Here is a 45,478-nt window from a genome sequence, read left to right as displayed (position 1 = left end):
ATGGTGGGTTATGATGGATTTGAACCATCGACCAATTGATTAAAAGTCAACTGCTCTACCAACTGAGCTAATAACCCGCTCTTTTTATCGCATTTCGAGTGGGGTAACCATTCGTTTGCTGCGGGCGCTTATAATACTTATTTATAAAATGAGTGCAACCGAAATTGTCTCTTTTTTTAAGTTTTTATGTCTAGATGCACAAAATTAAACCGTTTGTGCTCAAACTACATGCAAATCCAAGATTCTTCGAGAGTTTCCATGTAGTTTGCTCGCCTTAACTAGAAATTTAATCGCTGGTGAACTTTAGTTTCCCAAACGATCAGTTGCTAGTTTTGCAGCGGTAGTACTTGGGTATTGATTGATAAGATCGCTCAATATTTTTTGTGCTTGCGCCGCTGAACCTTGATCTTGTAAAAGTGTGCCTAACTTTAGCATTGCATCAGGGCGTTTATTAGAATTTGGAAATTCGTTAACAACCACTTTAAAATGCTCTACCGCTTTTACGCCATCATTTTTAATAGTAAGCAACTGCCCTAACCAATAATGCGCGTTAGACGCATATACAGAGTTTGGATAGGTAGTTAAAAACGTTTGAAATTCAGGAATCGCTTGATCATAACGTTTATCTTTCATTATTAACGCAACAGCACGCTCGTACGCTTCATTTTCAGATAAGTCACTGCTGTAGCTCTGTGCATCGTTTGGCTGCGCCTGATCGGCTACTGGAGCTGCTGTTGGCTGTGTATAAGCCTGGCTAACGCGGTTTTCAATCTCTTGATACAACTCACGCTGACGCTGGAGTACTTTTTCAAGTTTGTAGCTTTGCTCTTCAGTTACACCGCGAATTTGACTTACTTCGTCTTGTAACAAGTTAAGTTGTTGCTGTAACTCTACTTGTAAAAAGTTACGCGACTGCATCATATTCTCAAGCGACGCTAATCGCTTCTCAATACTTGATTGTGAACTTGCAGCTTCTGAAACAGGAGCGGGAGCAGCCATTAACTGGGTGCTCCCGCTCAATATCATGGCTGCCAAAATAATTTTCGGCTTCATAATATCTCTTATCTTAGTAAACTAGTACCGCACGGCGGTTTTTAGCGAAAGCTGATTCAGTGCGAGATTTAACCATTGGCTTCTCTTCACCGTAGCTTACCACTGACATTTGGCTAGCTGAAACACCTAAGCTTAATAGGTATTTTTCAACTGCTTGGCCACGGTGCTCACCTAGTGCAATGTTGTACTCTGGAGTACCGCGCTCATCTGCGTGGCCTTCAATTAGTACTTTAACTGATGGGTTTTGAACTAAAAACTCAGCATGTGCACGAAGTAAATCAGCGTACTTACCTTCAACAGTCGCTTTATCAAAGTCAAAGTAAATTACTTGCTCTTGACGTAGTGCTTCGTACTTTTGACGAAGTTGCTCTTCTGCTTGTTGCTCAGGAGAGATTGTAGCTACTTCAACTGTATCAGTGTTAGTTGATTGCTCAACAACGCCTTGATTTGATTGGTTTGCAGCACCTTCATCAATATCAGAAGATGAGCTACAAGCTGCTAATGTCATTACTGGCACAGCAATTAGCAGGCCTTTAAGTATTTTGTTAAGTTGCATTGAGTAGATTCCTATTTTGAGTAAACCAGTAATATTACTGTAAGTATGGCGACCAAGCTGGTGCCTTTACTTGTCCGTCTAGCACAGGTAACCGTGCTTTAAAGCGGCCGTCCATCGATACTAGCGCAAGTACCTGTTTATTATTATGGAGCGTGCTGTATATAATCATCGAACCATTTGGCGCTATGCTCGGTGATTCATCTAGGCGTGTTCTCGTTAATACTTGAAACGCACCTGTAGCCAGCTCTTTCTTAGCAAGATGGTACTGCCCGTTGGTACGGTTAACCATCACTAATTCTTTTCCATCTGGTGTTATAGAACCAGCAAGGTTCATATCACCATCAAAGGTGAGTCGTTGTGACCTACCTGTTTTTAAATTTAACTTATAAATCTGAGCATTACCACCCCTTTCAGATGTAAACACAATATCTTGGCCATTAGGGTACCAAGATGGCTCAGTATCTATGCTACGATGATTTGTTAAGCGTGTTTCTTTACGTGTAGCAAGGTCAAGCATGTAAACTTCTGTCGCACCCGTCTTATCCTTAGAAAGCACTAATAATAGCTTTTTACCATCTGGCGAAAACTGCGGTGCACCATTAATACCACGGTAGCTTGCTATTATTTCACGCTTACCTGTGTATATATCTTGAATGTAAATTTGGCTTTGACGGTTTTCAAACGTTACATACGCTAGTTTAGTACCATTTGGTGACCATGCTGGCGACATTAATGGTTCTTTTGAACGAAGTAATACCTGTTCGTTAAAACCATCGTAATCAGCAACGACTAGTTGATAAGGTTTAGGCTCGTTATCACGTACTATTACATATGCAATTTTAGTTAAAAACGCGCCCTTTTCACCCGTTAGCTTTTCATAAATAACATCACTAATGCGGTGTGAATAACGACGAAAACCACTCTCGCCAATAACACTTTCACGCGCTTCTAAAATATGATCTTGGCTTTTAACTAACTTACCGTTACTCATCATTTGCGTATTGCCACCAGTAATTTGGCCGCGAATCACATCAACTAACTCATAACGAACTAAATAACGCCCATCAGTTTGTTGTTCAACCTCACCAACAAGAACAGCTTCAACACCTTTATTAACCCAAGACGCATAATCAATTTCGCCATCTTTACTTGGCTGTTGCGGCATTTGCGCCACATCAACAGGTTTAAACTTACCACTGCGCATTAAATCGGCAGCAATAACACCACTTAGCTTTTCAGGGATTGGACCAACACCTTGGTATTTAAAAGGTACAATGGCAATAGGCCTTGCACCGTCTACACCTTCTGTTATTACAATTTCAAGCGCTGCATTAGCAACACCCGTAAACCCAAACAGTAAAACTAAACAGGCTATTTTTATTTTGTTGAACATATCATTCCTTTAAAATTCTGGCTTGATTGTTAAATTAATATTCTTAAGTTTTTCGAATACGTCTTTATCTTTAGATACCGGTAATGTGTCAGCCATGCGCACTGCTCTTAATGCAGCTTCACATACTAACTTGTCGCCACCTAATGATTTAACTTGCGTTACTAAACCATTAAAGCCCAAACGAATATTAACTCGGCACTGTTGGTTTTTCATTTTTTCATCAATCAGTAAGTTTTGCTGAATACGCGCCATAATTAATGCACGGTACTTATCAACTTCGCTCACCACTTGTTGCTGACGTATTTTACTACGGGCAGCCTGCTCTTTGGCAAGTTGCTCTTGTAACATTTGCTCTTGCATTGCTTGCTGGCGTTTACGTTCGGCCTCAGCAGCACGCTCTTTTGCTTCCTCTTCACGCTTTTTGCGCTCGGCTTCTGCTTTTTTAAGCGCTTCTTCTTCAGCTTTGCGTTTGTCAGCTGCTGCTTTTGCTGCGTTTTCAGCTTCTTGCTTTTGCTTTTCGGCTTGCTTAGCTTTTGCACGCTCTTTTTGCTCAATGGCACGTGCTTTTTTAGCTTCTGCCTCGGCTTGCGCTTTTTCTTTCTCTTTAGCTTTACGCTCTTGCTCTAGCTTTTTAATATTACGTGCTTCTGATTCGCGCTGCTTGCGTGCATTGGCCGCTCTGCGTTCTAAATCACGGATACGTTTATCTTCAGCACTTTTTTTATCTTTTTCTTTCTTTTGAAGTTCAGCAATTTTTTGCTCAACTTGTTTTTGATCAACTGTAACGGCTGATACCGCTTTATCTGGCGTAGGTATAGCCGAATTAAGCGTTACTTCCATTACTTTAGGTGTTGGCGGATGAATATTTGCAGAAGCATACAAAAATCCACCAATCCCTAAATGAAGTACTATTGATTTTACTACTGAACTATTCATACAGCTACTTCCCCTCAAAGGATTCAGTCATTAATCCTACTGATGGTACGCCTGCATTTTTCAAAAAATCCATTAGTAATAATACTTCTTGATACGACACCTTACCCGAGCCTTTAATCATTACCGGCACGTCAGGGTTTTTCATTAGCTGTAATTTTATAACCGCCGCTACATCAAGTGCTTCCATAGGCTCTTCTGGATCTGTACCTACACTCACGTAATATTTACCTTGTGCATCTATTGAGGCAATAATAGGCGGAGTATCTTTAGTATCAACTAAATCAGACTCTTCCATTTTAGGTAAATCAACTTTTACACCATGCGTTATAAGCGGTGCTGTAGCCATAAATATTATAAGTAGTACCAACATTACATCAATGTAAGGTACTACATTAATCTCTGCGACCGGACGGCGCTTTTTACGCTGATACATTCGCTTGTGCCTCTATTTGTGTAGCTGCTTGACGGTGTAAAATATTAGCAAACTCTTCCATAAAGTTAATATAGTGAGACTCAAGCTTTTCAACACTGTTTGAAAAACGGTTATAAGCAATAACAGCAGGGATCGCGGCAAATAAACCCATAGCAGTGGCAATAAGTGCCTCTGCAATACCAGGTGCTACCATTTGTAATGTAGCTTGCTTAACTTCACCTAGTGCAATAAAGGCATTCATTATACCCCACACTGTACCAAACAAACCGATGTACGGGCTTATAGAACCTACTGTTGCTAAAAACGATAGACTAGATTCCATTTTTTCAATTTCACGAGAAAGCGCAACACGCATAGAGCGGTGCGTTCCTTCCATAACAATACTCGCACTTTGAAATGTATTCTTTTTATGGCGAGCAAACTCTTTAAAGCCCGAAGTAAACAAAGCTTCAATGCCTTGAGACTGACCGCTGCGTGACGATATTTCGTTATATAATTTGCTTAAATCAATACCCGACCAAAACTTTTGCTCAAATTTCTTAGCATTTATTAGCGCATCCGATATTGCTTTTTTACGTTGAAATATAATTGTCCACGACATTACAGACATGGCAACTAGCCCTAACATTACTAATTGAACAAGCAAACTTGCTTCTAAAATTAGATCTAAAAAATTAAGCCCTGATCCCACGTTAAACTCCTAAATAATTTCAAAATACGGCAAATTGGTTAATTTGTGTAAATATGACCGCTTACACGGCCAAAAGTTGCATCTAGTGTATCTAGTCCATTTCAAGCTGACAACGGTATTGCTATGAATAGGCAACAAAAAACGTTAAAAAAACAGCTTTAGTTGGCATTTCCCTTTGCCTCAGTATTTTATTTAAACTTTGAAACAAACTCGCTAACTATAAATATGCGTAAATATATGCATGAAACGTCATAAAATGCGCCGTTTATTCAAAATAAGAGCATAAACACTCAAAACCTATAAGCCTCACCTGCACGTAATAGTAAAACTAATACCGAGCTATAACGAAATAAATTACTTAAGTTATAAATTTCATAAGCTTATAAATTTAACGATTAATTAACGCACAAGATTCAAACAACAATAAAATTCACTAAATTAGTTTTTCTAATCTGAAAATACAAATTTTCTAGTTTGAACAAAAAAGTAAACTTACGTATTATTCTCCCATACCGAGCTAGCGCACTGAATGAGATAGTTTCATTAAGCCAAGTTCTTAGTAATAGGATATTTTATCGTATTACATTGTTTTACTCTTTCTGGATAAAACCAAATTTAGTAAAACGTAGTTCCCCTGGATTACTTCCTTCAACTTGTTGTTTGCCCGCATTTTTTGCGGGCTTTTTTTTGCCTGCAATTTAGTGCGCTACATATTTTATTTATAAACTAATAATTGCCCTACCTAATTTACAATAAGTAATTCGCTTACTAGTTTGAATGGTACGCAGGATAGCTTCGCGAGTCTTAACGCCCTGTGAATTAACAGTTAACTATAAAGCGTATTAGTATTTTGAAATAACATTTGCAACAGAGTGTTGAGGTTTTGAGTATAATAATTCGAAACAAAGGGATACTGAAACAATTACCTGCTGCGCAATAAAACACAGCAAGTAAAGTATATAGGCTAGTCTTTTTTAGGAAGTAAACCAAAGTGATGATATGCACTGTCAGACACTATGCGTCCACGTGGTGTACGCTGAATAAATCCTTGCTGGATTAAAAATGGCTCTATTACATCTTCTATTGTTTCGCGCTCTTCACCAATAGCAGCCGCTACATTGTCGAGCCCTACTGGGCCGCCCATAAATTTTTCGATTATGGCGAGTAAATATTTGCGGTCCATATAATCAAAACCACTTTTATCTACGTCAATCATATCAAGGGCTTGCTTAGCTACATCGGCGTTTACTGTGCCGTCAGATTTTACTTGGGTGTAATCGCGTACACGGCGCAATAAGCGGTTTGCAATACGTGGTGTGCCGCGCGAGCGCTGCGCGATTTCGGTAGCACCATCGTCACACATTTCTAAACCGAGATAATGTGCTGAACGCCCTACTATGTGCGATAAATCTTCTACAGAATAAAACTCTAATCGCTGCACAATTCCAAAACGGTCACGCAGTGGCGATGTAAGCGAGCCTGCTCGTGTGGTTGCACCAATAAGTGTAAATGCAGGTAAGTCTAATTTAATAGAACGCGCAGCTGGGCCTTCACCAATCATTATATCAAGCTGGTAGTCTTCCATTGCGGGATACAGTATTTCTTCAACTTGCGGGCTTAGCCTGTGTATTTCATCGATAAACAGTACATCGCCTTCTTCTAAATTAGTAAGTAGAGCAGCTAAATCGCCTGCTTTTTCAAGTACAGGGCCTGATGTTGTTTTAATACTTACGTGTAATTCATTGGCTACAATATTTGCAAGCGTGGTTTTACCAAGCCCAGGTGGGCCAAATATTAATAAATGATCGAGCGCTTCACCACGGGTTCGGGCAGCTTCAATAAAAATTTCCATTTGCTGCTTAACATGAGGCTGGCCTCTGTAGTCGGCTAAAAGTTTTGGTCTGATTGCACGATCTATAGAGTCTTCATTTGTTTTTTCAGTCGCATCAATTAAGCGATCCGCTTCAATCATGGGTTACTCACAACATAGATTTTAAAGATTCTCTAATAAGAACCTCAGTAGACATATCGGGTTTACTTATCGATTTTACTGCTTTTTGAGCTTGTGGCAATTTATAACCTAATGCAAGCAGTGCCGATACGGCATCATCCGCTGCATTATTAGCAATTGTCGCATCGCTCATTGGCTCTATTACTGCACTGTCGCTAAATGGCGTAAATAAATCATTACCCCAATCTTTTAATCTGTCTTTCATTTCGAGTACTAAACGCTCGGCTGTTTTTTTACCTACACCGGGTAATTTAACAAGCGATGTTGAGTCTTCGTTATTTACACAACTTACAAATTGTTTTGCCGACATGCCCGATAAAATAGCTAAGCCAAGTTTTGGCCCTACGCCATTTGCTTTTAATAGCTCTCTAAACAAAGCACGTTCAACTTTATTATTAAAACCAAACAATAGTTGAGCATCTTCACGCACTACAAAGTGAGTGTAAACAATCGCATTTTCACCAATTTTTGGTAAATCGTAAAAACAGGTCATCGGCATTTGTACTTCGTAACCGACACCACTTACTTCGAGTAATATTTCTGGTGGCTGTTTTTCGACTAAAATACCATTTAAGCGGCCTATCATAATTATTTCCTTAAACGTCCTCTAACGGTTTTGCTTGCGCTACCCGCTAGTTTAATTAAATTTTGTTCTGAGTGAGCGTGGCAAATCGCAATAGCGAGTGCATCAGCTGCATCGGCCTGTGGCGTACCTGGTAGTTTCAAAATATTTTTTACCATGTGTTGCACTTGTGTTTTATCTGCACCACCGTTGCCTACTACTGCTTGCTTAATTTGCCTAGCTGAGTATTCAAATACGGGTAAGTCGGCCATTGCAGCGCCAACAATCGCCGCGCCTCTAGCTTGGCCTAGTTTTAAAGCTGAATCGGGGTTGTGCGCCATAAATACTTTTTCAATGGCAAAGGTTTCTGGCGAAAACTGTTCAATAAGCTGTGTAATGCCTTGGTAGATCATTTTAAGCCTAACCGGAAAAGGATGATCGGCTAACTTAATACAACCACTGCCTAAGTATGTAAATTTAGAACCTTGATGGGCAACAACGCCATATCCGGTCAAACGTGAACCAGGATCGATCCCTAAAATAATGGCCAAACAGCACTCCATTGTTATTATTTTTAAATTACGCTAATAATGCCAGAGCACTGTATAAATTACCAGTACAAAGAAAAACAAAAATGCCCACGTGTTAGGTGGGCATTTGCAGGAGGATGTTAGTTTAAGCTTACCCTAGGGCACGCACTAATCCTTGGGTATTTTGTTTAAGTGTTCGAGCAATCATTAAATAGCCTAAACCAGCCACAAATACACCGCCAGCTACCGGACCAATAATCCATATATGCGGATGTAACTTACCTGCTAAATCAAACATTTGTTGCTGCACAATTAAAAGCGCTATATCACTAAAAAATGCGGCAACTAAGCCAGCTAAACCGCCGAGTAATAAAAACTCGTACAAGGTCGCGTTTTTAATTAATCGGCTTTTAGCGCCAAGTGTTCGCAGTATTACAATTTCTTGCATACGCTCACCTAAACTAGCTTGCACTTGCGATATAAGTACAAGCGCGCCACACAGCACAACAATTGCAAGTACAAAGCCAATGGCGAGTGATACTTGCGAAATAGTTGTTTGTATTTGCTTAACAAAGTTATCAATATCAATCGCTGTAATAGTAGGGTAAGTACGCAATAACTGGCTAAAGTCACGCTTTTGATCTGGATTTATACGTACAGACGAAATATACGTTGCCGGAAAATCTGCAAGTACATCTGGGCTTAAAATAATAAAAAAGTTAGGTTTAAGCGTGGCCCAATTAACTTTGCGCACACTGGTGATTTTAGCATCGAACGACTGCGAACCAATTAAAAATGTAAGCGTATCGCCTATCTCAACATCTAAACGCTCAAGCATCGACTCCTCTACTGAGGCTTCAGCCATCGCATTTTCACCAAACCACGTGCCTTGTGTTACTTCATTTTGGTCAGGCACATCTTTAAGCCATGTAAGATTTAGCTCGCGGCCAATACCTGCACGTGCTTCTTCGTCTTTTTTCTCGTTGTCTTGCAGCGATACTGAACGTGCTACCAACTCGCCATTCACCGCATTTACGCGCCCACGAATAGTGGGATAAAACTCTGATACTTGAATATCTTTTTGAGCTAAATATTCATTAATTGGCTCAAGCTCATTTTGCGTAATATTAACTAAAAACGCATTAGGCGCGTCGCTTGGAAGTTGCGACTGCCAATCAGATATCATGTCGTTTTTAAGTACCACTAAAAACAGCAGTAATTTAATCGCTAACGAAAAACTAATTAACTGTACCGCGTTCACATTTGCACGCTTTTGAATAGATGCAATTGCAAGCGACCAACTGTTACCTGGCTTAAGTCCTAATTTTCGACCGCCACCAAATATTAATTTAGATACTAAAAACAGCACACCAATTAGCGCAAGTGTTGATATAAACAAAATAAGCGTTATTTTTATGTTGTTGCTAAATAACCACATTAATAAAAACACGGTTAGCGCACTCATACCTAAATGCACACGACTTACTGCCAACTTGTCACCTAAGTTACGGCGCAGAACTCTAAGCGGCGGAATATCAAATAAATCAAATAACGGTTTGATAGAAAACATAACAGCACAAATTACGCCAGTGCTTATAGCCACCAGCCAAGGTTTAAAGCCACCTAAAGGTAACTCTGTGCCCATACTTTTTGATAAGTAACTTGTTGCTATTTCTTGCAAGCCATAACCAATTAACAGCCCTATACTTACCGCCATTGCACATACAAGCAATAAATGAAGCATGTATATTTTGCGGATCATTGAGCGGCTACCGCCGAGCGTTTTCATCATCGCTACTGGGTCGTATTGGCGTTCACAATAACGTTTTGCTGAAACAGCTATAGCCACTGCTGCCAAAATAATGCCCAGTAAACCAGCAAGTAATAAAAAGCTCTCAGCGCGGTTTAAGCTGTTTGAAATGGGGGATTGGCGGTCTTTAACGCCATACCATTGTTGGTTTTCTTTCATTTGTGGTTTAAGCCATTCGTAAAAGCTATTTATGTCGGCCTCACTACCTGCATAAAGTTGGCGGTAATAAACACGACTACCTGGCTGCACAACTTCGGTTTTTGCCACATCGTCAATATTAATAAGCACACGACGGCTGCTCGAAAATACATTAAATGGCGCGTCAGGCTCCTCTACAATAACTTTTGAAACATTAAATAATGCAGCGCCAAGCTCTACTTGCGCGCCTATATCAATATTTAAACTGTAAAATACCGATTCACTTAGCCACACATTACCAGGCGTTGGTCCGCTATTAGCAACCTTAGTTTCACCTGTAAGGGTATCCTTAACTTTTAACTGACCTTTTAGCGGATACGCATTAGATGCCGCTTTTACTGAGCTAAACTGCATTTCATCATCGGCAAACAACATAGTGTCGAAGTACACCATTTGCGCCGTTTTTAAATTTTGGCTCTGTGCTTTAGTAATAAAAGCAGTATCGAGAACATGATCGCTTGCAAGTACACGGTCTGCAGCAATAAAAGCACTGCTTTTTTGCGCAATACTTTGCCCTATCCGCTCAGTAACCATAGACAGTGTAAGCACGGTTAAAACAGCAAGAGCGATAGCTGCGCTTATGACCGTGAGCTCACCACGGCGAAATTCTCGCGAAAATAACTTAAGCGCTAACTTAACCCACATTAGCAATGTCCTCTACTTGGCTTTTTACCAGTAAGCCCGCTTCTATTTGAATAATGTGCTCACATTTTTGTGCAAGCCCTTCATCGTGAGTAACCAAAATAAGCGTGGTGCCGTGTTGCGTGTTTAAATCAAATAATAAGGATTCAATCATTTTACCGTTTTTGCTGTCTAAATTAGCCGAAGGCTCATCAGCAAATAGTATTTTAGGTGTACCAATAAATGCTCGCGCAATAGCAACACGTTGCTGTTCACCGCCAGAGAGTTGCGACGGGTAATGATCAATTCGATGGCTCAAGCCTACTTTTTCAAGTAATGCAATTGCTTGCTCTTTTGCATCACTTTCACCAGCGAGCTCTGCTGGCAGCATAACGTTTTCTAGTGCCGTTAAGCTTTGTACTAACATAAACGATTGAAATACAAATCCAATTTTAGCCGCGCGCAGTGCAGCACGCTCTTCTTCATCTAAATTGTGTAATGGTTCACCATCTAAAAATATTTCACCGCTGCTGGCGGTGTCCAGCCCTGCTAATAAACTGAGTAACGTAGATTTACCAGAGCCCGACGTGCCAACAATAGCAACAGACTCGCCATGCTTGACATTAAAGCTGATGTCGCTGAGGATGGGCAGCTCACCTTCAAAGGTAGAGACTACTTTAGACAAACCATTAACCTGAATTATATTTAATTGAGAAAGCGCTGACATATGACTCATTCAATCCTTCGTTTAGTATTCATTTTATTTTTAGTTATCAAACCGCTGAGCGCAGCAGCCGACAACACGATTTTAATACTCGGTGACAGTTTAAGCGCAGCCTACGGACTTCAACAAGAAGAAGGCTGGGTAAAATTGTTACAAGATAAATACGATGACGAACAAGCCGACATTGAACTTATCAACGCCAGTATTAGTGGCGAAACATCTGGTGGAGCCCTACGCCGTTTAGATGCATTGCTTGAGCAATACGAACCCACTCATGTACTTATTGAGCTAGGTGCTAATGACGGTTTACGTGGTTTTCCAGTCAAAAAAATGCAAACTAATTTAACGTCTCTTATTCAAAAAAGCCAAGCAGCTAATGCGATGACCGCCTTAATGGAGATTTACATTCCCCCTAATTACGGCCCGCGTTACAGTAAAATGTTTACTGACACTTTTTCGCGCGTTAGCGAAGAAACAAATGCGCATTTAATGAACTTTTTTATGCTCGATATTGCCAGTCAACCTGAGCTAATGCAAAACGATAGTTTACACCCTAACAAAAAAGCTCAGCCATTAATACGAGATGAGATGTATGACTCGATCAAAAAGTGGTTAAATAAAGACTAGCTAATTAATACACCGCAAGGGCGCCTTTTTAGGTCTCTTGCGTAATAAACACCCAAACAAACAATCGCTTATTGATTTTTAAAAAAATACACGTACTATTGCAAACAACGTCGGTATGTAGCGCAGCTTGGTAGCGCACTGTCATGGGGTGGCAGGGGTCGAGAGTTCGAATCTCTCCATACCGACCATTAATACCAATCCGCAATAATACTTAATCATTTTGCGGGGCTAAACGTGTCGCTACCTGTGTTAAAAAATTCTCATTTAGAACAACTAAATAGCGAATTTTTTGCCTAGCTATCAACACGTTTTTCCATCTTAAAAATAGATCACTTAATTAAGCGAATTGGTATAAACTCCCTCTATATCAATAAGTTAAACTTCTCTTCAAAATATAGCCAAAATCCATCTTTTTGATTCTACAATTTATCCGTAGCACTATCTTATTTATCTAAGCGCACTTAATAAAACTGAGTTTAGCTGGCTAGTTTTGTGGTTTTTGAGGGGGGTTGTATTTGATTGTTATTAACTTGAAGTGGCCTTTGTGGGATCTATATGAAGCATTTAATTTCAATTTATTGAAATTAAAATAAAAAAGCGCTCTAAGCGCTTTTTTATTAAAGTACTAGTGCTTGCGCCCTACACCATTACGTACCATATCTTGCCCTGTTTGGAATACATCTTCTGTAATACTGCGCGCTAAAAGTAATTTTTGATTATCGTCAAACACGGCTACAAAACGACTACCATCACTATTGTTTGTTGCCATACCAACGCCCGAAACATCCTTAAGGCCAAGACCGCCGTTTTCTACATTTAATAAAAAGCTTTCTAATTCGGCTAGACTAGAAATTACATCATTATCTTTATTCATTTTAACACTCTTTTAGTAAGGCTTTTAAATCATTATGGTGGCTATTTTATAGAGAAGAGCCAAAAACTTAAACCCTTGGCTCAGGTTAGTCACTAAATCGACTTTATAGCTAACTCTAAATTGCTTAGCGCACAACCAAACTCTTTTGCATTGATGCGATGATACTGTGTGTCACTCGTTGCTGTAAGGCTAATTATAAACTCGTCTTGTTGGGCTACCGCACTTTGCTCTTGGCTTAAACACATAGCTTGAGTAAGTGAACGCAGTTTTGAATTTGTTAAAATTGAGCCAAAACGCTGCACTGGCAATGGAGGTATTTTTATAGCGGGTAACGCTTCATCTATTGTGCGTGCGCTTAAGGTAAACGTATTATTGGTAATTTCAATTACACTGCTTGTAGGCCAGTACGAGTAGCTATAGCTCTTACTCTCAGGTTGGGCTTTTCCTTGGTTAGCCAAATGCACTACACCACTTTTGCCTATTACGGTTATTAAACTACCTTCTGGCGATTTAATAGCAACTAAGGCTGTATTTTCATCAATACCAAATCCATGTTGAATTTCTGTTTTAGTACTTTTTACTTCGTTTTTATTTAGCGCTGCTGTGAGCCTAAATGTACGGTTTTGTTCGCTAAATTGAGTATCTAGTACACCAAAATTAAAGCTGCCCAGCCCACTAGCATTAGTGTTATTTTCACTTTTACGAAGTGCCTCAAGGCTTGTCGTATTTGTAAGCATGCTCGTCACTTTACTTTGGATTGCTGCGCCTGCTCCTTCACCTACAATCACTGGGCGAGTTTGCAATGCTTGCGTCCAAGGGTATGGGTTATTGTTTGGATCAAATAATATCTTATGTGTTAAAGCCGCATCACCATCATTAAACATAACGCCGGTACTGCTTTTAATAAGTGATACAAGTGCATTAGTGCCACTTTTACATAAAGCGTATTCGGCCTTTGTGCGATCGGGATAAATCACTTCACGGTTATACACATTCATTAATGTATTTCTAAGCGCTGGTAATTCATCGCACGAGTTACTCGTAATCGCTTTAGCAAGCGCTGGCGTTAGTGCTAACCATTGAGTGTTTATATTTGATTGTGCCAAAAAACTTTGCGCTACATCTGCCGACTCATAAGGGTCGCGGCTCGAAGCCGTAATAGCAAGCATGGTTGGTTTTGCGTTATTAACTTTTAAACTGCCCGACACAAATTGTAAAATATTATTAGTCGCAACCTCATTATTAAAATCGGTATTTACTTGCTCTTTTAAACGCTCACCGTTTTTATTAAGTAGCGGTACTTCTAGCATATCAAATACAAAGTTGTACTCTTGCTGAGTTAGACTTTCTAATTGCTGATTATTTATATCGCGCCACTGCCAGAGTAAATCTGTTTTTGATAAGCTATTTGACGATTTACTTTGTATGGTTTTAAGTGTTTTTAATACAGCCGTTTTTGCCTCAACATTATTATTAGGCCAATGCTGCGCGATGTTTTTTATTTGAGAGCTGCTAAGTGTATATAAATTATGTGACTTACCATCAATAACAGCCTCTTTTTGGCAATTATTGAGCTTGGCGCTAGTACAGGTAGTAAGCTCTGACCCCACTAAAATTAAAGTTTGGCTTTGCTCTTGAGCCACTGCATTTATTGAAAATCCTGCACCGACCAATGCCACTACCATACCCAGTAACTTCGGCTGTTGATCACGTAAAAATGCACATATCATAATGTAAACTCTAATATAAATAATAAAACTAATGTGCTGTAGTTTAACAGCTAGCCACTGGCGCCTAAATATATTTTTGTAAATGTTAAATAATTCAAGTCTCTGAAAAACGTTCGGGTTAAGCACTGCATTTAAATACATTGTTTAGTATGCCCTTTTGTCTTTGTAAATATTATCTAAACAAATTTAAACGGGGCATTTATTGACCAATCTTATTGTTTAAATTACGGTGGTGAATTATTTTATGTAACTGGGGTGAAATATGGACTTTTCTAATGAAGAGATAAATTTTTTTGCTGAGTTATTTAAGCCTAATAAAAAGTCACATGCTCACAACAGTCACGTTTTAACGTTACAAAGTTCAGTACCAGCCAATATTGCTCACTTACTTAATAGCGCTAATTTAACCCTGCTCGCAGAGGTTGCACACTATCAGTTATGGTTTCCGTTGGACTTGAAAATTGATAGCGCCGGTATAATCAAACCGATTTTAACCGCCCCCGAAGTAATAGACACACAAGGCACACTGCGCAGTTGGCGCTGGAGTGAGCTAAATATTAAAAGCCAAGGGTTTAAAATTGAATCAATATCAAACACGGGGATGTTTTTAAAACCCCTCAGAAAAGGTAACCATTTAAATAAATCACAGCACATGGAATTTATTTTACCTAACAAACAAAGTATTTCGATGGAAATAGAACCCGTAAGGCAAAGCACGCAAGGTATAGCCGCTAAAATAACGCAAATTCATAGCGGTCAAGAGCAACTAAGAGCTTACCTATTTGAAGAACATAAGCGTCAACATGCTAAATTATACGAGAATGGCCAATTAGTTGAGCAGCTAATTTAATAGGTGTTTACCCCGCTATACTTGCATTTAGTTGGCTTTATTTAACCCCCTCTCAATGTTAATCTGTACCCTTATTAATAAATCATAAGGATATGACAATGCCAGGTGCTTTTGCGCACATCACTGCTGTTAATATTGCAACGCAAACCAAGTCACTCGCTAAAATGGATATGCCTAAAAAAGCAAAGCTTATTTTAAGCCAACGCCAAGCATACCTTGAACTAGGCTGTGTAGCCCCCGATTATCCTTACTTAGCTGTAGCGCAGCCTAGCCAAAATGCGTGGGCCGACCTAATGCACTATGAGCACACAGGCGATTTACTTAAAGCAATGATTGAATACTGTAAAACACTTGAAGGTGAAGCATTTGAAAAGTGTTTTTCCTGGTTATGCGGTTATATGGCCCATGTTGCTGCAGATATAACAGTGCATCCGGTTGTTGAATTAAAAGTAGGCCCTTACGCGCAAAACCAAACGGCGCACCGTACCTGCGAAATGAATCAAGACGCGTTTATTTGGCAACGTTTAAACTTAGGTGAGTTAGGTTATGCTGACCGCGTGCAACAAAATATTGGATCTTGTACTAACAAAGACGATAATTTTGATACCGATATTGCAAAAATTTGGCGACATGCTTTATTAACGGTTCACCCAAGCTACGCAGCACAACACGCTCCTAACTTTAATTCATGGCATAACGGTTTTCAGCTTGTAGTAAATAATGTTGAAGAAAGCTATCGATTATTTGCCTGTGCACGCCATGTTGCTGCTGATTTAGGCTTGTTTTATCCTCGCCCAAACGAAGTAGACCCCACTTTTATTGAACATCTAAAAACGCCGCACGAGCCTATGCATTACAACGATATTTTTGACTTTGCCGTTAGTAACATTCAGCACTACATAACCATTATTGCCAATGCCGTATTTTTAGATACTGATTACAGTGCAATTAAAAATTGGAACCTAGATACAGGCTACGATGAACACAACACGATGACGGTATGGAGCAAATAAAATGAAACACTTACTTTATATAAGCCTCATAGTATTACTTAGCGGTTGCTACACTCCTAAAAAAAACAATCCAGAAGTGATGGCCGACTTAGCCTCACAATTAAAAGATATTGCTACAGCCGTTGATGGCACACTAAAATTTAGTGAAACATCCTATTCAACAACTGATGAGTTATTAAAAGCCGCTGTTAATAACGATTTAAGCAAACTTGCACCTTTTGGGGAATACACGCTTATTGTAAACGTACAAGATGATAACGCAGTGCTACTTTTATGTGATGCCAATACGGCTTTAATTGAAGATGCAGGCTGTACTGCTCAATCAGATATACAGCATTGGGGAGCAGGAGTTATTCATCAGTGCGAAATAACTATAAACGCCCAACAGCTCTGTAACTAGGTAATAAAATACCTGCTATACATTTAAAGTTGAGCCGTCATCTCTTTGGGGTTAAACACTAAGCCATGGCGGCTAACATGCTCTGCAAAATTTTCGGCTGACATTGGTTTCCCAAAGTAAAAGCCCTGAAATTCTTTACACCCCATTTGCGCCATTATTGCTACTTGCTCTTGGGTTTCTACTCCTTCGGCTACACACTTAATATCAAGCTCTTCACACATAACGTGCACCGCTTTAACTAAACTTTTTTGACGCGTAGAGCTTGTTACTTGGCTGATTAATGAGCGATCTAACTTGAGCTTGTTAATAGGGTAATCGGCAAGGCGTGCAATATTAGAATACCCCACTCCAAAATCATCAACCGAAATAGTAAAACCCCACGATTGCAGTGTTTGCATAAGCTTTAGCGAATGCGCTTGGTTTGCCTCAAGAGAGGTTTCAGTCAGTTCTAACTCTATTTGAGGTGGCTTTACGTTGAAGTCGGCAAGGTATTTAACCAGTTTTGACATAAAATCGGTTTGGCTAAAATCAATTAGAGATATATTTATTGCCACCGGCACACTCGGTAAACCCGCCTTAGTCCAATTGGAAATTTGAGCGCAGACTTTTTGAATAATCAGATCGGTTAACCTACTGACCATTCTGTATTCTTCGGCAATTGGAATAAATACCACTGGCGACACATTACCTAGTATAGGACTGTTCCAACGCGCTAAAGCTTCAAGCCCTATACATTTACCCGTTGCATCTACTTTAGGTTGATAGTGTACCGACAAATCGCCCTGCTGAAGCGCTTCATCTAATAACATCGAAATTTCGTATTTTTCGATAAAAGCTTGTGATTGTTTTTCGTTATAACCACTTAGAGGCATATTACAGTTTGCAACTTTAAGTGCTTCGCACGCATTGCTAAGTACTGTTGTGCTGTTTTTTCCGTGATCAGGATACTTTGCAAAACCAAATAAAAATGATTGCTGACACTTAGTGCCAAACACATTATAAGTTTTATCTAATGTATTTTTTATTTGCATTAATAGCTTATCTTCAAGCTCGTTTTGCGAGTTTGCGCCAATTATAAAAGCAAGCTTTCCTACTCCTATATGGGCACACAACAACGGCCCATCTGCCATCGCCTTTAAACGCTTGTACGCGTTAATAAGTAATGCTTGAGAGTCGGCTTTAGTGAGCTTTAAATTTAAGTATTCACTATTTGCACTTTGGGTAACAACGATAAAAAAACCTTTTTGGTATTTGCTTGTTAATCTGTCGCATTGCAGCTCAAACCATTCTCTATTAGGTAGTTTTGTTTGCGAGTCTCTAAAGCGTAAACGTTTATTTTCTTGTTCCATCATCGATAAATTTTGTTTAATGAGCTGCTCTTGCGTGCAATCGTAAAAGTCGTATACACGGTAGTTTGTACTCATTGTTATTTGTTGGTAGCAGGCTTTAAAATAACTTTTTTTGTACTTCACAATTTTATTTTGAGCATTAGAGTCGTCAAAAACTAAGGCCGGAAATAAATGAGAAAGATTAACGCTTCCTTCTTTTAATTCTTTTTTTATACCAAACATATCAATAGCATGTTGATTAAAATCAGTAATGACAAGATTTTCGTCAACAATAATTTTGGCTTTATTTGATTCGGTGAACAGGCTTCGATAAAGCTCATTTTTATCTTTAAGGTGTGTATTAGCGCTTATCATTGTGTTGTTTAAACGCTTAGCAGCCACAATTGTGCGTGCCACAGCAAGGGGAATACAAATGTTAAAAAATAAGAATATTAGCCCTGTAATGTATAAGCTGGCATCGGGAAGTTGCTGAGCAATGCCAGTTAAGCCCGATACATCAACGTTATTGATGATCATATAAAACGGTACAATATTTAATACGCCATAAGCAAGGGCTGTTCTATAACCAAGTAGCATAAGTGCGATTATTGGGCAGGAATACATATACATAGAGCCCACTTTAGCAAGCTCTAGGTCTGTTAAAAATAAGTTCATTGACACGCTAGCAGCTACAATGGCTATTAAAAGTACATGAGCGCTGAAGTGATAAAAACGCTTACTTGCTATAAGTAAACCGCATACAGTCGCAAAAAAACTGCTTGTTAATACAACAATATAAATTAAGTTAAACTCAATAGCGCTTGCGTACGTGTGGCACACCACAGCAAAACATAACACCATTACTAATGATAGAATAATGCGCAGTGCACTTACTCGCCAATTAGCAACCTGATCAGGGGCTGAATAGTGATCGTTTAATAAAAAGAACCTATTGAAAAAATGCATAATAAACAACAGTTAAAGCTCATTTTTCTATTAGACATTGATAACTTGTTAAAATCAATCAAATGAATATAATTTCTATTTACATTGTTCTATAAAATAGACAGGTGTAAACCTGCTCGTTAGCCATTAAACATTCATTTTTCGAGTGTTTTTACAGTTATCCTCTTTAAGCGCGAAACCACTGCACCCTAAAAATTCACCGTGCTTAGATTTACGTTTACGCATTTCGCGACCACACTTTTCACAAATTGGATGCTGCGTTTTACACTCTGTATTCACACATTGTGAATACGTGCTTTTATCAACTGATGGGCTACTACAGCTTTTACACACTCGTAGTTTAGTTTCGCAAATCTGCGTATTAGTACAGCTATAATAATCACCATACTGACCCGTTTTTGGCACAATTAATCCGTCGCTGCACGTATTACACTCTCTTTGCTTTAGTTGCGACTTGTTAAACAACGTGGAGCCGATTTGAATAGGATAATCGTCATTTACTAGTTCTTTTACAAACGCTGAGCATGCATAAGGGTCTGCAATTAAATACGCTTTATGTTTTGCGCGCGTAATACCTACATAAAGCAAACGCCTTTCTTCTGAGTGAGTGAATTCATCTTGCACTGGTAATAACGACTCCACCAGGACGTTATTTTGATTATCGCTAGGAAACCCTAATTTACCTTGTTCAAAACCAATAATAATACAGTAATCGGCTTCAAGCCCCTTAGCGCTATGCAATGTCCAAAAATAAAGAGGGTTTGTATGCTTTTTATCTTTTAAATGCTGCTGCACGCTATTTAACATGTATCGGTATCGACTAAGTATGGCAATGCTCGCTGATGCATCGTTTTTTTGAATAGTGCTTATGCTCTGTTGTACTTTCATTTCTATCGATTTAGTACCTTGGTATAAATCGTCTAATAAAATAACTTGTGGTGTGGTTACTTGTGTATGTGTGCTGATCTGCTTTTTATATTGCTCAGGGTTTTGCATTACAAAACGCCCTGCTACATCACTAATACTATTGTTATATCTAAATGTTTTTTGCAACATAGTAAGTGAGTGGCTGCCCACTAATTCATTAAAGCGTGTAGTAAGCGCTAAATTACCACCCGAGAACCGATAAATTGCTTGCCAGTCATCACCAACCGCAGTAAAGCGTATTCCTTTGCCATATTTTAATATGGCATTTAAAAAACCCATACGCGCACTTGATATATCTTGAAACTCATCAACTAAAATGTGGCTCCACGGAACATTAAAATCTCCGCTTACTATCGCCTTTGTTGCTTGAATAATCATGTCGTCAAAATCAATGGCATTTTGCGTGCTTAGTTCATTTATATAAGCGTTATGAATTTGCACTAACAAGTTTGCATATTGTTGATAGTTTTTAATACCACTTTGCTTGATGCGCTGCGCTATTTGCTTATTACTTAGTTGCTCTACACGAATAGCTTGTAAGCATTTTATGTACTTATCAATGCCTTGCTGTAACTGTCCTGAGTTATTTAAAGTATGAAATATTTCGTCGCTACTTAAAGGTGTTAATTCAACATTATGCTGCTTTAATTGCTTTGCGAGAGTTTGCTCAAGCTTTCCTTCTACCCAGTTGTAATGAAAGGTTTCTAGTAAAGTGGTGCCATTTTGTTTATGTAACTTACGCTTAAATGCAATTTGCTCGTTATAGTGTTTTTTATCTATATCGGCACGAGTATTCCCTTGCCTATCAATGCCAAAGTGCTCTAAGTAAATATCGTATTGAGGTATATAAAAGTCTGGTTGGTATTGCCCACTTAGCTCTGCGCCTTGATTAAAGTGATAATTCACCTCATAACTGTGCGCCACGCAATTTAAATGTAGCCAGTTTGAAATAAGCACTTCCTGATAACTTTTTACTTTATGACCCGCAAGGCTACGGTATTCGTTATCGCGTACGTACCGCTCGTACTGTGCATTATCTTTAAAGCTAAATATATCAATCGGCTCATGGAGTAAATCTACAAATGCTTTTAAAAACTGTGGCTCGGTTTGTATTTTTTTACTTACCCACCCAGTTAACCAACTATTTAATTGAACTGGGTCGGTTGCAAATTTTGACAATTCGATTGGCTTTTTAGCACTTTGTAATAATTTAAGCCCAAGCGCATGAAACGTTAAAATAGTGGGTGCTTTGGTATCCAATTTTGCATACGTGGCGCGTTTAATAAAGCGCTCTTTAAGCTCATTTGCTGCTGTTTTATTATAGGCCAGCACCAAAATTTGCTCAGGCTTGGCAATATCACACGCTATTAGATCTAACGATTTTGCGACCATCACAGATGTTTTACCTGTGCCTGCTGCCGCTAATACTAGGTTTTTATCGTTATCGCGTATTACCGCTAAGCGCTGCTCTGTTGTTAAAGGATTTGACTCTACTTGATTAAAAAAGTCATTTTTAAGAGTTAGTTGTTTTTTTTCATATTTATGGCGCAGCTGTGCGATTGCATCGTGAGTATTGGGTGTGGAGCTCAGTATATTTAAAAATTTAATACTGCTTGGCGATAAGTGTTGTTGCCATGTGTTTATACTTTGAGCGTATTGTTTAGCAAGTAAAAACACCTCGTTATTAAGTATTTTCATGGAACTATCACGTAAAAACTCATCTAAAGCATAACGCTTTAGCAAAGCCTTGGCGTTATTTACTTTTTGCTCCAGCATGGCTGAAAATTGCGTATTAAGGGCGGTATTTAAAGACTTAGCTTGTGCTTTGTTTAAAAAGCTAATTGATGTATTGCTACTATCGCACAAATTAATTTTGGCGCTAAATAAACGATTTTTAAGTATTGAGTAATTATAAAAGTCTTTAATTAAAAATGTCCGTGCGGGAGCACTTCTAAAATGCACAACAAGGTGCTCTTGTTCAATAGTTACGTGTTTAATACGGGTAAAAAAACGGCCTAGCCAACTTGGAGTAGCAATATACTGCGCCATAATACTCAATATGAAGATATGCTTTGACTTGATTGTAACATACTCTTTTATATTACATTTAACGCTAAATAGTAGTCATTTATCGAGCAACCTCTTAGCAGGCTGACTTTTAAAACTTAATATTAGCATTTTACTCACAATCATTAACAATTTTAAACATTTACAGATAGCGTGTTGTGTAACAATGCACAAATACACTTAATATATTTACTAGGTATATCCGCAATTAAACAATCATTTATAGCTAATTCAGTGGTTAAAAGGAGCTAACATGCTTAAAAAGTGCATTACCACAACTGCTTTAATTTTATCATTATGCGCATGTACATCAGAAACAGAGTCGAATTTAATAAAAACAAAAGGAATTTGGGCAGGCTTTGAGCTGGTTTCTGACGGTAACCGCACGCGTGTTAACGCAGAACTAAATGCGGGAGATGCTAATGGCTCAAACATTGTTTTAAGCGATAGTGACTCATTACAAGCTGTTGTTAATAACACTGCTATTGTACTTACAAAAGATACCGACTTTTTAGACGTTGATTACCAAGCGTATATAAATGCCACTGACGATAATCAACAGTTTGATATAAAATTTAAACGAGACGATGGCATAAATGCGAATTCAGGTGTGGAACTACCTTTAAATTTTATTATTTTAACCCCGAGTAACAACCAAACTTTTAGTATTAATAGTCCCCTTACAGTTCAGTTAGATGGCACTGATCCCAATAGTACTAGTCAAGTAGAACTTAGCAGTAGCTGCACTAACAATAATAATGAAACACTTTTACAATCAATGCTTTTTGCGCTTGGCACTTCGCGCCTTGAAATAGATTTGCAAAGCTTAGATATGTTTAGCAGCTCGCAAGTAGATCAAAGTAAAACGTGTAGTTTAACCGTTAGTGTAAAGCGTGAACGAGTAGGTAGTATTTCGGGTGAGTTCGCAAACCAAAGTTATATTAAAGCCCAGCAATCACGCGCTATTAAAAATATGACTTTAACGTTTTAATTTGCACGCTAATTTACTCAGCGTTAAGCTACGCCTTTATTAAGTAATTTTACCAATTGTAATTGCCCTCCTTATTTATAGGAGAACAAATAACAGTTGATATAAAGGTTTATTATGACTAACAGCACATACCCTATTGGCACACCAGGCAAAAAATGGAATAACAACGATAAAGCCCAGTGGTTAGCACGCCAAAACATTAAACGCAGTTACCAAAACGAAGTCGTAACGCTAATTAATGACCTTAAAAGCACCTTAGATATAGAGCAGTACGGCGAGCTTAATTACGCCGCTGGTACTTACCCATTATATATATTAAAAACGCCTAACTTTAATGCCAATAAGCCAACTGTTTTAATCACCGGTGGTGTACATGGCTACGAAACCAGTGGCGTACATGGCGCACTTAGATTTGCTAAAACATCCGCTATGCAACACTCTGAGCAGTTTAATATTGTTGTTGCGCCCTGCATTAGCCCTTGGGGATATGAAACAATAAACCGCTGGAACCCTGATGCTATTGATCCTAACCGCTCATTTTACGAAGGCAGCCCAGCACAAGAGTCAGCAGCTATTATGGCGTTTGTAAAATCACTCAATGTAGACTTAGTTGCTCATATTGATTTACACGAAACAACGGATAGCGATAACAGTGAATTTAGACCCGCACTTGCTGCCCGTGAAGGCACAACAAACACTAATTGGAACATACCTGATGGGTTTTATTTAGTGGCCGATACCAATAAGCCTGAGCCTGAATTTCAAAAAGTAATTATCGAAGATGTGGCAAAGGTCACGCACATTGCCCCGAGCGATGAAAACAACCAGCTAATAGGCGTCCCTCAAGAGCAATTTGGCGTTATTAATTACGCAGCACGCGATTTAGGTTTGTGTATGGGCTTTACAGATGCACCCTATGTAACCACAACAGAGGTATACCCTGATAGTCCAACAGCCACAGATGAAGAATGTATTTTGGCGCAAGTAGCCGTTATTAAAAGCGCGCTTAACTATATTAAAGCACTTTAATAAGTTTGCAGCCGCTTGTACCCTCTTGGCTGCTAAACTACATTTAGATAAAAAGCTAATTTAGGAGGTATTAATGGAATACAAAAATAAAAACGGACACGTTAATTTATCGCTTGAAAATAACATAGTTATTGCACAATTTAGCGGAAACCTAGAACTTGAGCTTTTAAGTAATTTTAAAACAGCGCTTTTTGAAACCATTCAATCATTTAAAGGCGAAAAATGGGGTTATATAAGTGACTCATCAAACGTTGTAGCTGCAACCCCACAGGCCGAGCAAGAAATGGTAGCCATAAGCCACAGCATGCAGCAAAACAACTGTTTAATTAGCGCGTTTGTGCTTACATCACCTATCGCTATAAGCCAAATGCAACGAATAATGCAAAACGCCAAAAGAGACGTTTCTTTCAAAGATTGTCTTTTTGATAATCTAGAATCGGCAAAGCATTTTATTTCAAATGAATTAAACAACGACTTGAGCTAAGTAAAGCTCAAGTCGTTGTTTATATAGAGCTTATATACTGTACTAATTTTTATAAAATTGACTGTCTTTGGTTATAGTAATGCTGGCATCTTCTTGCGCTGTTACTATAAATTGTAACTTACTCACTTTGTGCGCAATATTGTAACCATCGGCTGTTACAGTAACGGGGACTCTTTTCATTGCACCTGGCTGTATAAGTGTAGAACTTGGACTTGAGAGTGTTGCTTCTGGCAAGCCCTCTATGGCAATACTGTAATGCAGAGCTTGCTGCGTTTTATTAATAATAGTAAGTGTATAAGGGTTTTCTACCAGGCCCTCGTAGTTCACTCTATAAAGCGCATTCCTATCGCGTAGTACTGAGGCTTCTATTGGTGTGCGTTGCAGCATCCAGGCAAACATAGAAATTATTAACAAAGCCGTTAATGCGCCGTATCCTATTAGTTTTAATCTAAATGGATTGGTTTTTTTACCTTCCATTTGTTTTTCACTGGCGTATTTAATTAAGCCTTTTTGATAACCAAATTTCTCCATAGTATCGTCGCAAGCATCAATACATAAGCCACAGTTTATACATTCATATTGCAGCCCATTTCGAATGTCTATACCTGCCGGGCAAACCTCTACACATAAGTTACAGTCTACACAGTCACCTAAGTTAAGCTCTTTTGGATCGGCTTTGCGTTTACGCGGTCCACGACTTTCACCTCGCTCGTTATCATATGTAACAAGCAACGTATCTTTATCAAACATAACAGCCTGAAAACGAGAATAAGGGCAAGCAATAGTGCACATTTTTTCGCGTAAAAACCCTGCATTACCGTAAGTGCAAAAAGCGAATAAAAACACCCAAAAGCTCGTAATACCTGACCATTCAAATGTAAGCATTTCCATATACAAACTTTTTGCGGGAATAAAATACGCCATAAACGAGGTGGCGGTTAAAACTGAAATAACTATCCACGCGCTGTGCTTAGTTATTTTTTTGCGCCAAGTACTTAGCGTCCACTGAGATTTATCTAATTTAATTCGCTGATTTCGCGTGCCTTCAATGCGCTGCTCTACCCACGAAAACATAAGCATCCATATTGTTTGCGGGCACGTATAACCACACCAAACCCGACCAAGCCAGTTAGTTACAAAAAATAATGCAAAAGCTCCCGCCATAAATAGCAGGGCTAAAATCATAAAATCTTGAGGAAGGAGTGTTAAACCAAAAATAGTAAAGGTTTGCGTTGCCACATCAAGCAGCACAGCTTGTTGACCGTTATATTGGATCCACGGTATTGCAATAAAAGTTAGCATTAGCAGCCAACCTAAAGTACGGCGTATGCGCTGAAAAAATCCTTTTTGCTCGCGGATATAAATTGGCCCTTCGGTGTTATAGGGCTTAATGATCATGTCTTCTTCTTTAATATCAAACTTCATAGTACTTGCTTCATAATGACGAGTATTACGCAAGCATTTGCAACTTTCAGACCAAGCTGAAAATTTAATTAATCCATTGATATTGAAGAAATTATTTCAAAGAATAAAAACCAACCTCGCGATATAAAGCGTACTTCGCGATATATCACGAATTTTTACCAATTCCTAACTTTCGCATTTTTGAGCGTAGTGTACTCTCAGGTAAGCCCAATTTAACTGCCGCTCCTTTATCACCCGATATTTGCCAGTGCGATAACGCGAGAACTGAGGTTATATGCTGCTTTTGCGCTTCATCGAGCGTAAGTGAAGGATTAATAACTACTTCACCACCCGCTTGCAAAGGCTGACTTAGCTGAAGTACCGCTTGATTAGATAAAATAGCTTCGCGTTCAAGTACATTTTGCAGCTCTCTAATATTGCCTGGCCAATCGTAAGCCTGCAGCTGCGTAATTGCTTTTTTACTTAGCCCTTTTAAATTTTTCCCGAGCCGTTTATTTAGCTGCGCAATCAAATTAGCGCATAAATAAGGAATATCTTCTTTTCGATCTTTAAGGGCGGGTACTTTTATAGGAAATACATTGAGCCGATAATACAAATCAATTCTAAACGTGCCTTTTTGTACCATTTCCCACAAGTCGCGATTAGTCGCTGCAATTACTCTAATGTTTACTTTTAGCGTGTTGCTGCCACCCACGCGTTCAAACTCTTGTTCTTGCAGGACTCTCAGTAATTTACTTTGCGCCTCAAGTGGAAGCTCTGCTATCTCATCTAAAAACAAGGTGCCTTTATCAGCAAGTTCAAAGCGCCCTTTACGACGCTCATTGGCACCTGTAAACGCGCCCTTTTCATGGCCAAACAATTCCGACTCTAGCAAGCTCGGGGTAAATGCAGCGCAATTTACTTTTATAAAGGCCTGTTCGCTACGTTTGCTCAGCCTATACAAGTTACGGGCTACCAACTCTTTACCCGTGCCATTTTCGCCAAGTATAAGCACTGTGCTGTCGGTTTCACTTACCAGTTTTATTTGATCTAACATGGTTTGAAATATATGGCTTTGTCCAACTAGCCCTGAGTCTTGCCAGTCTTCGTTGAGCTCTGCAATTAAGTAGTTGTTTTCATCTTTTAGCTGCTCACTTAAGTGCTTTACTTGAGTAAGTGCCTCTTGCAGTGCATTTTGTGTTTGCTGTTGCAGTGATATATCGCGAAATACCGCTACAGCACCAATTAACTTATCATTTTGATAAACCGGTGTTGAGGTGTATTCTACTGCAAATGAGCTACCATCTTTACGCCAAAAAACTTCATTTTTAACTTCACGACGCTTTCCGTCAAACATGGTACAGTAAATTTGGCATTCATCAGCGGGATAAGGTGTGCCATCAGCATGAGTATTATGATGATATTGGTGTATTTTTTTACCTAATAGCTCCTCAGCGCACCAACCTGTCATGCGCTCAGCGGCAGGATTAACAAATACCGCATTACCCGATAGGTCAAAACCGTATATGCCCTCACCTACTGCGTTTAGCAATAATTTAGGATCGTTTAAAAATTGTTTTATCATAAAATACACCTCGCGAAATATCGCGAGCATTATGGCAATTTTATACGCTAAGTGCACTCATTACTTAAAGTGCACTTACGCGTAAGTTAAAACGCTATAAATAGTGCTTAAATAACGTTTTTACATCTATTTTTACACCTAGCCTTGCGGCTATTAAGTAAAGTCCTGCAAGTTTTCGGTGAATAAATAACGCATCAACGGGCGGTGTATGCCATTGCTGAGATTGCGCACTAAGGGCAAGCCCTGCATTTTTAATTTTGAGCGCGAGTTCGCTATTTTTAAAATCAAATTCCCCTTTTACTCTTAGCGGCTCGCACGCCATTAAAAATAAATCAATGACGTTGTTTTTATACTCATCAACTAAGTCATTTTTAAAATAACCTATGTGTGATGCCGCTTTAAGTACACCTTCTCGGTTGTTTTCGCTACCCGCTTTAAATAAGGCTAAGTACGCTAAGCTAAGCTCGGTTGATATTTCTCGCGTTGCACCAAAATCAAATAAAACAATTTTTTGGGTCTCAAGCTGATAATGAAAGTTGGCAAAGTTAGGGTCGGTTTGAATTAATTTAAATTCAAACATTTCTTTAAAAAACAAATCAATCAGTTGCTTTGCAACAAAGCTTTTTTGACTATCTGGTAGCTCTGTAATGCTCTCAATAGGTTCTGCTTTTATATACTCCATAGTTAGCACTTGTTGTGTGCTGTGCTCTGGATATACGTTGGGTACTTTAAAGTGGGGATTAGTTGCTAATGCATTTTTATAACGTATTAAGTACTGAGCCTCCCGCTTATAATCAGCCTCGGCTAATAACTGCGCCTTAGCCTCACCAATAAGTGGTTTAATATTAAGATCTTTTGGCAATAATCGAGATATCGTTAATAACGAAATAACGTTATCGACATCACTTACTACACTTTTTGCAATACCAGGATATTGAATTTTAACAGCAAGCTGATCGCCATTTTCTTTATAAGCTAAATGAACTTGCCCTATAGAAGCTGCAGCAAAAGGCCTTAATTCAATATGAGAAAAACGCGCTAGCCAGTCATCTCCCCATTGCTCTTTTAATACCGCTACAAGTTGCTTATGAGGCATTGGGTTGGCATCTGAGCGCAGTAAAGCAAGTAATTGAGCTAATTCAGGACTGAGTAAGTCACCGGCATCCATTGAAAGTAATTGCCCGAGCTTCATTGCAGCGCCACGTAAATGAGATAGCTGTGTGGCTAGCTTTTCAATATTTTTAGGTTGTAGTAGTAAGCTTTTATTGTCCCAACCTTTACCAGTTAGCGCGCTCTTAGCACCATCAACTAACATGTTGGTAGCAACACCTGTGGCAAGTGAGCCTAATTTTGCAAAACGGGAAAGCCGAGAAGTGGGAACAGTACGAGGAGCCGCCATAATATTAAAACCTAATTAGCCTGAAAGTCAGGCTAATCAATACGTATATTGTAAGTAGGTAGATCTACTTATAGACGAGGTACTAGCTTAATTGCGCCTTCAACCACCTTCATATCAAGTGGAAGTTTACTAAGTAGCATCATTTTAGGGTCATCCATGTTTAATGTATAAACTGGGTTAACCGCTAAAAAAGCATTAATAACATCCATTGCTTGGCTATCAAGCGCACCTAAATTACCTTTAAAACCGCCGGCATCTACACTCGAATCAAGTAATTTAATATTACGTAAAAACACTGCTTTTTTCTCACTGTCGTAAAATGGGCTACCTTCAATTTGCAGCTTTAAACGCACAGGGTATTTAAGTGCGAATGCATTAATTTCAGCGCTCGAATCGGCACCAAGCACAACAACATCGCGGTTATCAGGACCAATGTTGACACTTAAGTCGTTTACATCAAACTGAACGGGTAAACCCATTAAGCTTACTTTTTCACTTAACTTTGGTAATTGCTTACCCAGTACAGATTCAACCTCAGAGTTAGTAAATGAATATACTGATATGCCTTGCGTGGTATTACAGGCAGTTAAAAATAACGCTGCAATAATAACTAAAATTCTCATGAGAACCCTTTTGTTTATGAATTAGTGATACATAAAAAAGCCGCTATTAAAGCGGCTTAGTAAAATAGTAACCAGCATAGATTATGCTGGTTTTATTAAGCTGCAAGTGTTGCTTTAAGTCGCGTTAGTGTGTCAGGTTCAACTGAACCGTCACTGAGCGCTAATAACTGTTTTAAATAATAGTTTAAATCAGCATGATCGCCACGATGTTTGTCATCTAGCATGGCTACTTGTTCTGCCATTCTAAGTGACTTATCGGTTGAACTTACGTTCGCTAGTATTTCCATGCGAGTAATAAGTTGCTCTTTACTTAATGTTGTTTTAAGCGGTGCTTGATACTGACTTGGTAACGTTTCATTGTTTTCAAGTGCAGTAATTAATGCATCTAAATTAGCTTGCTCAGATTTACTTGTAAGCAATGCAAGCTTGTCTTCAATAGCAGCTAGTAGCTTAGTAACCTTTGGCGCTAACGATCTAAATTGCGTGTACCCTTTCACTTTTGTTTCGAGGTCGTGCAACTGCGCTCTTTGATTAACATCACTAAGTGCTGCTTCAAGCTCAGCAAGTTCTGCAACTGCTTGTTTATCTGACTCGTTTTGCTCGAGTTTTTGCTGCTCAAACTCACTACTACGCTTGGTAAATGTTTCATCGTTATACTGACGAAACTTTTGCCATAACGCATTTTCAGCTTTTAAACCAGCAAAGCCAATGGTTTGCCATTGCTGCTGCATTTGCTTCAACTCTTGGCACGCAGCGGCTAAATCATCGCTTTGTGATAATTGCTGCGCTTTTTCTACTAACTCATTTTTAAGTGCTGCATTACTTTTATGAAATGCGTTTAATAAAGCCAGTACTTGTTGTTGCTCATTTTTATAACGATCGTTTAGTGTACGGTATGTTTTAGGGTCAACTTTACCCACACTACGCCACGCTTTATTTAAACGATTGTATTGGCTTTCATATTGTTTCCAATCAAAGTCATCCTCAGCAGTTGGCTGTAAATGGAGCGCATGCATGTCGTTAATAATATTTTCACGTTGTGCTTTTGATGCTTCGCGTTGCACTTCTTGCTCTGCGAAGTAACTACGGCAAGGCGCAAATAACAACTCGATTTGTTCATCAAACTGCACGCCTTGTTGCTTTTCTTCATCTGTATCTAAACGACCTAACTCATTCCAGCGTTTACGTAGCGCTTTTACTTGCTCTGCGCGTTGTTGTGGGTCTGTACACTCTTCGCTTACTAATGCACTTACTTCTTCTAATAAAGCTTTACGCTTTGGTGCTGCAGCGTATTTTTGCCAATCTTTCGCATCTGCAAGTTGCGCTTCAAGGTCTGCTTTTATATTCACAAGTGGCTGCTGATATTGCTCAGTAAGTGTATTAAATAACTCTTCAAAGCCTTTAAACACGCCAAAAGCAACATTAAAACGACCTTCTTCAATTAGGCGCTTAACATCACGAGCTTTGCGCTTTGCTTGGCTTTGGTTTTTTTCAAGTGGCTTAACTAGCTCATTCATTGGTGCTAAAAATTGCTTTTTATGCCCATTTAACTGTGTTTTAAAGGTACTTTGCAGTGCGCCATCTAATATATTCAAATGATTACGCGCTGCTTTAAAGCCATTATTAAATTCAGTTAGAGTTGAATCGTATTGTGCTAAATCTTCTGCTGGCTTAATTTCGCATAATGCTGCAAAAGCGAGTTTGTACTCTTTAATAGCCGTTGTTAGCTCGGGTAACTTAGCAACTTGAGTAAATAGTTTTTCTAACTTGCTTACAGCGAGTTTTGATTGTGCATTATTAGCAAGTTCTGTTTCGCTAATAGCTTGCTTAGCTTGCGCTACTTTTGCATCAAGCCAATCTTGTTGAATTTGCTCTGGAGTTTCAAGACCAAGCTGTAAGGCATTTTCGATTTCTTCACCTAAAGCTTCAAGTGTTGCAAGTGCTAATAATTGACGCTGTTGTTGCGCTAATTGCTGCTGCTCTTTGTCATGTACCGCTTTTAGCTGTTCAATGTGTGCATCTAACTTAGTAGTAATAGAAATATATTTTTCATCAAGCAGCTTTACACGTTCATCACTTAGCCATTTGAGCTCAAGTGCTTGCCACTGGGCCATTAATTCGCCGGCTTGTGAATTTACAACACCAAAATCTGTTTTTTCACGTAAAGCATTTAACTTAGCTAAAATAACACGTGTTGCACTTTCAACCTGAAGTGGCATTTCAATTGCTAAACGCTCATTTTCAATATGCGTTTCAAGTGCTGTTTTTGCATCACCTTTGGCATGTTTTACTAATGGCTTAATTAGTTGATGGGTAATAACAAGTTCAACTAACTGAGTTTGTAGCTCTTCGCTACCTTCTTTAAATGCTTTTTCTACTAATTTTGGATTTGCTAAACGTTTTAATAATTTAACGCGTACTTGCAGTTCTTTTTCTGCAAATGCTAACTTTTCGAGTGTTTTAACAGGTGCAAAACGCTCTATGTATTCACTTTTGATTTGCGCTGTTAGTGTACTTTCGCTATTTAAAACAGCATTAGATATTTGCAGCTCTGCTATATCTTTTAATGCTTGATCTTGTTTATACGCTTTCCACCATAGCGGCAAATTATTTACCTTTTGCAGCGCTTTACGGCGAATTTCAGCTGAGCTATCTTCAAGTGCTAACGTGTTTAATATGGTTGCATCACGTTCAATGTCTAATTTTTCGATAGCATCAAGGCGTACTTGTTGCTTTGGGTGTTTCCACTTAGGTGTAAAAAGGTGCTTAAAGATCATGTTCACTAAACCTAGCTATTTCGTTGTCTGATTTGAATTCTTTTTGTAGTTGAGCTTTTGTCTTTTGGATCATTTCACCATTAGCACCAATCGTAAATTGCTCGTTTGATTGAGCCACCTTTGCTTGATACAACATAACCAACTGCACTGTTTGTTGCTTTTGTTCATCTGATAAAACGGTACCGTCTGGCCACTTGCCAGTAGAAGCACCGTATTGTAAGCGTTCGAATAACTCGGGAGTAATATTTTGTACAAGATTGTCGATGTTCATGTCATTTTTTCTTTTTTAGAGTCACTAAAATAATACGATTTATAAGGTACCAGATACAGCCTATGCCTATTGCAGCAGTGTAAGCATACCACTGAAGTGTTTCTTCTTGCGGTTGTAAAAAGTACAAGCAGAAAAAACCACCTAAAAATAAGATAAGCGCCAAAAAGGAGTGATTTATAAACATCTGCTTTTTTTTAATTCGCTGTTCGCGCTGAAGTTGTAAAACTTGCTCGTCGTTTAGCTCTGCAATGTTGCTTTCGCAATGCGGACATTGCTTATGTTTATCTGAAATTGATTTTGCACATTTTGGGCAACGAATAATCGCCATACTTCTCTCCATACTACGCATAAAAAAAGCGCCTTTCGGCGCCTTTATTGTACTTGTTTTATTTCTCGTTGTCTTTTTTGAATTCAAACCAACAACTGATTTAGGGGCTATAATTTTCTAAGTTGCCCACTAAGTTTAATTACTCAGCGTCTTTTGACTGTTTCTCTAGACGCTTTTCCCAAAACGAGGCGTTTTTAATCCCTAATTTAACTGGATCAAATGTGATTTTTCCGCCTTTTTTCTTCTGATCCTCATAATCGCTCAAACATAACAAAGCTGGCTTAGCTACAAAGAAAATAGCTAAAATACCCAATATGTTAATCCAAGCCATTAAGCCAACGCCAATATCTCCAATAGTCCAGATATAACCTGAATTATTAACCATACCGTATGCAACCATGAACATAATCACAAATTTCACAAGGACAAGCGGGATATTGCCTTTAAAGTAACGATTTAAGTAAGCAATATTTGTCTCTGCAATGAAGTAATAAGCAAGTATTGTGGTAAAGGCAAAGAAGAATAATGCAATACCGACAAATGCTTGTCCAAAGCTGCCAAATACACTAAATAAAGCCATTTGAGTAAAGGCTGCTGAGCCTACTTCAGTGGCTGCATCTACATTTTGTACAATAAACTGTCCTGCTGGTAAATCACCCACAACATTATATTGCTGCGTTATTAAAATCATTAATGCTGTTGCAGTACATACAAAAATGGTATCAACATAAACCGAAAAAGCTTGTACTAACCCCTGTTGAGCTGGGTGATCAACCTCTGCAGCAGCTGCAGCATGAGGCCCACTACCTTGGCCAGCTTCATTAGAATATATACCACGCTTTACGCCCCAACCAATAGCAGCACCAAAACCAGCCTGCGCAGTAAATGCATCACTAATAATTAAATAGAATATATCAGCTACTTTATCTAAATTTAAAAATACTACGATTAATGCCAGTACTATGTAACCAAGCGCCATAAATGGCACTACTACTTGCGTAAAGTTTGCAATACGCTTTATACCGCCAAAAATAATAAACGCTAAAACAATAAGGATGATTGCTAAAGCGACTAACTTAAAGCTACCTACGTCACCAAAGCTAGTAGTAACCATGTTGCCATTGCCAAACACTTGGGTAAACGCATTACCTACTGCATTTGCTTGCACGCCAGGTAGAAAAACACCACAGGCAATAATCGCCGAAACAGCAAATAAAACAGCTAGCCACTTTTGCCCTAAACAACGGTCAAAATAGTACGCTGGGCCACCACGGTATTGCCCATCTTCTTCTGTTTTATAAATTTGGCCTAAAGTAGACTCTGCGTATGCAGTACTTGCACCTAAAAATGCAACAACCCACATCCAAAAAATTGCGCCTGGTCCACCAAAGCCGATAGCGGCAGCAACACCAGCAATATTACCAACGCCTACTCGTCCAGATAACGATACTGCAAGGGCTTGAAAAGATGAGATACCTTTATCAGACGTGTTAGGACTAAATAATAACTTACACATTTCTTTAAAATGTCTAACTTGAGCAAATCGAGTTAATACTGAATAAAACAAGCCTGCGCCTAGGCATAAATAGATGAGTGCATCACTCCAAACAACATCATTAACAGCACTTACAAAAGCTTCCATGGATATCCTCTATAGTTATATTTATTATTTTTAATTACGAGACTCTGCTTTAGCTACTACGCTACATAAGCTTTACGAAATAAGGTTTTACCTCTCCCGTCCCGACTCATGATTTAATTAATCTTAACTTAAGTAACCTAACTTTGTTAACACTTAATTTTCAAAATATATAATTACACACTTGGCGAAAGGCACTACATCTGTAGTATTTAAATGAAAGTAGATTGATTTGTACCGATACGGTGATGATACGCAGCGAAGAAGCGTTGAAAACGTTTTAAGAATAAAGCTGCTATATGATTATTTTTTTTTATACAAAGGGTTTTATTAAAAGCAAAAAGGGTATCAAAACTATTGATACCCTTTTAGATAAGCGTTTTATCTTAAATCATCAACAACATTAACAATAGCCGCTAATGTATCTTGACCAAATTGATACGAACGACGATCTGACCAGCCATAATCTGGATCAGGTAAATCGTTGTTGTCTTTAAATGGCATTTCAATTGTGTACGTTAATGCTTTGAATTCTTCAGCCGTAGCTGATGAACCTACCGTTAGGTTAGCTTGACCTGGCTCATCTTTTGGATAGCCATGCTCATCTTGAAACTCTGGTGTAATAGTTAAAAGCGCAGCTTTAAAGCTATCTTCTAAGCCTTTTAAGCGTTCATCGTAACTTGGAATACCTTCACTGCCTGCCACAAAGTTATATGGGATAGCTTCATCGCCGTGTATGTCTAAGTGCATATCTAAGCCAGCTTCGCGCATTTTATTAAGCACTAAGTAAACCTCAGGGCTATTTTCCATGCTGGGTGTTTGCCATTCACGGTTTAAGTTAACACCTTTAGCGTTAGTACGAAGATGTCCGCGTGCGCTACCGTCTGGATTCATATTTGGCACAACGTAAAATACTGCTTTTGATAAGAGCGCAGCTGCATGTGGGTCTTCGTCATCAAGAAGTTTGTGCAGTAGACCTTCAACATACCACTGCGCCATTGTTTCACCTGGGTGTTGACGTGCTGTGATCCAAATGGTTTTCTTGTCTTCACTTGGCTCACCAATTTTAAGCACACTCATATCGCGACCATCGAGTGTTTCACCAAGCGTTATTAATTGGCAAGCGCCTTGGCTTTGTGCCCAAGATAATAGATCTAAATGGCGGTCGTAACTGTATGGTGCAAAGTAAGCAAAATATACGCTGCCGCACTCTGGTTCAATTTCAAAGCTTAATGTGCCATTTTCATAGCTTGATGGTACACGAAACCATGTTTGGCGGTCATATGATGCAACGGCTTGATACCCTTCCCAACCATCTGGGTAAGCTGATTTATCAAGCTCATTAATATCTAACTTATGCAATTGGTAAGGTGTTGTTTCAAGACGAAAGTGAAACCACTGATAAAATTCAGACTGGTGATCTTTATTAATTTCTAATTGAATATTTAAAGGATCGGTGGCTTCAATAACTTTGATATTACCACTGTCGAAATTGCTGCTGATTTTCATGAAAAAACCTTTAGGTTGAATAAGTTTATCTGCTTATTAATTCACAGAACTGACATTATTTTATAAATAGTAAAACGAATGTGCATTTTATTAATTAAAGCCTATCACAAGGCATACGCTTTAAAAATAATACACGACCAAAAAAGCCAGCAACATGCTGGCTTTTAAGTCACTGCAAATAAATTAGCGAGGTAAGCTTGGGAATGACACTTCGGCCATATCGCGCATACAACGAACTACTTGGCAGCTGTAACCAAATTCATTGTCGTACCATACATATAAAACAATACGGTTATCTTCAACAATTGTTGCTTGTGAATCAACAACACCTGCGTAACGGCTACCTACTAAATCGGTAGATACAATTTCCGTTGATGCAGTGTAATCAATTTGATCACGTAAGTCTGAATGAAGTGCTGTATCGCGTAAAAATGCGTTTAGCTCTTCAACTGATGTGCTTGTTGCTAAGTTAAGATTTAAAATAGCTAGCGACACATTAGGTGTAGGTACGCGGATTGCGTTACCTGTTAACTTGCCCTCAAGCTCTGGTAATGCTTTTGAAACCGCTTTTGCAGCACCTGTTTCAGTAATTACCATATTAAGTGCTGCGGCACGGCCACGGCGCTCTGCTTTGTGGTAGTTATCAATAAGGTTTTGATCGTTCGTGTACGAGTGTACAGTTTCAACATGGCCATTATTGATACCAAACTTATCGTTTAGTGCTTTAAGCGTTGGTGTAATTGCATTAGTTGTACAGCTTGCTGCACAAACAATTTTATCCTCAGGTAATATATCTTTGTTATTAACACCATATACGATGTTTTTGATATTGCCTTTTGCAGGAGCTGTTAATAAAACTTTTGCAGCGCCCTTACACTCTAGATGCTGGCCAAGGCCCGCTTCGTCTTTCCAAATACCAGTGTTATCAACAATTAATGCATTGTCGATACCGTATTGAGTGTAATCAATTTCGCTAGGAGAGTTAGCGTAAATAACTTGAATGTAGCTACCGTTAGCTTTAATTGCATTGCGTTCTTTATCAATAGTGATTGAGCCATTGAATGGACCGTGAATTGAATCACGACGCAGTAAGCTTGCACGCTTTTCAAGATCCCCATCTTTACCACCACGCACAACAATAGCGCGCAAACGTAAATCTGAATATGGACCTGATTTTTCAATTAATAAACGCGCTAATAAACGACCGATACGACCAAAACCATACAATACTACATCGCGTGGCTCTTTCGCTGGTGAGTCTGTTATTTCTGCAAGTTCATCTTTTACAAACTCTTCTACTGAACGACCTTTTGCGGCTTCAGTGAACAAATAACTATATGCAAGCTTACCAATATCAATACGTGCTGAGTTTAATTCCATTTTGCTGATAGCTTCTAAAAATGGGAAGCTTTCGCGCAAACGTAATTTAGTGCCTTCAAACTGAGCAACGGTTTTGTGAGATTTGATAATATCGATAGTACTGGCATTTACGAGAGGACGGCCATATACAGCGATTTCGATACCACGATTACGGTAAAGCTTACCAATGATTGGTTGCATGCTTTCTGCGTAATCTTGGCGCTCTTGCCAACTATTTGTGTATTCTAACTCGTGAGATGAGGTCATTTTATTTACCTAAGTTTATCATTTTGAACGGATAGCCTTTAAAAATGCACTATATTTTGAGAGTAATGCACTTCAGGCAGGGCTATTCTAATTTAAACTGAAGTTATTCTCTACTGTTAGGCGTTAAATGATTGCGTTAGAATAACAAAGTAAATATTCATTTGGGGTTAAGGAATGCTTAAAAAAGCAAGTGTACTATTGGGTTTGCTAACATTGGCAGGGTGTGAAGAGCCGTTAACACTCGCACAAGTGTGCAAAGAAACACCTGGCTTTTGTAGCGACTTAAACAAAGACAGTCACTGCAAGGATGAGCGTTCTGATGTAATTATCAAACGCTACATAGAATACAAAGACCCTACTGATGAAAATAAATACCAATTACTCAAGGACTTTGAATCTTATAACCAATGCATAACTTTGGCCGCTAAAATTGAACATATTAAGTTAAAAGCTAAAAAAACGTCACGTATTGATGGTCAATTAACGAGTATTAAAGAAATGACTCGGTTATATCAAGATACCCAAAATACAAACCACCCAGGTTTGCTCTACTACCAATGGTCACGAAATAACAACCAAAGTGCGTTGACTAAATTATTGGCTATAGAAAATGATAAAAGTGTAACGCAAAGTGCCGAAATGCAATTTTTTTTAGCATCGTACTATATTAAATTTGATGATGAAAAAACCATTGATTTACTTTATAAAACTCTAGAGCTCAATAAAAAAGACAACATACCGAATCCGGAAGTGTATACATCACTTATTAGTCTTTTTTATAAACATGATAAGTTTAAGCACGCATATATATTTTCTAAAGTAGCGAAAATGTCGGGGATTGAAAATATTGATGTATTTGAAATTGAGCAGAAATTAGTCGCAAATGGTAAAAGCTTAGATAGCCTAGATGTACTTGCAGAGCAAACATTTCAGCAAATAATGGCAGGTGATTTTGTATCTCCTCGAGAGTTTTAATTTATAATCGCAAAAATAACCTAATACCAATCTGCTTATGTATGGGGTCTATTTAACGTTAAGAAAATTACGCTAGAACTAGGCAAAAACTTTTGTATCTAGTTGTTCTAGATAAAAATATTTTAACGACGTTATAGTGCTATTTAATTCGTTAAATTGATCAAAGATTTATGCAGGTTGGTATAATTTAATAACTAGGTTATTCAGGCAAATAAAAAGGCAGCTTACGCTGCCTTTTTTTATTTTGCTTTGCTTGTGCCCACTTCTACGCGGGTTTTAAGCTTTTGACCTGGTCGAAAAGTCACCACGCGACGTGCCGAAATAGGAATATCTTCGCCTGTTTTCGGGTTGCGGCCTGGTCTTTCTTTTTTGTCTCGAAGATCAAAGTTACCAAATCCAGAGAGCTTAACCTGCTCGCCTTTTTCTAGCGCTGAGCGGATTTCTTCAAAAAACGCTTCAACTAAATCTTTGGCATCTTTTTTATTGATCCCGAGCTTTTCAAATAGGTGTTCAGCTATGTCGGCTTTAGTAAGCGCCATATCTAGTCCCTCAACGATGCATTAAACTGTTCGGCCAATTCGGCCACCACGTTATCAACTACTAGATTGATATCTTTCTCTTCGAGTGTTCTATCAACCGCTTGCAGTGTTAGAGCAATCGCCAAACTCTTATAATTTGGCTCAATACCTTTGCCCTTATACACATCGAATAAGTTTAGGTCAACCAATTGATTTCCGCCAACTTTTTCGATCACGCTTAAAATGTCGCCAGATTTAACGCTGTCTGCCACTAAAATCGCGATGTCGCGGCGATTTGAAGGGAATTTAGACACCCCTTCTGCTTGCGGTAAATTTCTTTTTTCTATTGCTGACATTTCAATTTCAAAAACAAAAGTTGCGTTGTTGATATCTAACGACTTTTGAGCTTGAGGATGTAAAGCACCAAAAAAACCAACCTTTTTACCATCAACATATATTACTGCTGATTGACCAGGGTGAAGTCCATCTGACTGCTCGGCTTTAATTTCAAAGCGAGTAATGTCATTGGTAATTGCAAGTAAGGCTTCAACATCACCTTTTAAATCGTAAAAATCAACATTACGTTTTTCTTCAACCCAATGCTCGCCATTTACAAGGCCTGTTATAACACCGCCAATAACCGGCACTTGGTAAACACCGTTTTCTGCACTTTCGTCGCTTATAAATTTAAGACCATGTTCGAATAAACGAATACGAGGCTGTTGGCGATTTTGGTTATAAGCTACAGACGCTAATAAACCGGGCATTAAACTTACACGCATTGCTGACATTTCAATTGAAATAGGATGCGGTAATACCATTGCTTTACACTCTGGGTGTAAAATAGCTTGTGCTTTAGGGTCTACAAAGCTGTATGTAATTGCTTCTTGGTAACCACGAGTCACTAACGTATTGCGGAACTTGCTAAGCGCAATAGTTGCTTCGTTATGTGTCGTCATTTTAAGTTTTGCAGTTGGTGCAACATTTGGAATGCTGTTGTAACCGTAAACACGTGCTACTTCTTCAATTAAATCTTCTTCGATGCGAATATCAAAACGGTAGCTTGGTACGTCCGCACTCCAGCTTTCATTTTCTACTTTAACATCAAGACCTAAACGCGTAAGAATATCTGTTACTTTAGCATCTTCAATATGATGACCAATAACACGGTCTAAACGTGCACGACGAAGACGTACTTCAGTCACTTTTGGTAGTTTATCAGCCGCTACAGCTTCAACAACTGGACCTGCTTGACCACCTACAATCTCGAGAAGAAGTGCTGTTGCACGTTCCATTGCATCGTGTTGTAGAGCAAAATCAACACCGCGTTCATAACGGTGTGAAGCATCAGTGTGCAAACCGTAGCTACGTGCTTGCCCTGCGATTGCAACAGGATTAAAAAATGCGCTTTCAAGTAATATATCAGATGTTTTATCTGTAACACCTGATTGCTCACCACCAAAAATACCTGCAATTGCAAGTGCTTTATTATGATCGGCTATCACAAGTGTTGTGTCGTTTAATTTAGCGGTATTACCGTCTAATAAAACAAGTTCTTCGCCTGCGTTTGCACTACGAACTTTAATACCACCTTCAATCGCATTTAAATCAAACGCGTGCATTGGGTGACCAAGTTCAAGTAATACATAGTTAGTAACATCAACTACAGGATCGATAGAACGTACGCCACTACGACGTAATTTTTCAACCATCCAAAGTGGTGTTTCAGCATCAAGGTTAATGCCTTTTATCACACGGCCAAGGTAACGAGGACATGCATCTTCGTTAACTAGCTCAATTGATACTTTGTCATCAATTGTTGGCGTAACCGCTGGGATATCTAATACATTTACGTCAATGCTATTTAAAACACCTACTTCACGAGCAAGGCCTTTAATGCCTAAACAATCACCACGATTTGGTGTTAAGTCAACATCAATAATATTGTCATCAAGACCTAGATAGTCACGTAAATCAGTGCCTACTGGTGCATCGCTTGGCAATTCCATAATGCCGTCGCCTTCTTCGCTAATACCTAGCTCAACAAAAGCACATAGCATTCCGTTTGAAGGTTGGCCGCGTAGTTTGGCTTTTTTAATTTTAAAGTCACCAGGAAGTACAGCGCCCACAGTTGCAACAGCAACTTTAATACCTAAACGACAATTTGGTGCACCACACACGATATCAAGTAGCTCATCGCCACCTACGTTAATTTTGGTAACACGCAGTTTATCTGCATCAGGGTGTTGACCACATTCAACAACTTCACCAACAACTACGCCATTAAATTTGGCAGCAGCAGGCTCAACACCATCAACTTCTAGACCAGCCATTGAAAGCTGTTCCGAAAGAGCTTGCGTATCAATAGCAGGATTAACCCACTCTCTTAACCACTTTTCACTAAATTTCATTTTATTGTTTCACTCTTAACGGAACTGGTTCAGGAATTTTAAGTCATTTTCGAAAAATGCACGCAAATCGTTTACGCCATAGCGCAACATTGTTAAACGCTCTACACCCATGCCAAAGGCAAAGCCGGTGTATTTTTCTGGGTCAATACCCACAGACTTAAGTACATTTGGATGTACCATGCCGCAGCCTAGTACTTCTAACCACTTACCGTCTTTACCCATAACATCTACTTCAGCTGAAGGTTCTGTAAACGGGAAGAATGAAGGACGGAAACGAATTTCCATATCTTCTTCAAAGAAGTTACGTAAAAAATCATGCAAAATACCTTTCAACTCAGTAAAGCTAACATCGGTATCAACCATTAAACCTTCAACCTGGTGGAACATTGGTGTATGTGTTTGGTCGTAATCGTTACGGTATACACGTCCAGGTGAAATAATGCGCAGTGGTGGCTGCTCAGTTTCCATAGTACGAATTTGCACGCCACTGGTTTGTGTGCGTAGTACTAATTTAGGATTGAAATAAAAGGTATCGTGATCAGCACGTGCTGGATGATGCTCTGGAATATTTAGCGCATCAAAGTTATGAAAATCGTCTTCGATTTCTGGACCAGATTTAACTTCAAAACCTAACTCACCAAAAAAGCTTTCTATACGCTCAATAGTGCGCGTAACTGGGTGTAAACCGCCGGTAGGCATAACACGCCCTGGTAGAGTTACATCTATAGTTTCAGCAGCTAGCTTTTCTTCAAGTGCTTTACTTGCAAGCAATTCACGCTTTTCGTTAATAGCAACTTGCACATCTTGTTTAGCTTGGTTTATAACTTGGCCTGCTTCTTTACGTTCTTCAGGTGCTATTTTACCTAACGTTTTAAGTAAGCTAGTGATTTCGCCTTTTTTACCAAGGTAATTAACCCTGATATCTTCTAACTGCGCTATTTCACTGGCACTGGCTACCGCCTCAAGTGCTTGCGCTAATATGTTTTCTAAGTTCATTCGATACCTGATCTTTCACAGAAGGTGATTGCTTAAGAGCGTGTTGGCCTTTCAAGATTGCTTTCAACTGTGTGATTGGCAAATAAATAAGGTTAGGCATTGGGCTGTAGTTTCTACATCAGTCATGCAATAACGCTAAATAAAGACCAAACACGTGTTGTTTGAAGTGTTTATCTTGAAGGCTACTCTCTTTGTTGTTCGGGTTTTACATATAAAAACTATGCTAATGTCCTCACGACGCGATTAAAGCACCCTTAAGTTAAACAAATTCCAATCAGGAAAGGTAAACACGCTCTGATAATAGCTTATGATAACTGAAAGCAGGGTCTAGATTCTAGACCTACTACAGCTTTAACGTTGATTTTATAAAAGGAATAGTTAATTTTCGCTGTGCAGCCATAGATGCATGATCTAATTTGTCGAGTACATCTAATAAAGCTCGCATATCACGGCTTAAACGGGTTAATAAAAAGCGTGCACACTCATCACTTAATTCAAGGCCGCGCATGTGAGCGCGCTTAACGAGTGCTTGTGCTTTATCGTCATCACTCATAGAACGAATTTGAAAGGTTGTTCCCCACGTTAAACGAGACTCTAAATCAGGCAGAGATATATTGAGCATGCTAGGAAGTAAATCAGCAGTTACTACTAACATTTTACCGGGTTCGTTAAACCGGTTAAAAAAGTTAAATAGTGCTTTTTCCCACGCATCATTCCCTGCAACTAAATGCACGTCATCAATACATAGAACATCAAGCGCTTCTAAACCGTCTAATACCATAGGTCCAAAGTCAATTACTTCGCGCATAGACAGCAGCATATTAGATAAGCCACGCTCTTGAGCTTTAATACAGGTTGCATATAAAAGGTGAGACTTGCCCGAATCACCTAAACCACATAGGTATGTATACTGAAACGTTTTTGCTAATTTGGAAAAGCTATCTTTTAGGTGATTAACCTCCAAAGAGTCTTCTCCCCCAAAATACGATGCAAATGTTTCGTCATCCGGTAAAGTAACCGGTAGTGCCATTTGCATCGGCTCAGACATTAGCATTATGGTGTTACCCATTGATACTCTAGGCTATTTTTATCAACAACATGATAAAATGCGCGTGGATCCTCATAATCTTTAAATGAAGAGTCTAGCCCTAACCCTTTTTTAAGATCACTCAAGTTACCAGTATGGTTTAGTTTAAATTCAACAAATTCCGGTGTTTTACGAACAATTTTGACTTGCGTAACAACACTTAGGCTCAATAATCTTCGTTTCGCTAATTCTATATCAACAAAACTTTGTGTGCCTTTTAGCGTGAGCGTAGCAGTTGCTTGTTCATAATAAGCATTTGGATCAATTGCATACTCGCTTGCAAGGCCTCGTGCTAAGGTGTCAATCATCTGGCTAACTATTTGCTGCTTATCACCGGTTAATCGATTTGAATCAAATTGATCATCATTAGTAAAACGCCAATCCAAAATCCAATTTTGGCTATCTGCTTCTTTATACATTCTAGCTGTAATACTTCGCTCAGCACTGTAGCGTCTAGAGGCCTCTTCTACTGGTTCTGAAAAGTTACCCCACACCTCAGGAATACCTACTAGACGTCGATCTTGTAAATCAAGTAATGGAACAACGACAGGTAAACCACGACGCCCTGCTTTGTCATAAATTAACTGCTCTAACTGCGGATAACTTTCTTGTGTTACTAATTCTCTGCGCCAATTGTCTTCAATACCTAACCATATTGCGACTAATGGACGTTGTACTCCCCATAAAGGTAAGTTTAACTCTTTGATTAGCGCGTTGATCTTTCGAGCTTCAAATTTAACAACGAGTTTCAATTGTCCATTTGCTCTCTCGTCATATTCAAACTTAAGCATATAATCAGAAATATCTTTAGTACGTTGCTGCGCTAATTTATTTTGATCCGCCGTTTCATCACCGCTTACTTTCACTAAAACATTAAGCAAAGCTTTACGACTCGCAGCTAATCGAGTATCTCGTGTTTTGTCATCCACTTTTAAAATATCTTGATATAGATCAGTTACTTCAACTGCCGACACAGAAAAACAAAATAAAATGGATATGGCGCTAATTAATAATCTATACACAGGCTGTTAGTTCTTGGTTTTAAACTGATTTGATCCTAAATCAAAGACAGTAACAAAGCAAAATTAAATTTGTTATCTAAGGAAATGAAAGTAATTAGCTTTTATAAAAATTAAAAAAGATTAAATTAACGTCAGGAGTCGCTACGCTCGAACGACCTACGTGATGGGTGTTGGTGTGAGTGTGTGTTAATTACGCACATTTCACTTTTCTGCAGACGTAAAAAAGCCCGACTATTTCTAGTCGGGCTCTCTACAATTTGAAGCCTGGGATGTCGTAGTGCCCACAGCGGTAGAAAGTCACATAGCAAATGCTACACTATCGTTGGCCGGGGCTCGCCTGCGAGCTGTTTCGTTTCACTACTGAGTTCGGCATGGGCTCTTTACTAAATCCCAGACAGCAAAAACCGTCACATTGCTGTAACGGGTTTCTCTTATTTGAAGCCTGGTAATGTCCTACTTTCACATAGCAAATGCTACACTATCGTTGGCCGGGGCTCGCCTTCG

At 38.9% G+C, this 45,478-nt stretch carries 38 protein-coding genes and 2 tRNA genes; 9 read left to right on the top strand and 31 right to left on the bottom strand.

The features are described from left to right. Position 1 precedes the first annotated feature (1 nt). From QMA08_RS19875 to QMA08_RS19820, 12 genes are all read right to left on the bottom strand, one after another. Positions 2–77: transfer RNA gene (locus QMA08_RS19875), tRNA-Lys, on the bottom strand. 226 nt (positions 78–303) lie between these two features. Further along, the gene (gene ybgF, locus QMA08_RS19870; RefSeq protein WP_290175311.1) at positions 304–1,053 is read right to left on the bottom strand and encodes a tol-pal system protein YbgF; all 750 of its coding nucleotides are present in this window, start codon (positions 1,051–1,053) and stop codon (positions 304–306) included. Between the two features lie 13 nt (positions 1,054–1,066). After that, entirely contained in the window at positions 1,067–1,609 is a 543-nt protein-coding gene (pal, locus tag QMA08_RS19865; RefSeq protein WP_002960636.1) for a peptidoglycan-associated lipoprotein Pal, read from the bottom strand. A 34-nt stretch (positions 1,610–1,643) separates the two neighbouring features. Further along, entirely contained in the window at positions 1,644–3,002 is a 1,359-nt protein-coding gene (tolB, locus tag QMA08_RS19860) for a Tol-Pal system beta propeller repeat protein TolB (RefSeq protein ID WP_138488837.1), read from the bottom strand. Between the two features lie 9 nt (positions 3,003–3,011). Continuing rightward, a complete protein-coding gene (gene tolA / locus QMA08_RS19855) occupies positions 3,012–3,938 on the bottom strand; it encodes a cell envelope integrity protein TolA (RefSeq protein WP_002960639.1) in 927 nt (308 codons plus the stop codon). A 4-nt stretch (positions 3,939–3,942) separates the two neighbouring features. After that, on the bottom strand, positions 3,943–4,371 hold the full coding sequence (gene tolR, locus QMA08_RS19850) for a protein TolR (protein WP_002960641.1): 429 nt from the start codon (positions 4,369–4,371) through the stop codon (positions 3,943–3,945). Further along, the gene (tolQ, locus tag QMA08_RS19845; RefSeq protein WP_002960643.1) at positions 4,358–5,062 is read right to left on the bottom strand and encodes a protein TolQ; all 705 of its coding nucleotides are present in this window, start codon (positions 5,060–5,062) and stop codon (positions 4,358–4,360) included. The genes tolR and tolQ overlap by 14 nt, the downstream gene beginning before the upstream one ends. A 964-nt stretch (positions 5,063–6,026) precedes the next feature. Beyond that, positions 6,027–7,034, bottom strand: coding sequence for a Holliday junction branch migration DNA helicase RuvB (ruvB, locus tag QMA08_RS19840; RefSeq protein WP_002960645.1), 1,008 nt, complete (start codon positions 7,032–7,034; stop codon positions 6,027–6,029). 7 nt (positions 7,035–7,041) lie between these two features. Beyond that, complete coding sequence (gene ruvA / locus QMA08_RS19835; RefSeq protein WP_002960647.1) at positions 7,042–7,659, bottom strand: Holliday junction branch migration protein RuvA; 618 nt, start codon at positions 7,657–7,659, stop codon at positions 7,042–7,044. Between the two features lie 2 nt (positions 7,660–7,661). Continuing rightward, positions 7,662–8,186 carry a crossover junction endodeoxyribonuclease RuvC gene (ruvC, locus tag QMA08_RS19830; RefSeq protein ID WP_002960649.1) on the bottom strand — a complete coding sequence of 175 codons (525 nt, stop codon included), beginning with the start codon at positions 8,184–8,186 and terminating at the stop codon, positions 7,662–7,664. Between the two features lie 130 nt (positions 8,187–8,316). Then, positions 8,317–10,818 carry an FtsX-like permease family protein gene (locus QMA08_RS19825; RefSeq protein ID WP_138488836.1) on the bottom strand — a complete coding sequence of 834 codons (2,502 nt, stop codon included), beginning with the start codon at positions 10,816–10,818 and terminating at the stop codon, positions 8,317–8,319. Further along, on the bottom strand, positions 10,808–11,521 hold the full coding sequence (locus QMA08_RS19820) for an ABC transporter ATP-binding protein (RefSeq protein WP_002960653.1): 714 nt from the start codon (positions 11,519–11,521) through the stop codon (positions 10,808–10,810). The genes QMA08_RS19825 and QMA08_RS19820 overlap by 11 nt, the downstream gene beginning before the upstream one ends. Here QMA08_RS19820 and QMA08_RS19815 point away from each other — a divergent pair, their 5' ends adjacent. Next, positions 11,522–12,145 carry an arylesterase gene (locus QMA08_RS19815; protein WP_039490141.1) on the top strand — a complete coding sequence of 208 codons (624 nt, stop codon included), beginning with the start codon at positions 11,522–11,524 and terminating at the stop codon, positions 12,143–12,145. It abuts the gene before it with no gap. 111 nt (positions 12,146–12,256) lie between these two features. Continuing rightward, a tRNA-Pro gene (locus QMA08_RS19810) sits at positions 12,257–12,333 on the top strand. A 437-nt stretch (positions 12,334–12,770) separates the two neighbouring features. On the opposite strand, the gene QMA08_RS19805 is transcribed toward QMA08_RS19810, so the two are convergent. Both QMA08_RS19805 and QMA08_RS19800 read right to left on the bottom strand, forming a co-directional pair. Next, positions 12,771–13,019 (bottom strand): hypothetical protein, encoded by a 249-nt coding sequence (locus QMA08_RS19805; RefSeq protein ID WP_290175310.1) that lies wholly within the window; start codon positions 13,017–13,019, stop codon positions 12,771–12,773. A gap of 92 nt (positions 13,020–13,111) precedes the next feature. Further along, positions 13,112–14,749 (bottom strand): cyanophycinase, encoded by a 1,638-nt coding sequence (locus QMA08_RS19800; protein WP_290175309.1) that lies wholly within the window; start codon positions 14,747–14,749, stop codon positions 13,112–13,114. Positions 14,750–15,011: 262 nt separating this feature from the next. Between QMA08_RS19800 and QMA08_RS19795 the strand changes: the two genes are divergently transcribed. The 3 genes from QMA08_RS19795 to QMA08_RS19785 all read left to right on the top strand — a co-directional run bounded on the left by QMA08_RS19795 (position 15,012) and on the right by QMA08_RS19785 (position 17,012). Beyond that, a complete protein-coding gene (locus tag QMA08_RS19795; protein WP_290175308.1) occupies positions 15,012–15,599 on the top strand; it encodes a hypothetical protein in 588 nt (195 codons plus the stop codon). A 98-nt stretch (positions 15,600–15,697) separates the two neighbouring features. Next, entirely contained in the window at positions 15,698–16,612 is a 915-nt protein-coding gene (locus tag QMA08_RS19790; protein WP_182712919.1) for a zinc dependent phospholipase C family protein, read from the top strand. Between the two features lies 1 nt (position 16,613). Continuing rightward, the gene (locus tag QMA08_RS19785; RefSeq protein WP_002960664.1) at positions 16,614–17,012 is read left to right on the top strand and encodes a hypothetical protein; all 399 of its coding nucleotides are present in this window, start codon (positions 16,614–16,616) and stop codon (positions 17,010–17,012) included. A gap of 23 nt (positions 17,013–17,035) precedes the next feature. Here QMA08_RS19785 and QMA08_RS19780 read toward each other — a convergent pair whose 3' ends face one another. Together QMA08_RS19780 and QMA08_RS19775 are read right to left on the bottom strand one after the other, a co-directional pair. After that, positions 17,036–19,306, bottom strand: a complete 2,271-nt coding sequence (locus QMA08_RS19780; RefSeq protein WP_290175307.1) for an EAL domain-containing protein — start codon at positions 19,304–19,306, stop codon at positions 17,036–17,038. A gap of 126 nt (positions 19,307–19,432) precedes the next feature. Further along, positions 19,433–22,282 (bottom strand): UvrD-helicase domain-containing protein, encoded by a 2,850-nt coding sequence (locus QMA08_RS19775; protein WP_290175306.1) that lies wholly within the window; start codon positions 22,280–22,282, stop codon positions 19,433–19,435. Between the two features lie 271 nt (positions 22,283–22,553). Between QMA08_RS19775 and QMA08_RS19770 the strand changes: the two genes are divergently transcribed. The 3 genes from QMA08_RS19770 to QMA08_RS19760 all read left to right on the top strand — a co-directional run bounded on the left by QMA08_RS19770 (position 22,554) and on the right by QMA08_RS19760 (position 24,804). After that, positions 22,554–23,291 carry a hypothetical protein gene (locus QMA08_RS19770; protein WP_290175305.1) on the top strand — a complete coding sequence of 246 codons (738 nt, stop codon included), beginning with the start codon at positions 22,554–22,556 and terminating at the stop codon, positions 23,289–23,291. Positions 23,292–23,405: 114 nt separating this feature from the next. Beyond that, a complete protein-coding gene (locus QMA08_RS19765) occupies positions 23,406–24,320 on the top strand; it encodes a M14 family metallocarboxypeptidase (RefSeq protein ID WP_182671832.1) in 915 nt (304 codons plus the stop codon). Positions 24,321–24,393: 73 nt separating this feature from the next. Further along, positions 24,394–24,804, top strand: a complete 411-nt coding sequence (locus QMA08_RS19760; protein ID WP_290175304.1) for a hypothetical protein — start codon at positions 24,394–24,396, stop codon at positions 24,802–24,804. A 42-nt stretch (positions 24,805–24,846) separates the two neighbouring features. Here QMA08_RS19760 and ccoG read toward each other — a convergent pair whose 3' ends face one another. The 10 genes from ccoG to QMA08_RS19710 form a co-directional block, all read right to left on the bottom strand. Then, positions 24,847–26,229: a cytochrome c oxidase accessory protein CcoG gene (ccoG, locus tag QMA08_RS19755; protein ID WP_290175303.1), complete on the bottom strand. Its 1,383-nt coding sequence runs from the start codon at positions 26,227–26,229 to the stop codon at positions 24,847–24,849. Positions 26,230–26,374: 145 nt separating this feature from the next. Then, positions 26,375–27,793: a sigma 54-interacting transcriptional regulator gene (locus tag QMA08_RS19750; protein WP_290175302.1), complete on the bottom strand. Its 1,419-nt coding sequence runs from the start codon at positions 27,791–27,793 to the stop codon at positions 26,375–26,377. A 94-nt stretch (positions 27,794–27,887) separates the two neighbouring features. Further along, complete coding sequence (locus tag QMA08_RS19745; protein WP_272451925.1) at positions 27,888–29,192, bottom strand: AarF/ABC1/UbiB kinase family protein; 1,305 nt, start codon at positions 29,190–29,192, stop codon at positions 27,888–27,890. Between the two features lie 68 nt (positions 29,193–29,260). Then, complete coding sequence (locus tag QMA08_RS19740) at positions 29,261–29,815, bottom strand: DUF1439 domain-containing protein (RefSeq protein WP_002960677.1); 555 nt, start codon at positions 29,813–29,815, stop codon at positions 29,261–29,263. A gap of 95 nt (positions 29,816–29,910) precedes the next feature. Then, positions 29,911–32,592, bottom strand: coding sequence for a DUF349 domain-containing protein (locus tag QMA08_RS19735; protein WP_290175301.1), 2,682 nt, complete (start codon positions 32,590–32,592; stop codon positions 29,911–29,913). Continuing rightward, positions 32,582–32,863 carry a DUF1315 family protein gene (locus tag QMA08_RS19730; RefSeq protein ID WP_007378333.1) on the bottom strand — a complete coding sequence of 94 codons (282 nt, stop codon included), beginning with the start codon at positions 32,861–32,863 and terminating at the stop codon, positions 32,582–32,584. Before QMA08_RS19730 ends, QMA08_RS19735 begins: the two co-directional genes overlap by 11 nt. Position 32,864: 1 nt before the next feature. Further along, complete coding sequence (locus QMA08_RS19725; RefSeq protein ID WP_002960680.1) at positions 32,865–33,191, bottom strand: hypothetical protein; 327 nt, start codon at positions 33,189–33,191, stop codon at positions 32,865–32,867. A gap of 139 nt (positions 33,192–33,330) precedes the next feature. Further along, entirely contained in the window at positions 33,331–34,833 is a 1,503-nt protein-coding gene (locus QMA08_RS19720; protein WP_039486316.1) for an alanine/glycine:cation symporter family protein, read from the bottom strand. Between the two features lie 378 nt (positions 34,834–35,211). Next, positions 35,212–36,339 carry a M14-type cytosolic carboxypeptidase gene (locus QMA08_RS19715; protein WP_290175300.1) on the bottom strand — a complete coding sequence of 376 codons (1,128 nt, stop codon included), beginning with the start codon at positions 36,337–36,339 and terminating at the stop codon, positions 35,212–35,214. A 183-nt stretch (positions 36,340–36,522) separates the two neighbouring features. Then, complete coding sequence (locus tag QMA08_RS19710; protein ID WP_002960684.1) at positions 36,523–37,965, bottom strand: glyceraldehyde-3-phosphate dehydrogenase; 1,443 nt, start codon at positions 37,963–37,965, stop codon at positions 36,523–36,525. A gap of 174 nt (positions 37,966–38,139) precedes the next feature. Between QMA08_RS19710 and QMA08_RS19705 the strand changes: the two genes are divergently transcribed. Continuing rightward, positions 38,140–38,940, top strand: coding sequence for a DUF2989 domain-containing protein (locus QMA08_RS19705; RefSeq protein ID WP_193226254.1), 801 nt, complete (start codon positions 38,140–38,142; stop codon positions 38,938–38,940). A gap of 239 nt (positions 38,941–39,179) precedes the next feature. On the opposite strand, the gene ihfA is transcribed toward QMA08_RS19705, so the two are convergent. The 5 genes from ihfA to QMA08_RS19680 form a co-directional block, all read right to left on the bottom strand. Further along, complete coding sequence (gene ihfA, locus QMA08_RS19700; RefSeq protein ID WP_002960690.1) at positions 39,180–39,479, bottom strand: integration host factor subunit alpha; 300 nt, start codon at positions 39,477–39,479, stop codon at positions 39,180–39,182. Positions 39,480–39,481: 2 nt separating this feature from the next. Then, entirely contained in the window at positions 39,482–41,869 is a 2,388-nt protein-coding gene (gene pheT, locus QMA08_RS19695; RefSeq protein WP_002960691.1) for a phenylalanine--tRNA ligase subunit beta, read from the bottom strand. Positions 41,870–41,884: 15 nt separating this feature from the next. Beyond that, a complete protein-coding gene (gene pheS, locus QMA08_RS19690) occupies positions 41,885–42,865 on the bottom strand; it encodes a phenylalanine--tRNA ligase subunit alpha (RefSeq protein WP_039486289.1) in 981 nt (326 codons plus the stop codon). A gap of 343 nt (positions 42,866–43,208) precedes the next feature. Continuing rightward, positions 43,209–43,919: a DnaA regulatory inactivator Hda gene (gene hda / locus QMA08_RS19685; protein ID WP_002960693.1), complete on the bottom strand. Its 711-nt coding sequence runs from the start codon at positions 43,917–43,919 to the stop codon at positions 43,209–43,211. Beyond that, complete coding sequence (locus QMA08_RS19680) at positions 43,919–44,974, bottom strand: DUF2066 domain-containing protein (protein ID WP_290175299.1); 1,056 nt, start codon at positions 44,972–44,974, stop codon at positions 43,919–43,921. Before QMA08_RS19680 ends, hda begins: the two co-directional genes overlap by 1 nt. Positions 44,975–45,478: the final 504 nt, after the last annotated feature.

Origin of the sequence: Pseudoalteromonas sp. APC 3355, from assembly GCF_030407615.1 — a bacterium.
GTDB lineage: Bacteria > Pseudomonadota > Gammaproteobacteria > Enterobacterales > Alteromonadaceae > Pseudoalteromonas > Pseudoalteromonas distincta.
This window is presented reverse-complemented; position numbering and strand designations above follow the sequence as displayed.

Bases quoted from the DNA above. Each gene is read 5' to 3' on its own strand.
- ihfA (WP_002960690.1), bottom strand. From the start codon at position 39,479: ATGGCGCTTACTAAAGCCGACATAGCTGAACACCTATTTGAAAAGCTC.
- QMA08_RS19815 (WP_039490141.1), top strand. From the start codon at position 11,522: ATGACTCATTCAATCCTTCGTTTAGTATTCATTTTATTTTTAGTTATC.
- QMA08_RS19820 (WP_002960653.1), bottom strand. From the start codon at position 11,521: ATGTCAGCGCTTTCTCAATTAAATATAATTCAGGTTAATGGTTTGTCT.
- QMA08_RS19760 (WP_290175304.1), top strand. From the start codon at position 24,394: ATGGAATACAAAAATAAAAACGGACACGTTAATTTATCGCTTGAAAAT.
- QMA08_RS19745 (WP_272451925.1), bottom strand. From the start codon at position 29,192: ATGGCGGCTCCTCGTACTGTTCCCACTTCTCGGCTTTCCCGTTTTGCA.
- QMA08_RS19800 (WP_290175309.1), bottom strand. From the start codon at position 14,749: ATGATATGTGCATTTTTACGTGATCAACAGCCGAAGTTACTGGGTATG.
- QMA08_RS19740 (WP_002960677.1), bottom strand. From the start codon at position 29,815: ATGAGAATTTTAGTTATTATTGCAGCGTTATTTTTAACTGCCTGTAAT.
- QMA08_RS19775 (WP_290175306.1), bottom strand. From the start codon at position 22,282: ATGGCGCAGTATATTGCTACTCCAAGTTGGCTAGGCCGTTTTTTTACC.
- QMA08_RS19780 (WP_290175307.1), bottom strand. From the start codon at position 19,306: ATGCATTTTTTCAATAGGTTCTTTTTATTAAACGATCACTATTCAGCC.
- QMA08_RS19765 (WP_182671832.1), top strand. From the start codon at position 23,406: ATGACTAACAGCACATACCCTATTGGCACACCAGGCAAAAAATGGAAT.
- QMA08_RS19725 (WP_002960680.1), bottom strand. From the start codon at position 33,191: ATGGCGATTATTCGTTGCCCAAAATGTGCAAAATCAATTTCAGATAAA.
- QMA08_RS19735 (WP_290175301.1), bottom strand. From the start codon at position 32,592: ATGATCTTTAAGCACCTTTTTACACCTAAGTGGAAACACCCAAAGCAA.
- QMA08_RS19710 (WP_002960684.1), bottom strand. From the start codon at position 37,965: ATGACCTCATCTCACGAGTTAGAATACACAAATAGTTGGCAAGAGCGC.
- QMA08_RS19790 (WP_182712919.1), top strand. From the start codon at position 15,698: ATGCCAGGTGCTTTTGCGCACATCACTGCTGTTAATATTGCAACGCAA.
- QMA08_RS19785 (WP_002960664.1), top strand. From the start codon at position 16,614: ATGAAACACTTACTTTATATAAGCCTCATAGTATTACTTAGCGGTTGC.
- QMA08_RS19770 (WP_290175305.1), top strand. From the start codon at position 22,554: ATGCTTAAAAAGTGCATTACCACAACTGCTTTAATTTTATCATTATGC.
- ybgF (WP_290175311.1), bottom strand. From the start codon at position 1,053: ATGAAGCCGAAAATTATTTTGGCAGCCATGATATTGAGCGGGAGCACC.
- ruvB (WP_002960645.1), bottom strand. From the start codon at position 7,034: ATGATTGAAGCGGATCGCTTAATTGATGCGACTGAAAAAACAAATGAA.
- QMA08_RS19705 (WP_193226254.1), top strand. From the start codon at position 38,140: ATGCTTAAAAAAGCAAGTGTACTATTGGGTTTGCTAACATTGGCAGGG.
- QMA08_RS19825 (WP_138488836.1), bottom strand. From the start codon at position 10,818: ATGTGGGTTAAGTTAGCGCTTAAGTTATTTTCGCGAGAATTTCGCCGT.
- QMA08_RS19795 (WP_290175308.1), top strand. From the start codon at position 15,012: ATGGACTTTTCTAATGAAGAGATAAATTTTTTTGCTGAGTTATTTAAG.
- QMA08_RS19805 (WP_290175310.1), bottom strand. From the start codon at position 13,019: ATGAATAAAGATAATGATGTAATTTCTAGTCTAGCCGAATTAGAAAGC.
- ruvA (WP_002960647.1), bottom strand. From the start codon at position 7,659: ATGATAGGCCGCTTAAATGGTATTTTAGTCGAAAAACAGCCACCAGAA.
- QMA08_RS19715 (WP_290175300.1), bottom strand. From the start codon at position 36,339: ATGAAAATCAGCAGCAATTTCGACAGTGGTAATATCAAAGTTATTGAA.
- QMA08_RS19730 (WP_007378333.1), bottom strand. From the start codon at position 32,863: ATGAACATCGACAATCTTGTACAAAATATTACTCCCGAGTTATTCGAA.
- ccoG (WP_290175303.1), bottom strand. From the start codon at position 26,229: ATGAAGTTTGATATTAAAGAAGAAGACATGATCATTAAGCCCTATAAC.
- hda (WP_002960693.1), bottom strand. From the start codon at position 43,919: ATGCTAATGTCTGAGCCGATGCAAATGGCACTACCGGTTACTTTACCG.
- tolB (WP_138488837.1), bottom strand. From the start codon at position 3,002: ATGTTCAACAAAATAAAAATAGCCTGTTTAGTTTTACTGTTTGGGTTT.
- tolA (WP_002960639.1), bottom strand. From the start codon at position 3,938: ATGAATAGTTCAGTAGTAAAATCAATAGTACTTCATTTAGGGATTGGT.
- pal (WP_002960636.1), bottom strand. From the start codon at position 1,609: ATGCAACTTAACAAAATACTTAAAGGCCTGCTAATTGCTGTGCCAGTA.
- QMA08_RS19750 (WP_290175302.1), bottom strand. From the start codon at position 27,793: ATGATAAAACAATTTTTAAACGATCCTAAATTATTGCTAAACGCAGTA.
- pheT (WP_002960691.1), bottom strand. From the start codon at position 41,869: ATGAAATTTAGTGAAAAGTGGTTAAGAGAGTGGGTTAATCCTGCTATT.
- QMA08_RS19720 (WP_039486316.1), bottom strand. From the start codon at position 34,833: ATGGAAGCTTTTGTAAGTGCTGTTAATGATGTTGTTTGGAGTGATGCA.
- pheS (WP_039486289.1), bottom strand. From the start codon at position 42,865: ATGAACTTAGAAAACATATTAGCGCAAGCACTTGAGGCGGTAGCCAGT.
- tolR (WP_002960641.1), bottom strand. From the start codon at position 4,371: ATGTATCAGCGTAAAAAGCGCCGTCCGGTCGCAGAGATTAATGTAGTA.